We start from the raw sequence: 54473 nt of genomic DNA on the forward strand, positions 1-54473 counted from the left end.
ACCCCCCCCCCCCCCCCCCCCCCCCCCCCCCCCCCCCCCCCCCCCCCCCCCCCCCCCCCCCCCCCCCCCCCCCCCCCCCCCCCCCCCCCCGGCCGGTACGGGGCAGCGGTCCGGGAAGACACCGCCCCGCGTTCCTGGAGGCCGGCCCCTTACTCGCCGGCCGCCTGACGGAACCGGGTCGTCCGGTGCACCGGGTCGGTGTCGATCTTCGGGATCACGTGCTCACCGATCAGCTTGATCGTGTTCATCGTGTCCTCGTAGGAGATCCCGATCGGCAGCCCGAAGGAGAGCTGGTCGGCCCCGGCCTGGTCCCAGCGCTTGCACTGCTGGAGCACCTCGTCCGGGTCGCCGCAGATCATCAGCTCCTCGGCGATGAGCAGCTCGATGATCTCCTCGCTGTACTCCGGGAGCAGCTCGGGCCACTCCGGGATGCCCTCCGGCCGGGGGAAGGTGTCGTGGTAGCGGAAGAGCAGCGACTGGAGGTAGTTGAGCCCGCCGCCGACGGCGATCTCGACGGCCTTCGCGTGGGTCTCGGCGCAGATGGCCGTGGAGGTCACCATGACGTTGTCGTTGACGAAGTCGCCGACCGCCTGGGCCTCCTTGACGGCCGACTTGTAGGACTCGACGACCCACTCCATGTCGGAGACCTTCTGCACGCTGAAGCCGAGGACGCCGAGGCCTTTCTTTCCGGCCATGGCGTACGAGGAGGGAGAGCCGGCCGCGTACCACATGGCCGGGTGGGACTTCCCGTACGGCTTCGGAAGGATCTTGCGTGGCGGCAGTGACCAGTGCTTGCCCTGGAAGCCGACGTACTCCTCCTGGAGCCACATCTTGGGGAACTCGGCGATGGTCTCTTCCCAGATCTCCTTGGTGTGGTTCATGTCGGTGATGCCCGGCATGAACCCGAGGATCTCGTGGGAGCCGGCGCCGCGCCCGGAGCCGAACTCGAAGCGTCCGCCGGAGAGGTGGTCGAGCATCGCCACCTTCTCGGCGACCTTGACCGGGTGGTTGACGGGGGCGAGGGGGTTGAAGATGCCCGAGCCCAGGTGGATCCGTTCCGTGGCGTGCGCGAGGTACCCGAGGTACACGTCGTTGGCCGACAGGTGCGAGTACTCCTCCAGGAAGTGGTGCTCGGAGGCCCAGGCGTACTTGAAGTTGGACTTGTCCGCCTGGATGACGTACTCCGTCTCCTCCATCAGCGCCTTGTGCTCAGCCTCGGGATCGGTCTCGGCACGCTTTCCGACGTATCCCTGTACAAAGAGCCCGAATTCCAAGGTCTTCTCCTTCGGGTGTTTCTGACGAAGCGTCAGATACTTGGTGCCGTCGACTCTGGCACCGCGGGGAGGGAGCGTCAATACCTGACGATCAGTCAGACAGGGCGCTCGTCGGGCGGGGCTTCAGAACAGGCTCACGCCCGCCAGCCAGCCCCCGTCGATGACGAACGGCTGCCCGGTGATGTACGAGGAGTCGTCGCCGGTGAGGAAGAGCGCGAGCGCCGCGACCTCCTCCGGGCGGCCGATCCGGCCCAGCGGGACGAGCTTCCCGTAGAGCTCGGCCACGGCCGCCGGGTCGACCCCGTCCGGATTGCTCATCGGAGTGTCCACCGCCCCCGGGCAGACGGCGTTGACCCGGATCTTCTTCGCGGCCAGCTCCACGGCGGCGACCCTGGTCAGGCCCAGCACCGCGTGCTTGGTCGCCGCATAGGCGCCGACGCCCGCCATGCCCGTCAGCGCGGTGTACGAGGCGGTGTTGACGATGGTCCCGCCGCCGGCGGCCTCGATCTCGGGCGCGACCGTCCGTATCCCGAGGAAGCAGCCGACCTGATTGACCTGCACGACCTGCTGGAATTCCTCCAGCGGCGTGGACACCAGCTCGTTGAAACGCAGGATGCCCGCATTGTTGACCAGGCCGTCGATCTTCCCGAAGGCGGCCTTGGCGGCGGCGACGGCGGCCTGCCAGTCCGCCTCCCGGGTCACATCCAGACGCACATAGCGGGCACTGTCCTCGCCGAGCTCCTTGGCGAGCGCCTCACCCTGGTCGTCGAGTACGTCCCCGAGGACGACCTTGGCGCCCTCGGCGGCGAACAGCCGGGCCTCCTGCTCGCCCTGCCCGCGCGCGGCGCCGGTGATGACGACGACACGCCCGTCCAACTTACCCATGGTCTTCTCCTCGGCTCAGGTTCGGGGCGACCTCGGCGGCGAAGGCCGACATCTGGTCGGTGAGTTCGGTACGGCTCCGGGAGCGGAACCGGACCTGGATCTGGTCGACGCCCATCGCGCCGTAGGCCCGCAGCGACTCGGCGAGCGCCTCCGGCTTGCCGGTGAGCGTGCGGCGCCCGGTGTCCCACCCCGGCTCGCCCACGTACAGCGGTTCGGCGATCGCGCCGATCACGAGGGGGCCGGCGATCCCCGCGTCGGCGCGCAGCCGGCGGATGCGGGCGATCTGGCCGGGCAGCCGGTCACGGGGGTCGCCCTGCGGGAGCCAGCCGTCCCCCTTGAGGGCGGCGCGGCGCACGGCGGCGGGCGAGGACCCGCCGACCCAGAGCGGGACGCGCGACTGGGCGGGCCTGGGCCGCTGGCCGAGGTCCTTGAAGGAGAACCGCTCTCCGGCGAACTCGGGAAACTCCTCGGGCCCGAGCGCGGCCCGCAGCGCGTCGATCGATTCGTCGAGGACCGGTCCTCGGCGCTCGAAGTCGGCGCCGACCGCCTCGAACTCCTCCTGGACGTGCCCGGCGCCGACGCCGAGGATCAGCCGGCCGCCGGAGAGGTGGTCGAGGGTCGCGTAGGCCTTGGCGGAGACGAGTGGGTGGCGCAGGCCGACCACGGCCACATGGCTCATGAGCCGGACGCGTTCGGTGGCGGCCGCGAGGAAGGAGAGGGTGGCGACCGGGTCGTACCAGACGGTGCCCATCGGGCCCGCGAGCCTGCGGGGGATCGCCACATGGTCACAGGAGGCGATGTACCCGAATCCGGCCCGGTCGGCGGTACGGGCGATCTCGATGAGGTCGTCGGGGCCGGCGCCCGCTTCCCAGGGCTCGGCGTAGATGGTGCTCTGCGACTGGACCGGGAGCTGCATCCCGTACATGACCATGCGGGCCACCCTCATCTGACGGTTCGTCATAAACGATGAGCCCCATCGTCTTTGCTGACGCTCCATCAGACAAGGGTGTTGCCGGAACCTACCCCACGTCGTAGCCCAGAGCCGTGGCGATCACAGCGGCCTGCTCGAGGTCGATCCGCGCCCCGGCGGCGCGCACGGTGAGCGGGTCGAGGGACGACAGATCGCTGCCGCGCAGATCGGCCCGGTCCAGCCGGGCGCTGTGCAGCATCGCCCCGGAGAGATCGCAGCGGACGAGCGTCGCGCCCTCCAGCCGGGCGGCCGTCAGGTCCGCCTCGCGCATCCGCACCCCGTCGAAGACGGTCTTGCGCAGATCCGCCCCCCGCAGCCCGGCGTACGACCAGTCGCCGCCGGTCACCTCCAGCAGGGCGTACGTCGACTCCTGGAACTGGCTGCCGACGACCTTGCACCGCTCGAAGCGGGTGTCGAAGAAGGCGCACGTACGGAACGTGCAGTTGGTGAAGGCGGCGCCGGTGTGCCGCGACGCGTTGAACCGCACCCCGGAGAAGGTGCACTCGTCGAAGACGGCGCCCTCATTGACCAGCTCGGTCCAGTCGGTGTCGAAGAAGGTGCACCGGGTGAACGTCCGGCCGGCCCCCAGCTCCCGCCCGTACCAGTCCTCGCCGCGCACGACGCGCTCCTCGACGGCGGCGGGAGCCCGCGCGGAGAGAGGACGGACCTGATCATTTTCACGCTCGGAGGACATGCCCCGATTGAATCCCGGGGATGCCCCCTCGTGCGGCACGAGGGGGCATCGGGAAGGAGGAGCAGCGGTTCAGGAGCCGAGATCATATGGTCAGAACTCGCCGCTGCGGCACACGCGTTCGAGCTTGATGTGCGTACAAAAGCGATCAACGTGCCGCTCCGCCGCGCGGCCCTACCCCACCCACAGCCCCTCGTCCGACAGGCCCAGCAGGTCGATCGCGTTGCCCCGGACTATCCGGTCGATCACCGCCGGGTCCAGGTGGCCCATCTGGGCCTCGCCGACCTCCTTGGACTTGGGCCAGGTCGAGTCGGAGTGCGGGTAGTCGGTCTCGTAGAGCACATTGCCCACCCCGATCGCGTCGAGGTTCCTGAGCCCGAACGCGTCGTCGAAGAAGCATCCGTACACATGCTCCGCGAACAGCCCCGACGGCGGCCTGTGGACCTTGTCGGCCACCCCGCCCCAGCCCCGGTTCTCCTCCCAGACCACGTCCGCCCGCTCCAGGATGTACGGGATCCACCCGATCTGGCCCTCCGCGTACATGATCCTCAGGTTCGGGAAGCGCTCGAACTTGCCGCTCATCAGCCAGTCGACCATGGAGAAGCAGCAGTTCGCGAAGGTGATCGTCGAGCCCACGGCGGGTGGCGCGTCCGGCGACGTCGAGGGCATCCGGCTCGATGAGCCGATGTGCATGGCGATGACGGTCCCGGTCTCGTCGCAGGCCCGCAGGAACGGGTCCCACGCGTCCGTGTGGATGGACGGCAGCCCCAGATGGGGCGGTATCTCGGAGAACGCGACGGCCCGTACGCCCCGGGCGGCGTTCCTGCGCACCTCGGCCGCCGCGAGCTCCGCGTCCCAGAGCGGGATCAGCGTGAGGGGGATGAGGCGGCCGCGCGCCTCGGGGCCGCACCACTCCTCGACCATCCAGTCGTTGTACGCCCGCACGCCGAGGAGCCCCAGCTCACGGTCGGCCGCCTCGGTGAACGTCTGCCCGCAGAAACGGGGAAAGGTGGGGAAGCACAGGGCGGACTGGACGTGGTTGACGTCCATGTCGGCGAGCCGGTCGGGGACGCTGTAGGAGCCCGGCCTCATCTGTTCGTAGGTGATGACCTCGAGCCTGATCTCGTCGCGGTCGTAGCCGACGGCCGTGTCGAGGCGGGTGAGCGGGCGGTGCAGATCCTCGTACACCCACCAGTCACCGATCGGCCCGTCGTCCCCGGGCGCGCCCATGACCGGCGCGAACTTGCCGCCGAGGAAGGTCATTTCCTTGAGGGGCGCGCGGACGATCCGCGGGCCGGTGTCCTGGTACTTCGACGGGAGCCGGTCCCGCCAGACGTTGGGGGGCTCCACCGTGTGGTCGTCCACCGAGATGATCTTCGGGAAGGTCTCCATGCCCACCACCGTAGCGCTGATCTGACGGTCCGTCAGCTCTCCGGTCGGCAGATCATGTCCAGACCTTGTGCAGAGAGTCACCCAGTGCTGACGCATACGCTCCGGACAAGGCAGACTGTCGGGGGCGAAGCCAGCGGCAGGACCAGGGGTGCGAGCAGGGGGAGCTATGGACCGTGACAACGGGCCACGAGTGCCGGAGCAGCGTGCTCCGCTGACAGGTCACAGCGGTACGGGCAGCGACCTGCGGTTCGGTGTGCTCGGTCCGGTGCGCGCGTGGCGCGACGGCGAAGCCCTGCCCTCCGGGTCCCCGCAGCAGCGCGCCCTGCTGGCCGCGCTGCTGATGCGCGACGGACGCACCGCCACCGCCTCCGAGCTGATCGACGCGATCTGGGGCGAGGAGCCGCCCTCCCAGGCACTGGCGGCCGTACGCACCTACGCCTCCCGGCTGCGCAAGATCCTGGACCCGGGCGTGCTGGTCAGCGAGTCCGGCGGTTACGCGATCCGCGCCCGCGCGGACTCCCTCGACCTCAACACCGCCCAGGAGCTGGCCGCCGAGGCGGAGAAGCTCCGGGCCGCCGGCGACCGCTCGGGCGCCCGCTCGCTGATCAACAAGTCGCTGGGCCTCTGGGACGGCGAGCCCCTCGCCTCGGTCCCCGGACCGTACGCCGAGACCCAGCGCGCCCGGCTGGAGGAGTGGCGCCTCCAGCTCCTGGAGACCCGTCTCGACCTGGACCTGGAGGTCGGCTGCCACGCGGAGGCCGTCTCCGAGCTGACCGCGCTCACCGCCGCCCACCCGCTGCGCGAGCGCCTCCGCGAGCTCCTCATGCTCGCGCTGTACCGCAGCGGCAGGCAGGCCGAGGCCCTCGCCGTCTACGCCGACACCCGCCGCCTCCTCGCCGACGAGCTGGGTGTCGACCCGCGCCCCGAGCTCTCCCGGCTGCAGCAGCGGATCCTCCAGGCGGACGCGGAGCTGGCCCGGCCGGTCGAGGAGACCACCTCCGCCCCCGCGCCGGCCCGCCCGGCCCAGCTGCCGGCGACCGTCTCCGACTTCACCGGCCGCGCCGCGTTCGTGCGGGAGCTCGGCGACCGGCTCGCCACCGCCGAGGGCTCGGTCATGGCCGTCTCCGCGCTGGCCGGCATCGGCGGGGTCGGCAAGACGACGCTCGCCGTGCACGTCGCGCACGACGCCCGCCCGCACTTCCCCGACGGCCAGCTCTACATCGACCTCCAGGGCGCCGGAGCGCGGTCCGCCGAGCCCGAGACGGTCCTCGGCTCCTTCCTGCGCGCCCTCGGCACCCCCGACACGGCCATCCCGGACGGCCTCGACGAACGGGCCGCGCTGTACCGCTCCACCCTCGACGGCCGGCGCATCCTCGTCCTTCTCGACAACGCGCGCGACGCCGCGCAGATCCGGCCGCTGCTCCCGGGCACGGCCGGCTGCGCCGCCCTGGTCACCAGCCGCACCCGCATGGTCGATCTGGCCGGCGCGCACCTCGTCGACCTGGACGTGATGTCGCCCGAGGAGGCCCTCCAGCTCTTCACGAAGATCGTCGGCAGGGAGCGGGTCCAGGCCGAGCGGGAAGCGGCCCTCGACGTGGTCGCCGCCTGCGGTTTCCTGCCCCTCGCCATCCGTATCGCCGCCTCCCGGCTCGCCGCGCGCCGCACGTGGACCGTCTCGGTCCTGGCCGCGAAGCTGGCCGACGAGCGCCGCCGTCTCGACGAGCTGCAGGCCGGCGACCTGGCGGTCAAGGCCACCTTCGAGCTGGGCTACGGCCAGCTGGAGCCCCAGCAGGCCCGCGCCTTCCGCCTCCTGGGCCTCGCCGACGGACCCGACATCTCCCTGGCGGCCGCGGCCGCGGTCCTGGGCCTGCCCGTCCAGGAGGCGGAGGACCTTCTGGAGGCCCTGGTCGACACCTCCCTCCTGGAGTCCGCCGCTCCGGGCCGCTACCGCTACCACGACCTCGTCCGCCTCTACGCCCGCGCCTGCGCGGAGCGCGACGAACAGCCCCCGGTCGAGCGGGAACTGGCCCTCTCCCGGCTGCTGGACTTCTACCTGTCGACGGCCTCGCGCGTCTACGCGATCGAACGCCCCGGCGACCGCCTGGTGGACCACCTGGAGCCCACGCGGTACGACGGCCGGGCCTTCACCGACCGCCACGCGGCCCAGGACTGGCTGTACGCGGAGGCCAACTGCCTCCTGGCATGTGTCCGCCAGTCGACGGGCGGGAGGACCCTGCGCCGGTCGGTGGACCTGCTGTGGGCCTCCCTCGACCTGGCCGAGTCGGGCGCGAACTCGAAGGAGTACGAAGCGGCGGCGGCGGGCCTGCGGGACGCCGCGAGGGAAGCGGGCGACACCCGGGCGGAGGGCCGGGCCGCGCTGACCCTGGCATACGTCCACCATGTGTCGGGCCGCTTCGACCAGGCCGACGAGGAGGCACGGGAGGCCATGGGCCTGGCCAAGACGGTCGGCGACCCGCTCCCGTACTGCTGGGCCGCCAACACGCTGGGTGTGATGGCGGTCTACCGCAATCGCTACGAGGACGGCGAGGGCTACCTCAGCCGCGCCATCGACGCCTTCCGCGACTGCGAGGACCGCCCGGGCGAGGCCAGCGCGCTCTGCAACCTGTCCCGCATCCACCTCCTCACCGGGCGCACCGCGAGCGCGGTCACCCTCGCCCGGCAGGGCACGGAGATGTACGACGGGATGGGCCATGCCCTCAAGGGCGCGAACGGCCGGTACGCCATGGGCGTGGCCCTCACCCGGGCCGGGCAGCTGCCCGAGGCGGCGGACAGTCTGCAGGCGGCCCTGGCCGTCTTCCGGGACAGCCGCCAGCGGCTGTGGGAGGGAATGACGCTCTTCCGGCTCGCGGAGGTCGACGTCGTCACCCAGCGGTTCGCCCAGGCGGCGTTGAACGCCGAGATGGCGTTGACCGTACTGAGGGGCATCGGGGGCGAGTGGCGGCGCGGGAACGTCCTCACGGTCCTGGGCCGGGCCCTGCACGGCATCGGGCAGCTCGGCCGCGCGGAGGTGTGCTGGCGCGAGGCGCTCGGCATCTACGACGTGCTGGGCTCACCGGAGGCGTCCGACGTACGGGCGCTTCTCTCCCCGGCCGCGGCGGCCTGAGGCCGCGGCAGCGGGCGTTCATCGTTCGTTTATCGCCGCCCGGCATTCTCTTACTCATCGATCCGTCGCGTCGGGGGGCAGACGGGTCAACGGTAAGGCCGTCGCTCCGACGCAATAGGGTGAGCGGCCCTGCACTGAGGCCCGTCCGGCCGTCCACGGGGGAACAGCCGGGCGGGTCTCGCAGACCACCGCAGCGACTACTCATGGGAGTTGACCACCATGGCCGACGAGAACACCACCGACCCGATCGTCAAGCCGACCAACATCCACGTCACCGGCGGTGGCGAGGGCGGCATCGAGACGAAGAACATCCACGTCACGGGTGGCGAGGGTGGCGACGCGATCGCCGAGAAGATCGGCATCAAGAACATCCATGTCACGGGCGAGCCCGAGGGTGAGGTCGCGCCGGCCAACATCCACGTGACGACGGAACCCGCCAAGTAGACCTTCACGCACGGGGTGCGGCCGCGGCGGCGCGGAGGGGGAGCCGTCGCGGCCGCGGCGTGTAACGAGCCATTAGTTGTCCGGAAGCCACGGCAACCATCGATCATCCGACCAACAAGCGCCTAGGGTCAGTCATGTCCGGAATCGATCCATCCCTGCGGAGGCCCGCATGACCCGCGCCAGGCACCTGATCCTCGGTGCGCTCGTCGCCGCGGCCCTCGTCACGGGCTCCGCTGCCCCGGCTCTGGCGAACGTCCACGTCACCACGCCCACGGCCGGCGCCGCGAACGTCCACGTCACCGCCCTGCCCGGCTGACCGCCCTGAGTTCGCCCTTCAGTACCTTCCCGCTCGCGTTCCGCGGCAGCTCCGGTACGAACTCCACCTCCCTCGGGACCTTGTAGTTCGCCATCTCCCGCCTCGCCCACGCGATCAGGTCGTCGGCCGTCAGTGTCGAGCCCGACCGCCGGACCGCGTACGCCTTGCCCACCTCACCCAGCCGGGCGTCCGGGACACCGATGATCGCGATGTCGGCGATGTCCGGGTGAACGCCCAGGAGCTGCTCGATCTCCGCGGGGTACGCGTTGAAGCCGCCGACGATGAACATGTCCTTGATCCGGTCGGTGATCCGGAGGTTCCCCGCCTCGTCGAGGACGCCCACGTCGCCCGTGTGGAGCCAGCCGTCCGCGTCCAGGACCTTCGCCGTCTCCTCCGGGTCCTCGAAGTAGCCCCGCATCACATGGTGGCCGCGGACGAGGACCTCCCCGTTCTCGACGCGGATCTCGGTGTCCGGGATCGCACGGCCCGACGTGGAGGCGATGACGTCCGCCGGATCGCCCTGGCGGCACATCGTGACGATCCCGCTCGCCTCGGAGAGGCCGTACGCCGTCAGGACGGTGGCGATGCCCAGCTCGGAGCGGAGGCGCTCGACGAGCTGGAGGGGCACGACCGCCGCGCCCGTGACCACCAGCCGCAGGGCCGACAGGTCGTGCGCGGAGCGGGCCGGGTGGTCGAGGAGTGACTGGTGGAGCGTCGGCGGGCCGGGGAGGACCGAGATGCGTTCCGACGCGATGTTCGCGAGGACCGTGTCCACGCTGAAGACCGGCTGCGGCACCATCACCGCGCCCCGCATCAGGCAGGCAATGATCCCGGCCTTGTAGCCGAAGGTGTGGAAGAACGGGTTCACGATGAGGTAGCGGTCGCCCTCCCGCAGGCCGGCCAGCTCCGACCAGACGTCGTAGCACCGCAGCGTCTGCGAGTGCGTGATCACGGCTCCCTTCGGGGCGCCCGTGGTACCCGACGTGAAGATGATGTCGGAGGGGGAGGAGCGCAGGACGGAATCGGCCCTCACCCGGACCTCCTCCCCGCTCACCACCTCTCCCCCGGCCAGGAAGTCCTTCCAGGTGCGGTAGTCCTCGGGGGCGGTGTCCGCGAGCACCACCACCTGTTCCAGGTGCGGGAGTTCCACTTCGGCACGGCGCAGCGAGGCGACGTACGAGGTGCCGAGGAACGTGCCGGTGATGAAGAGCAGCTTCGCCCGGGAGCGCTGGAGGACGTACGCCGCCTCCGCCCCCTTGAAGCGGGTGTTCAGCGGGACGAGGACCGCGCCCGCCGACACCGCGCCCAGGGCCGAGACGATCCAGTCGAGGGTGTTGGGTGCCCAGATCGCGACCCGGTCGCCCGCCCGGACGCCCGACGCCATGCAGGCCGCCGCCGCCCGTTCGACGCGGTGACCCAGCTCCTCGTACGACACCCGGGTCCGTCCCTCGACGACCGCCTCCCGGCTTCCGTACCGCTCGGCCGCCGACCGCACCAGCTTCGGTATCGAGCCCCACTCCAGGTCGCCGCGCATCCCCAGTCCTCCCACCCAGACGCAGTAGCTGACTATCCGTCAGATTAGCTGTAGCCTGACGCGCTGTCAGCAGCTCGCGATCGGGGAGGTTGCAGTGCTCAAGGACCGGACAGCCATCGTCGGCATCGGACAGACCGCCTTCGCCAAGCGACTCCCCGAACCCGAGAAGACCCTGGCCTGCCGCGCCATTCTCGCCGCCCTGGACGACGCCGGCATCGCGCCCTCCGAGGTCGACGCCTTCGCCTCGTACACGATGGAGGAGACGGACGAGGTCGAGGTGGCCAAGTCCATCGGCGCCGGTGACGTCACCTTCTTCTCCAAAGCCGGTTACGGCGGCGGCGGTTCCTGCGCCACCCTCGCCCATCTCGCCGCCGCCGTCGCCACCGGCCAGGCGAGCGTCGGCGTCGCCTGGCGCTCCCGCAAGCGCGGCAGCGGACCGAGACCCTGGAAGAACACCGCCGTCCAGCTCCCCACTCCCGGCCAGTGGACCCGCCCCTTCGGCCTCCTGCGCCCCTCCGACGAGATCGGCATGCTCGCGCGGCGCTACATGCACGAGTACGGCGCCACCCGCGACCATCTCTTCAACGTCGCCCTCGCCTGCCGCAACCGTGCCAACCAGAACCCCGCCGCGATCATGTACGAGCGGCCGCTGACCCGCGAGATGTACATGACCGCCCGCTGGATCAGCGAGCCGCTCTGCCTCTTCGACAACTGCCTGGAGACCGACGGCGCACTGGCCTGCGTCATCGTCTCCGCCGAGCGCGCCCGCGACTGCCGGCAGAAGCCCGTCTACATCCACTCCGCCGCCCAGGGCCTGCCCGCCCAGCACCACGGCATGGTCAACTACTGGAACGACGACCCGCTCACCGGCCCCGCCTGGACCGCCGCGCGGCACCTGTGGAAGAACGCCGACCTCACCCCCGAGGACATCGACGTCGCCCAGATCTACGACGCCTTCACCCCCCTCATCCCGCTCTCCCTGGAGGGCTACGGCTTCTGCGGACGAGGGGAGGGCGCCGCCTTCACCGAGGGCGGGGCGCTGGAGATCGGCGGCCGGCTGCCCCTCAACACGGGCGGCGGCGGGCTCTCCGAGGCGTACGTCCATGGCTTCAACCTCATCAACGAGGGTGTGAAGCAGCTGCGCGGCACCAGCACCGCCCAGGTCCCGGACGCCGCGACCTGTCTGGTCACCGCCGGCGAGGGAGTGCCCACATCGGCCGTACTGCTGAGGAGTTGAGATGCTCACACCCGTCACCGACGAGGACGGCGCGCCCTTCTGGGAGTACGCCGCACAGGGCGAGCTGCGCGTCCAGACGTGCGCGGCCTGCGACGAGCCGCGCTTCCCGCCCCGCCCCTGCTGCCCGCACTGCCAGTCCTTCGACAGTGAGTGGCGCAGGACGAGCGGCCGGGGCCGCATCTGGTCGTACGTGCTGCCGCATCCGCCGCTGCTCCCCGACTACGCCGCCCAGGCCCCGTACAACGCGGTCGTCGTCGAGCTCGTCGAGGATCCCCGGATCCGGCTCGTCGGCAATGTCGTCGCCGCGCCCGACGCCCCGCTGAACTCGGTGGACCCGGACCGGCTGCGCATCGGCGCCGCCGTCAGGGTCGCCTTCACCGAGATCGACGGCATGACGGTTCCGCGCTGGCTGCTGGAGCGCTCATGAGCATCCGCGTCGAGACGGACAAGGAGTCGGGGGTCGCGCTCGTCACCCTCGACCGCCCCGAGCGGCACAACGCCCTCACGCTCGACATGGCGGCCCGACTGGGCGATGTGTGGCGGGAGTTCAGGTACGACGACACGGTGCGGGCCGTCGTGCTCACGGGCGCCGGGGGCAAGGCCTTCTGCACCGGCATCGACCGGGGCGCCGAGGTCCCGCAGCCCTCCTCGCCGTACACGATCGACGACCCCTTGATCGCCATCGGCCCCAAGGCGAACGACCTGTGGAAGCCGGTCGTCGCGGCCGTGGAGGGGATGGCCTGCGGCGGCGCGTTCTATCTGCTGGGCGAGTCCGAATTCGTGGTTGCCTCCCAGGAGGCGACCTTCTTCGACCCGCACACCACCTACGGCATGGTCAGCGCGTACGAGGCCATCTCCATGGCCCAGCGGATGCCGTTCGGCGAGGTCGCCCGGATGTCCCTGATGGGCACGGCCGAACGGGTCTCGGCACGGCGGGCGTACGAGACCGGCCTGGTCTCCGAGCTGACCGGCCCGGGCGAGGCGGCGCACGCGGCCCGCCGGGCCGCCGCCGTCATCGCCGCCTGCCCGACCGAGGCCGTGCAGGGCACGGTCCGGGCGGTGTGGTCGGCGAAGGAGGCGGCCAGGGCGCAGGCCCTCGCGCACGCCCCGCAGCTGATCGCGCTCGGGAACCTGCCGCCGGAGCGGCAGGCTGAGCTGTTCACAGGCCGGGGCAGGGCGGACTTCCGGCTGCGTTAGCCCGACACGACCCGGCTCGCGCTGACCACGAGGCACTTCTTGTACTCGGAGCCGTCGCCCTTGCCGGTGTACGGCGTGGACGCCTCGGTCGACTGCGACCCGTTGGCCGGCACGAGCAGGTCGTCCACCTTGGCGAACGCGACGTCGGCGCTGGGGCCGCCGACCTCGCCCTTGAACTGGACGCTGACGTCGTACTTGTACGCCATGGCGTCGCTGTTGGTGATGGTGAGCTTCACCGTGAGCTTGTCGGCCGAGATCAGGCAGTCGTCGATCCGCACATCGCGCTCCGCCTTGCGGGCACTGCTGGAGCCACCGGACACGGAGCCGGTGGTACCACCGGTGGTGCTGTCGTTGCTGTTGCCGTTGTTGCTGCTGCTGCCGTGGCTGCCGCTGGAGCTCGAACCGGAACAGCTGCCGCCGTGCGAGCCGCGGGCTCCGGTGAGTGCGAACACAGCGATACCGAAGACGGCGACCGCGCGGACATGGCGAAGCTTCACTCTTCAACCCCCGTTGAAAGTGTCAAAAGTTCAGAGGCCCGTGTTGACGGGCGCACGTCACCCTAACAGCGCAACGGGACCGCTCAGTCCCTCAGCTCGACCTGGCCCAGCACGCACTTCTTGACGCGGCTCACGCTCTTGGGGTTCTTCATGCCCACCTCCACGGACGTGGTGGCGCCCGGCTCGACGACCACCTCGGCCTGCCCGGAGTCGACCGAGGAGCCGCTGACACCGGCGAAGTTCACCGTGACCCGGTACGTGTGGCGGACCGAGTAGCGCGACGTGAGCCGGACGGTCGCCGAGGTGTCACCGGCGGACGTCCTGGTCTTCTTGCCCTTGCGCCTGCTCTGCTTGGCGTCCACGCACTCGCTGATCACGACGTCGAGGAGGGAGGTCGAGGTGGGCGTGGGCGTCGGCTCACCGGTGTACGAGCCACTCGAACCGCTGGACGAACCGCTGGACGAGGAGTCGTAGTCGTCGTCGTTGTCGTAGTCGCGGTAGCCGCCGTTGCTCTTCTTCGAGCTGGAGCAACCGCCGCCGCCACCGCTGCTCCTGCTGCTGCCGCTCTTGCTCTTGCCCCGGCCGCCGCTCTTGCCCCCGGTCGAGGTCTGGAACCCGGTCAGCGCGAGCACCACCACCACGAGTACCGCCGCGAATCTCAGACGTCGGCCCACCATGCCACTCACCCCTGCCACTCCACCGCGGTTGTCGCGCGCCACCTTAACGAGCCGCCGCGTGGCGGTGCGTACCCACCCGGCGTAGCGTCGTGATCGAGAGCCGACCCCAAGGAGGCCGACGATGATCCGTAACGTCCTCGGCTCCATTGCCGCTCTCGCCGGAGCGACGGCCGCCGTCTGGAGCCCCTTCCGAGCCTGGTACGACGGCCGTCACGGGCGGGACTACCGCATCGAGGACCTGTTCGGCGGTATCACGGACATCAAGTCGGACCTGTGGATCTCGGTCCTGCTGCCGTTCGTGGTGGCCGCGGTGATCACCCTGCTCGGACTGATCTTCCGCTCGCGTCTCCTGGTGGCGCTCGCCGGCGTCATCGTGCTCGGCTTCACCATCCTGTGGATGGTCCAGCAGGGACAGGAGGCGGGCAGCCTCACGGCCGGCGGCACCGACAGCGACGGGCTGGGCTCGGGCGTCGGCCTCGCCCTCGGCGGCGGACTGCTCCTGCTCCTGGGCGCGGCGATCATGTCGGGCCGCCGCCGTACCGGTCGTACGGAACCGGAGCCGGCGTACGCCGACGAGCGCGCGTACCCGGACGAGCGCGGGTACCCGGACGACCGCTTCCCCGACGAGCGCGGGTACCCGGACGACCGCGCCGGAGAACGCCCGACCTCGGCCTACCCGACGCATGACGACCCCTCGCAGGACACCAGGGCGTGGGACAACCCGCCCCGGGACCAGCGTGACGACTGGCCGCCGCACGACCGCCGCCACGAATGACCGCCAAGGCCCGACCGGCCCGCCTGACCGGGGCCCGCGACCGCGCCATGGAGGTCGGCCGTAGAGCGACCGCGCCCCCGCGGAGGTCAGGAGCGCGTCGCCGTCCCCTTCACCGCGTCCAGTGCGTACACGCACCGGTCCTTGCTGCACGCGTACACCACGCCGCCCCTGGCCACCGGCGACCCCGTGATCTCGCCGCCCGTCGCCAGCTTCCACCGCAGCTGTCCGCCGCTCGCGTCCAGCGTGTACAGCACATGGTCCGCCGAGCCGAAGTGCACCCGGCCGTCCGCGACCACCGGTGTGCCGATGAGGTCTCCCCCGGCCGCGAAGCGCCACTTGGGCGTGCCGGTGACCGCGTCGAGCGTGTACAGCGCGCTGCCGCTGCCGACGTGGACGTTGCCGTTGACGACGAGGACGGGTTCGACGGACTGGCGGCCCTCGGTGGCGATCCGCCACCGGTCCTTGCCGGTCGTCGCGTCGAGCGCGTAGACGGTGCCCAGGTAGTCGGCGAGGTAGACCCCGCCGCCCGTGACGGCGGGCCCGGGAGCAAACGCCGGCGGGCACAGGAACACCGCGGGCGCCTCGAAGCGCCAGCGGACGTGCCCGCTCACGATGTCGATGGACAGCACGCGCGTACCGGCCGAGACGTACACGCAGCCGTCCTCCGCCGGGGCGACCCGGATCGGGACGTTGCCGCAGGACGCCGCGTCACCGACGGGGTACGACCAGCGCTCGGTGCCCGTACGGGCGTCCAGCGCCTGGAGCCGTGCGTCGCGCCAGACGTAGACGGTGTCGCCGTGGACGGCCGGCCCGGCCTCGGGAGTCTCGAAGTCCGTCTGCGCCCCGCTGATCTCCCAGAGCTTGGCGCCGTTGGAGGCCTCCCAGCCCTGGACACCGCCGCCGCGCGTACCGGTGACGACCGTGCCCCGGTCGACCTTGAGCGAGTACACCCAGGCGTCGGTCCGCAGCCGCCAGCGTTCACTGCCGTCGGTGGCGTCGAGGGCGTAGAGCGTGGGCCCGTCGGAGGCGTGGACGCGCCCGCCCGCGACCGCCATCGACCAGGCGACGTCCCGGGTCTTGAACTGGCGCCGGCCGCTCGCCACGTCCAGGGCGTGCACCTCGAAGGAGGTGACGTAGAGCAGGTCGCCGTCGACGACGGGCGTGCCCCACACGTCGTTCGACATGCGGAACCGCCAGGGGCGCCAGTGCCCGGGCTCGGCCGGGGCGGGCGGCTGTCCCTCCGCCGTGGGCGCGGACGCGGGCGACGGGAGGGGCCGGGTACCGGCCGTCGGACCGGGCTCCGCGCCGTTCGAGCCCCCGCCCGGACGGCGGATCCAGCCGGTCGCGGGGCCGGCGTCGGCGACGATCGCGGCGCGGGTGTCGGCGACCCGGGGGCCGGGGCCGATGGGCACGGCCGCGCCGGGCAGCCGGACGGGCCCGGCCTCCGAGGGCGAGCCGGGTCCCGCGTGCCGCCCGGGGCTCCGGCCGGGGCCGGGGGACGCCTGGCCCGTACGGGGATCCTCGTTGCCGCGCCAGGCCGCGTCCCTGTCCGGCGCGCGCCGGGGAGGGCGCGGCGGCGCGGGCGGCGGAGTCGGCGGCGCGGCGGGCGCGGGCGCCGGGACCCGGCCACCGCCCCGGCGCTGCTCGATCATCGCCGTGGCCCGCGACGGCAGCCACGCGGACGCGGTGCCGCTGTCGTCGTTGCCCGAGCCGAACAGATGCGGGGCGAGCTGCGCCTGGAGGTCGGCGGGGGTCGGCCGCAGGGAAACGTCCATCTGCATACAGGCGTCGATGAGCGGCCTGAGCTCGTCCGGGAGCCCCTCGAGGTCGGGGCCCTCGCGCAGCAGCATGAAGACGGTCTCGACCGGGTTCGCGCCGTGGAAGGGGGCGTGCCCGGTCGCGGCGAAGACCAGCATGGAGCCCAGCGAGAAGACATCGCTGGCGCCGGTGACGCTGCGCGAGTCGCGCGCCTGCTCCGGAGACATGTACGCGGGGGTGCCGACGGCGACGTTGGTCATGGTCAGCCGGGTGTTGGAGACACCGGAGGCGATACCGAAGTCGATGACGCGCGGGCCGTCCTCGACCACGAGCACGTTCGACGGCTTGAGGTCGCGGTGGACGAGACCCGCGCCGTGGATGGACTGGAGGGCCTCGGCGACACCGGCCGCCAGCCAGCGGACGGCCTGGGCGGGCATGGGCCCGCACTCATTCACTATTTCTTCGAGGGAGGGAGCCGGGACGTAGGCGGTCGCGAGCCACGGCACCGCCGCGCGCGGATCGGCGTCGACCACGGCCGCCGTGTAGAAGCCGGAGACCGCCCGCGCGGCCTCGACCTCACGCGTGAACCGGACGCGGAACAGCTGGTCCTCGGCGAGCTCGGTCCGTACGGTCTTGATCGCCACACGCCGGCCGGACGCCGACCGCGCGAGATAGACCAGACCCATGCCGCCGGCACCGAGCCGGCCCAGCACCTCGAACGGTCCGATCCGCCTCGGGTCGTGCTGCGTCAGCTGCTCCACTTGCCTGCCACCTCCCCGTAGGGCCATGAGGGTACGGCCCCGCGCCCCTGATTGTTCCTTCCGGAGGCGGCGGTGGCGAACCCGGGGGCGGATCGGGGTGTCTCAGCTCATATCACCCGTCGGACCCCTTACCGCCCGGAGCCTCCGCGGACCGGGCGGGGTCGGCGGTCACGGCGGCCTCCGCGCCCCCGGCGGGCGGGGCCTTGGCGACCGGGGCCTCGGTGTCCGGACCCTTGGGGGGCTGGGCCCCGAGGGCCGCGGCCGGCCGGAACGGCTCGGCGGGCGTCACCGGCTCGGCGAGGACCGCGAAGGCCGCGCCCTGGTTGTCCATGAGTGCCGCGATCCGTCCGTAGGGCGTGTCGAAAGGCGGTTCGGTGACGCGGCCGCCGAGCCGGACGGCCGTTTCCGCCGTGGCATCGCAGTTCTCGACGGCGAAGTAGACGAGGAAGTGGCTGGGCATCTCGGCGGGGAAGGCCGAGTTGATCACGCTCCGGCCGCCGATCGCCTGGTCGTCGCCGTTGGCGCTGCCCGCCGGGGACCAGACCCGGAAGTCGATGGGCTCGCTCTCCCCCTCGGCCTCGATGTCCCTCACCTCATAGCCGAAGACCGATTCGTAGAAGGCGTCGACGGCCTCCTTCTCCCTTGTGTAGACCTCGGCCCAGCAGAAGGAGCCGGGCTTGTTCTGCAGCTCGAAGCCGCCGTGGGAGCCGGGCTGCCAGAGCCCGAAGACCGCTCCTCCCGGGTCCGCGGCGAGCGCCATGAGACCGAAGGGGCCGACCGGGAAGGGGCTCAGCACCATCCGGCCTCCGGCCTCCTCGATACGGGTGCCGAGCGTGACCGCGTCGGGGGTGGCGAGGTAGACGTTCCAGGTGGTGGGAAGGCGGCCGTCGCGTTTGGGCACCAGGGCGGCGACGCGCTTCCCGTCGCGGAGGGCGGTCGTGTAGTGCCCGTAGTCCGCGCCGGGGTCGTCGCCGAACGTCCACCCGAAGAGCTCACCGTAGAAACGCTTGCCCGCCTCGAGGTCGGGGAGCTGCGCGTCCACCCAGCACGGTGTGCCCTCTGCGAATGCGGCCATGGGCGGTTCCTTCCCTGGTGCGACCCGTGTGGTGCCCGTCACAGTCAAGCTAGCGGCGCCGCGCGGCCCACGCAGGGAACATAATCGAACAAACAGGCACCTTTCGGGCCGGGGCCCGGGATTCCCATGGCTTGTCCACCGAAGTTGTCCACAGGCTGTTAATAATCCTATTGAGTGTCACGGCGATGAGGACGACGGTTGACGCCGGCGCCCGGAGGGCCGTCGCCGGGGCCGCCCGAGGCCGGGAGGAGGGACCGCACCCCATTTGCAGTCGGCCGAATCGCGCGCCGATCACCCCTCGGTAAGCTGACGGCATGACAGGACAAGTACGCACCGTCGACGGCCGCGTGGCTGGCCGACGCGGCCAGGCGACGCGGCAGAAGCTGCTCGACTGCCTCAGCGAGATGCTCAGCTCCTCGCCGTACCGGGACGTCAAAGTCATCGACGTGGCCCGGAAGGCGGGCACTTCACCCGCGACCTTCTATCAGTACTTCCCCGATGTCGAGGGCGCCGTCCTCGAAGTGGCCGAGGAAATGGCCAAGGAGGGCGCCGGGTTGACCGAACTGGTCTCCGGCCGCTCCTGGGTCGGCAAGGCCGGCTGGCAGACCGCGGAGGAGCTGGTCGAGGGGTTCCTGGACTTCTGGCGCCGCAACGACGCCATCCTCCGGGTGGTGGATCTGGGGGCCGCGGAGGGCGACAAGCGGTTCTACAAGATCCGCATGAAGATCCTGAACTCCGTCACCAACTCCCTTACGGACGCGGTGAAGGAACTCCAGTCCAAGGGCAAGGTCGACAAGGACGTCAGCCCCGCGGCGATGGCCGGTTCCCTGGTCGCGATGCTGGCGGCGGTCGCCTCGCACCAGAAGGGCTTCCAGGCCTGGGGCGTCAAGCAGACCGAACTCAAGCCCAATCTCTCCCTGTTGGTCCACCTGGGAATCACGGGCAAGAAGCCGACGAAGTAACGTTCTTCGGCCCTCTGCACGTCCTGTCACGCCGACGGCGGTCCCGCACGATGCCGACCGCCGTCGGCGTTCCCATGTCCGGAGCCCCGCAGGGTCCGGAGGGCAGCCCTCAGCGCCGGGTCAGCCGGAACAGCCGGATCTCCCGCTCCACCCGCGCCTGGTACGTGGCGTACGGCGGCCAGAACCTCAGCACCTCCCGCCATGCGGCCGCCCGCTCCTCCCCCGTGAGCAGCCGCGCCCTCACCGGTATGTCCGCACCCCGCCAGCTCACCTCGGCGTCCGGGTGCTTCAGCAGGTTCCCGGTCCAGGCCGGATGCCCCTCGCGCCCGAAGTTGGAGCCGATCAGGATCCAGCTCCCGTCCTTCTCCGGCATACAGGCCAGGGGTGTACGGCGGGGCTGCCCCGACTTCGCGCCGCGCGCCGTGAGGACCACACCGGGCAGCATCTGGGCGCTGAGCATCACCCTGCCCCGCGTCAGCCGGTGCACGGTGCGGTCCATCGCGGGAATGAAGTACGGAGCGATCCTGGCGAAGGCGCGCGTCGAGGACACCTTCTGCATGAGGCGGACTCCGGGAGGCATCAGGCGGCCGCCTTTCGTGGGGTGAACAGTCCGGCTTCCTCGGCCGCGCGTGCGCGCAGCCGGTGGACGGGACCGAAGAGCAGCTCGTCGGCGGCCGCCCGTTTGAAGTAGAGGTGCGCCTCGTGTTCCCAGGTGAAGCCGATGCCGCCGTGGAGCTGGATCGCCTCCCCGGCGACGGTGCGCAGGGCCTCCAGGCCCTGGGCGAGCGCGAGGCCGCCCGCGGCCGGGTCCCAGGCCGCGTAGTACGCCGCCGAGCGGGCCGCCTGGACGTGGACGTACAGATCGGCCAGCCGGTGCTTGACCGCCTGGAAGGAACCGATGGGCCGGCCGAACTGCTCGCGGGAGCGGACGTAGTCCACGGTTCGCTCCAGTGCCGCCGCTGCCGCGCCGACGGCCTCGGCGGCGAGGACGGCGGCGGCCTCCCGGCCGGTGGCGGCGAGCGCCCCGGCCACGTCGACGCCATCGTGCCCGAGCAACTCGGCCGCGCAGTCTCGCAGTTCGAGGCGGGCGAGCGGCCGGGTCTCGTCCAGCGAGGTGAGCCGTACGCGGGACAGGCCCGGCGCCCCGGCCCGCACGAGGAAGAGCAGGGCCCGGGCACGGGCGAAGCCACCCGTGTGCGCGGCGACCAGCAGCAGCCCGGCACTGTGCCCGTCGAGGACCTGCGCCGCCTCCCCGTACAGCTGCCAGCCGTCCCCGGCCGGCCGCGCCTGCACGCCTCCGGCCCGGCCGCCACCGGCCCACTGGCCGTCCGTGGTGTCGTCGATGAGACCGAGCGCGGTGGCGAGGTGCCCGCCGGCCACCGCGAGCGTCGCGGTGAGCGAGCCGTTCGCGATCCCGGGGAGCAGCGCGGTGCGCTGGCTGTCGGTGCCGAGCCGGTCGATCAGGGGCGCGGCCAGCGCGGCGGTGGCGAGCAGGGGCGAGGGCAGCAGGACCCGGCCGGTCTCCTCGCAGGCGAGGGCCAGTTCGGCGAGGGAGCAGCCGACTCCGCCGTGGGTCTCGGGCAGGGCGAGTCCGGGCAGGCCGAGCCGCGCGGAGAGCTGGGCCCACAGCTCGGGGTCGTGGCCGTAGGCGGTGGCGACCGCCGCCCGGACCTCGGCGGGTCCGGACCGTTTGGCGAGCAGTTCGCGCAGGGTGCGGCGGATCTCGTCCTGCTCCGCGGTGAAGGCGGCGTCCATGGAGCTCCCCTCCGTATCTGACGGGCCGTCATGTTAGAGCCGGCCGGGTCGGATGCCCAGGGGTCGGGGGGTACGAGCCTCAGCAGACGCGGCCGGGGCCGGCCGCCGTCGCCCGCAGCAGATCCCGCACGAGAGCGAAGTCGACGGTCTCCGTACGACGGAACCGCAGGCAGCCCTTGCCCATGTCCTGGTCCGAGAGCCGGCCCTCGAAGCCTTGGCGCACGTCGGGACGCATCAGATAGAAGGAGAGGTAGTGCTTCTGGTTGCCGAAGGCGATCTCGGGCTCGCCGCCGGGGAGGCGATAGGCGGGCATGCCGTAGGCCATCACCTCCTCGTAGCCGCGCAGTTCCGTGCGGCACAGCTCACGCAGCCGCACGAGGACCGTGAGCCGGTCGGGCTCGACGACCTCGGCGAGGTACTCGTCGACATCTTCAGCGGCACTTCTCGGCATACGCGCGAGCTTATCTGATGTACCGTCAGATTCATGCCTGCCACCCCGCGCAACCGGCGCAGAGTCGCCGTCGTCGGCATATCGCTCTCGGACTGTGGCCGCGTCGACGAGGCCACCCCGCACGCCCTGCACGCCCAGGCCGCCCGCCGCGCCCTCGCGGACAGCGGGCTCGACCGCTCGGTGATCGACGGTCTCGGCTCGGCGGGCCTGGGGACCCTCGCCCCCGTCGAGGTCGCCGAGTATCTGGGGCTCCGCCCCCGCTGGGTCGACTCGACCGCCGTGGGCGGCGCCACCTGGGAGGTGATGGCCGCCCACGCCGCCGACGCCATCGCCGCGGGCCACGCCAACGCCGTCCTCCTCGTCTACGGCTCGACCGCCCGCGCGGACATCCGGGCCGGGCGCCGCACGTCGAACCTCTCCTTCGGCGGACGCGGACCGCTGCAGTTCGAGGTGCCGTACGGCCACACCCTCGTCTCCAAGTACGCGATGGCCGCGCGCCGCCACATGCACGAGTACGGCACGACCCTGGAGCAGCTCGCCGAGGTCGCCGTCCAGGCGCGGGCGAACGCCGCCCACAACCCGGACGCGATGTTCCGCGACCCGATCACCGTGGACGACGTCCTGGGCGGACCGCTGATCGCCGATCCGTTCACCAAGCTGCACTGCTGCATCCGCAGCGACGGCGGCTGCGCGGTGCTGCTGGCGGCGGAGGAGTACGTGCCGGACACGGCGAAGGACCCGGTGTGGATCCTCGGGACCGGTGAGTACGTCTCGCACACCACGATGTCGGAGTGGGACGACTTCACGGTCTCCCCGGCGGCGGTGAGCGGCCGGCTCGCCTTCGAGCGGGCGGGTGTACGCCCCGGGGACATCGACTTCGCCGAGATCTACGACGCCTTCACCTATATGACGCTGCTGACCCTCGAAGACCTCGGCTTCTGCGCGAAGGGCGAGGGCGGGCCGTTCGTCGAGAAGAACCGCCTGACGCTGGCCGGCGGGCTTCCGGTGAACACCGACGGGGGTGGCCTGTCCGCCTGCCATCCGGGCATGCGAGGGCTGTTCCTGCTGGTGGAGGCGGTGCGGCAGCTGCGCGGGGAGGCGACCGGGCGGCAGGTGCGAAGGCCCGGCGGCGGGCTGCCGGAGCTGGCGGTGGCGTCGGGGACGGGCGGCTGGTTCTGCTCGTCCGGGACGGTGGTGCTGGCACGCGGCTGAGCCCCGCGCAAGAATCCATACAACCGTCATAGACAGCCGTGTAGGACGTGCGTATAGTCATGTGCACGGCGCCGGAAGCGGCGCCGGACACCACCGACGAGGAGTCCCGCCATGACGCGCACGCCCGCTTCCAAGACCGTCCTGATCTCCGGCGCCTCGATCGCCGGCCCCGCCCTCGCGCTGTGGCTGCACCGCTACGGCTTCGTCCCGACCGTGGTCGAGCGCGCCCCGGAGCCGCGCCCCGGCGGCTACAAGGTCGACATCCGCGGCACGGCCATCGAGGTCTGCGAGCGGATGGGCATCATGGACGACGTGCGGGCCAGGTCCACCGACATGGACGGCGGTTCGTACGTCGACTCCGAGGGCCGGACCATCGGCGAGCTGCCCGCCGAGATCTTCGGCGGCCGCGTCGAGGGCGACGACGAGATCATGCGCGGCGACCTCGCCCGCATCCTGTACGACCGCACCCGCGACGACGTCGAGTACCTCTTCGGGGACTCGATCGCAGCGCTCGACGAGGACGCGGACGGCGTCGAGGTCACCTTCGAGAGCGGAACGCGCCGCCGGTTCGACCTGGTCGTCGGCGCCGACGGCATGCACTCGAACACCCGGCGGCTCGTCTTCGGCGACGAGAAGCAGTTCACGCGCCACCTCGGCGCGTACATCTCCATCTTCTCCGGCCCCAACCGCCTGGGGCTCACCCAGTGGGAGACCTACCACGCGGTCCCGAACAAGCTGGTGTTCGCCTACCGTTCCGCCCGCGAGACCACCGCGAAGACCGGCTTCGTCTTCTCCACCCCGCAGGAACTGGTCTACGACCACCGGGACTCCACCCAGCAGAAGCGGCTGCTCGCCGACAACTTCACCGGCGTCGGCTGGGAGATCCCCCGCTTCCTGGAGGACGCCGCTGCTGCCGACGACTTCTACTTCGACTCCCTCAGCCTCATCGAGATGGACCGCTGGTCGAAGGGCAGGGTCGTGCTCCTGGGCGACGCCGCCCACTGCGCCTCCCCCGCCTCCGGGCAGGGCACCGGCCTCGCGCTCATCGGCGCGTACGTCCTGGCCGGCGAGCTCGCGGCGGCCGGCGGCGACCACACGACCGCCTTCGCCGCCTACGAGCGGGAGATGCGGCCCGGCGTCGAGCTGAACCAGAAATTCGCCGCCGGCTTCGCCAAGGAGATGACCGTCTCCTCGCGCCGCAAGATCGCCCTGCGGATGTTCATGGTCCGCCTGCTCCCCCGCACCCCGTGGAAGAACCTGATCGCCAAGAAGATCCGCGACGACATCCAGAAGGCGGCCCGCGCGATCCCGCTCAAGGCCTACGCGGTCGCCTGCCCCGCCGCGTGACGGGCCGGCCGCCCGGCCCCTGCTCCGACCGGACCACCGGCCGGCCCGTCGAAGGCGGATGACACCTATGACTAACCGGAATCATCGCCTCCAGGCGGACCTGCCGCGAGCGGTTGCCGGCCGGCGCGAAAGGATGGGGCCCATGACCGAGTCGACCGCGTCACGCTTCCGCTCCACCCTCCGCTCGCTGCGGGTGTGGGACATCGACCTGCCGGACTTCGACCCCACGTCCGCTCCCGCCGAGCCGCTGCCGCTCTTCCAGGAGTGGCTCGTCGAGGCCGCCGAGGCGGGCCAGCCCGAGCCGCACACCATGTCGCTGGCCACCGTCGACGACGACGGACGGCCGGACGTACGGACCCTGATGCTCCACGACGCCGACGCGCGCGGCTGGCACTTCGCCTCGCACGCCACCAGCGCCAAGGGCCGCCAGCTAGCCGCCTCGCCCCACGCGGCCCTGGGCTTCTACTGGCCCGTGCGCGGCCGCCAGATCCGCGTCCGCGGCCAGGTCGTGACCGGCACCCCCGAGGAGGCGTACGCCGACCTCCACGCCCGCTCGACGGGGGCGCTGGCCTCCGCGCTGGTGGGCCGCCAGAGCGAGGTCCTGGACTCCCCGGAGACCCTTGCCGAGGCGAGCGGCGCGGCGTGGGAGCGGGCCGAGGCCGAGCCGGACGCCGAGTCGGCGACCTGGACCCTGTACGTCCTGGAGCCCCGCGAGGTCGAGTTCTTCCAGGGCGACGAGCGTCGACGGCACGTGCGGCTGCGGTACCGCCGGGAGGGGGCGGGGTGGGTGCGGGAGCTGCTTTGGCCGTGAGGCGGCCGGGTGGCTTCGGTCAGCTCGGGTCCGGCTTGAGGACCTCGGCCCACACCGTCGCCTTCGCCTCGATACCCGCGCTGAAGTCGTCGCTCGCGGACGTGACCTCGAGCCTGGCGATGCGCCGCTCTTCGGTCCTGACACAGAGGACGGTGCCTGCCTTGACCGCGACCTGGTCGATGCCCTGAGCGGAGACGAGCTCTGCGCACTGCTGCCGTCCAGGCAGGACGCCCTTCGTGGGCCAGACCGCGATGTTGCGCTCGTTGTCCAGGCTGTCCGAGTCGCCGACCTGCGGCGGGAAGATCAACGCCAGCCCTAGGTCGCGGTTCTCCCGGCCGAGCGTCGGTGGTCTGGAGTCGAGCCGCGGCCCGCTTTCCGTGATGCGCACGCCCCCCGTCCACCGCACGCTGTCGGAGCCGTCCGCGCGCTCGGTCTCATCCGCCGAGGTCCCCGAGGACGACGACGTGACCGCTCCCGGCCCCGCACCCCGGGCGGCGTCACCGTCCGGCCCGATCAGCTTGACCCAGGCCAGCACCGCCCCGCAGATCACGACGAGGGCGGCCGTCCCCGTGACCAGCATCCACACCTTGCTGCGCGGCTCGGCGTAGTGGTTGTACTGGGTGCTGTACGGGCCCGTCTGCGCCGCGTTCGATCCGTGAAAGGTGTTCGGGGGGTTCGGGGGTCTCGGAGGTCCCGGCGGCCTCGGGGGCACGGAGTCGTTCACGCACCACGCCCGAAGTGGTTGACCTGGTGGCTGTGGCTGCCGGTCTGGACGGCGGTGGGGCCGTGGAAGACGTTGCCCGACAGCTCACCGCCCGCCGCGCCCGACGGGCCGTCCTGTTCCCCGAGCACGGCGCGCAGCTCCGCTACGGCCCGCGCCCGCTCGTCCTCCGGCAGCCGTTCCAGCAGTTCCTCGAAGCGGCCCTGCCAGAAGCCTTCCTGGCGCGTCCTGGTCCGGTCGGTCTCCTCGGGCGCCGCTGCGTCGAGCGTGGCGGCCGTCCGGTCGAGCCGCTCCAACTCGGCCCGCTCGACCTCGCCGTCGCCCCGGCCGAAGACCCCGGCCACCCGGTCACGGACAGCGGTCCAGGCGTCCGTACCGGCTGCCTGGACCACGGCGGCACCGAGCGCTGCCGCCAGAGCGGTCATTCCCTCTGCGAACATGCTTCCCCCTCGTTCCACGCGCTTCGTGCGCCCGAGGGCATCGTACGACCGAACTCGTGCCTGCCGGAGGGATGTTGGGCAGACGCCTAGCGCGTGCCCTGCCCCTCCAGGAAGGCGCTCCAGGCGGCGGGTGCGACGGTGAAGACGGGGCCGTCGGGGACCTTGGAGTCACGAACGTGGACGGCCTCGGGATGGGCGGCGACCTCGACGCAGTTGCCGCCCTCGTTGCCGCTGTAACTGGACTTGAACCACGCCAGCTCGGTACTCATAGCTGCCCCGCCATCCTCTCGATCAGGTCCACGGACTCCCAGGGAGTGAGCGCCTGGGCCCGCAAGGCGCCGAAGCGATCGATCCACTGGTTGACGTCCTGCGGCGTGGAGATCAACGTACCGCTGCCCTGGCCCTCCTCATACGCGAAATTCCGTCCCTCCGGCGTACTCAGGAGAGCCATGGGCCCCTGCAACGCCGCGTGCACCTCCAGCCCCGTCGGCATCACCTGCACCGTCAGATGCTGCATCGCCCGTACACACTCCGCCACATGCCGGAGCTGCTCCTTCAGCACCTCCCGACCTCCGATGGGCCGTTGCAGCACCGACTCGTCGATCACATACGCCACCACGGGTAACGGATCGCGTCGCAGCACCGCTTGCCGTTCCAACCGAGCCTGTACGTTCCGCTCGATCTCGCCCTCGCTCAGCGACGGCACCCGCACCCCGTACAGCGCCCGTACGTACGCCTCCGTCTGGAGCAGACCCGGGAACAGCATGTTCTCGTACGCGCCGATGCTCCGCGCGTCCCGCTCCAGCCGCACCCAGCCGATGAACGTCCGCGGGTACTTCTCCTCCTCCATCAGCCGGACGCACGACATCAGCGCGCCCTCCGCGCCGAGCACCTTGTCCGCGTCCCGGAGGAAGTCGGAGGTCGGAATCCGCTCCGCGCGTTCGTACGCGCCGGCCAGCGACTCCGAGATCAGCAGGCGTTCCGCCGCGTCCTTCTGCGTCAGGTTCGCCCGCTTGCGGAAACCCTTGAGCAGTTCCCCCACATGCACGCGCGCCGCCGACGGCTTCTCGCTCGCGACCACAACGACCACCACTCTCCCCACATCGGCCCGATGTGCACCCGCTCCCTCTGGTCACGCTACGCAACCATCGGAATGCTCGTAGCCATGACGAGCAACAAACTCCCCGATTGGGTGCCGGCGTCGGGCCATCAACTGCGTCTCGCCGGTGTCCACTTCGACGCCATCCGCGTGCGCGGGGTGCGCGGCGAGGCCGTGCTCCACCACCTGGCCGACCTCACGGACGGGCAGCCCGGGCCGGTGGTGCGGGAGGTGGCGGGCGGCCGCTGGACGTATTTCCTGATCCCGCCCGGGACCAGCAAGGAGTACGCGTGGCCGCCGGGCGCGACCTGCTTCGGCCCCTCGGCCCGCGACCAGTACGTGGGAGTCCCGGCCGCCCACGGGAACACGTACCCCTTGTCATGGCGCTGCGCCCCACCGGCCGAGGGCGAGTTCGTCGACCCGGAGCTGCTGAACCTGGTGGTCACGGCCCAGCTCTGCGTGGCCCCGGACGAGTGAGCGGCGCACCATGGAGGGGAGACCTCACGAGCACGGAGGTGTGGGAGCCATGGCGACGTACATGGACGTCCACCACGGAATGGTGGGTATTACGGCGGAGCAGCTGAAGGAAGCGCACCAGGCGGACCTCGCCATCGAGAAGGACGAAGGCGTCCACTTCGAGAAGGCATGGGCCGACCCGGAGTCCGGGACGGTCTACTGCCTGTCCGAGGCGCCGTCGGCCGAGGCGGTGATGCGCATCCACGAGCGCACGGGACACGCGGCCGACGAGATTCACCCCGTACCGCTCAAGGTCTGAGCGCCCTCAAGGTCTGAGCGCGCTCCAGGTCTGCGCGCGCTCACGATTTGAGTGCGCTCACGATGCGAGTGCGCCGGCCGGCCGGAACACCGGGACGGCGATGCCGTCCGTGTCGTCGGTCCGGAAGGTCACCTCCAGCTCCATGCCGACGCGGAGGTCCGCCTCCGCGCACTCCACGATCTCGGTCATCAGCCGCGGGCCCTCGACGAGGTCCACGACGGCGGCCGTGTAGGGCGTGCGCATGCCGAAGGGCGGCAGGTCGTTGCGGTGCACGACGGACCACGTGTAGAGCGTGGCCCGTCCGCTCGCCTGCTCCCAGGCGACGTCCTCGCTCCAGCAGGACGGGCAGAACTCGCGCGGGTAGTGCGGGGCCTTTCCGCAGGCGCCGCAGCGGATGATCAGCAGTCGGCCGTCGGCGGCGGCGTCCCAGTAGGGCCGGGTGAAGGCGTCGATCCCGGGCGTGGCGGCGGTGGTCGTGGTCGGTTTCGCGCTGGTCATCAGAACAGTCCGATCGCGTGGTCGAGGGACCAGGCCTGCCAGGACATCGCGAACAGGGCGACGAAGGAGATCAGCGCCATCATCGCGTTCTGCCCCTGCTCGGCCCAGTCGTGGATCATCAGGACCAGATAGAGAAGGTTGAGGAGCAGGCCGCCGACGAGGGCAACCGGGGTGAGGAAGCCGAGGACGAGACCGAGGCCCAGGGCGAGTTCGGCGTAGACGACGACGTACGCGATCACTTTGGGGCGGGGCGCGACCACTCGGTCGAAGCCGGCTTTGACCATGGCCCATTTGTGCTTCGCGGCGACGCCCTGCGCCCACGCGATGCCCGTGCCGCGCTCGAACCAGCCCTTCTTGTCCTTGTGGCGCCAGCTCTCCAGCCACCACAGCCCGAGCCCGATCCGCAGGACGGCGAGCCACTCGCCGCCGGTGAGCCAGATGGTCCGCATGGGGGCCCCCTCCCGATCGATCTGACGGTACGTCAGTTCAGCGGATGCAACCGTTGTGCGCAAGGGGCGTGCGGGCGTGATCGATTCGCAACCGAAACCCCTCTTGACCGAGACCCACGATGTGAGCACGCCATTACGCTCAGCATTCATGGACATGACCACCCATGACAGACCCGTCTACGTCGTCGGCGGCGGACCCGGGGGCCTCGCCGTCGCGGCCTCACTGCGCGAGCGCGGCGTCCGGGCCGTCGTGCTGGAGAAGTCCGACTCCGTCGGCGCCTCCTGGCGGGGCCACTACGACCGGCTGCGTCTGCACACGACCCGGCGGCTCTCCGCGCTGCCCGGACTGCCGATCCCGCGCTCCTTCGGGCGGTGGGTCTCCCGGGACGACGTCGTGCGCTATCTGGAGAAGTACGCCGAGGTGCACGAACTGGAAATCGTGACGGGGGTCGCGGTCTCCAGGATCGAGCCGGCCGACGGTGACTGGGTGCTGCACGCCACCGGCGGGCGCAGGCTCACCGGGCGCGCGGTCGTGGTGGCCACCGGCTACAACCACACCCCGCGGCTGCCCGACTGGCCCGGTCTCGACGCGTACGGGGGTGAGCTGCTGCACGCGGGCGCGTACCGCAACCCGGCCCCCTATGCGGGCAAGGACGTCCTCGTCGTCGGCGCCGGCAACACGGGCGCCGAGATCGCCGCCGACCTGGCCGAGGGCGGCGCGGCCCGGGTACGTCTCGCGGTCCGCACCGTGCCCCACATCGTGCGCCGCTCCACGGCCGGCTGGCCGGCCCAGCGCACCGGCATCCTGGTGCGGCGGCTTCCCGTCCGCCTCGTGGACCGTCTGGGCGGCCTGATGTCCCGGATCGCGGTCCCCGACCTGTCGGCCCACGGCCTGCCCCGGCCGGACACGGGCCTGTACTCCCGCGTCCGCCAGGGCGCGATCCCGGTCCAGGACGTCGGTCTGATCGACGCGGTCAGGGCCGGGAAGGTCGAGGTGGTGGCCGCGGTCGAATCCTTCGACGACGGCAAGGTGGTCCTGGCGGACGGCACCCGCCTCACCCCGGACACGGTCATCGCCGCGACCGGCTACATCCGCGCGCTCGAGGACCTCGTCGGCCACCTCGGCGTCCTCGACGCCCGTGGCCGCCCGGTGGTCCACGGCGGCCGCACCCCGTCCCAGGCGCCCGGCCTGTACTTCACCGGCTTCACGAACCCGATCAGCGGCATGTTCCGCGAGATGGCGATCGACGCCCGCCGGATCGCCAAGGCCCTCGCGCGGTAGCCGGGGGCGCCTGCGGGACCGGTCGAGGTGACCGGAACTCACCCTCCATGACAGGCATTTGGGCCCGCTGATGGGTCCTCAGACCCACGACAGGGACGGTCCGCCCGCTCTAGTGTCGGTCTCATGTCGCCTGAGACTATTGCGCGTTGGGCCCGTAGGCGGTGGCGTACGAGCGGCTTCCGCACTGAGGCCCGGTTGTTGGGGTTGCGGAAGTCGCAGCGTGGTCAGGGTGCGTTGGAGTACCTGGGCCTTGTCATGGTTGTCGTGGCGATCGTCGGCGCTCTGGTGGCGACGGGGATCGGTGCGGAGCTGACGCAGAAGATCAGCGCGCAGGTCTGCCGGATCAGCGGCGGTGGTGACTGCGGGGACGGCGGCGGCGGTGACACCCAGGCCCAGGGTCCCGGTTCGGGCAAGCCGGCCTCCGACAACAGTGGTCAGCCCAAGTCTCAGGCGCAGCTTGATTACGAGAAGGCCGTCAAGGATCTCGAGGACGCGCAGAAGGCCGAGAAGTCGGACTCGGACAAGGCGAAGGAAGCCGCCAAGGAGCTGGCGAAGATCCTGGCCGAGGAGCTCGGGATCAAGGATGCCTTCGACTGCATCACCAAGGGCGACATGGGCGCCTGCACCGAGACCCTCATCAACATCCTGACCAGTCTGATCGGTGGTGCGGTCGGGAAGCTGGCGGCGAAGTACGGGGCGCCGTGGAAGTGGAAGAAGGCCGCCGAGCTGATCGGGAAGCTGAAGAAGCACGGCGGGAAGCTCTATGACGGTCTGACGGGTCTGATCAAGAACCGTAAGAAGGTCAAGGACGCCGAGAAGAAACTCGAGGACGCGAAGAAGAAACTCGACACGGAGAAGGACCCGCCCAAGAAGCCCGACGAGCCGACCACGTGCCCGGTCGGTCACAGCTTCCCGCCCGGCACCCGGGTCCTCGTCGCCGGCGGGCTGAGCGTGCCGATCGAGTCCGTACGCATGGGCGACCAGGTCGTCGCCACCGACCCGGCGAGCGGGCTCACCACGCTCCGCACCGTGACCCGCACCTTCACCACCTACGACGACAAGGACTTCACCCGGCTGACGGTCCTCACCCCCGAGGGTCCGTCCGTCGTCACGGCGACCGACACCCACCCGTTCTGGGCGGTGGACCTGGGCCGCTGGGTGGACGCGGGGGACATCCGGCCCGGCGCGCTGCTGCGCACGTCCGCCGGCACCTCGGTACAGGTCGGAGTCGTAGAGCGGTTCGCCAAGCGCCTGACGACACACGACCTGACCGTCGACGGGATCCACACGTACTACGTGGGCGTCGGGGCCGGCTCGGCTCTCGTCCACAACAACGACTGCATCACCAAGTACAAGCTCAAGCTGAAGACGCGTGGCGCCAACTACGGAAATCCCAAGCAGCGCGCCTATCAGCGGAAACATGCCGGCGACACCGAATACCAGGTGGAAGGCGGCGGCGAGAAGGTCTGGGCGGACGGCTTCGACTCGAACACCGGCGATCTGATCGACGCCAAGCTGGTGGACAACCCGGACAGGAGTCCCTTCATCAAGGATTCCAAAGCGCCCGACTTCATCCGGCAGAAGGTCGACGCCGACGTCGACGACGAGTTCCGTCGGTACGCTGCCGTCCTCAAGGACAAGAACACCCCGGTGAAGAAGCTGCGCATCGTCACCAATGACCCACGAGCCGTGGCCTACTTCCAGGAGAAGATGCGCAAGTACGGCATCCCAGGGGTGGTTGACGTCAAGCCGTGAAGAAGTGGATCCGCGAGGGAGTGGCGAGATGAACTATCTGGTCGTATTCGACAGCGAGGAGTGGAGCGTCAGCCAGGACGCCCTCATCACCTCCCTGTCGGCCACCTGGCCGGATGCGTCCGTGCGACGCAAGGAGCTGCCTGAGGACGTGCGGGTCCGCGACGTCGAATGGGAGCTGGAGCGCGACGGCGAGACGGTCGAGGGCCACACGCACGTCGACGGCCGGTGCATCTACCTGGACGGTCACATCGGCCTGGTCGCCGAGTTCGCGCTCTGGTACCGCACGCTCGTCCCGAAGGACATCGAGCTCATCTTCTGCGACGAGGGGTACAGCTTCGACGTGCCGGTGGACGAGTCGACCACGAAGGAAGACCTGGTGACCGCCGCCGAGGGGTGAGCCGGTCCCGCGGTACGCGGGCGGGCGCCCCGCCGGGTGGCCGGGGCGCCGGCCACCGGGCGCCCCGACCCGGTGAGGGACGCCGCCCCGCAGAGAAGTGCCCCCGCACCTGTTCCTGACATGCCGTCAGGTCTGTAATCTGACTATGCGTCAGTTCAGTTGACCGAACGAGCAGGAGCGGGGCGGAACGATGCTTGGATCAACCCACGGCACCTTCACCACCGATCTCCGCGCGCGCGTCGTGGCCTGCGGGGAGCAGACCGGCACCGCCGTCCACGGCACCGCAGCGACCGAGGGCGACCTGGATGTCAGCGGACGCCCGCTCTACGCCTCCGTTCCCGATCTGGACCGGTTCTTCCGGCCCGAGTCCGTCGCCGTCGTCGGGGCCTCCGACACCGAGGGGCGGCCCAACACCGGCATCACCCGGCAGCTCGTCGCCTGGGCCGACCGCGTCGGCGCGCGAGTGCATCCGGTGCACCCGACCCGGACGTCGGTCTTCGGCATCGACTGCGTGCCCTCCGTCGCCGAGCTGCCCGAGCCCGTCGATCTGGCCGTACTCCTCGTCGCCGATCCCCTCCCCCTCATCGGCGAACTGGCCGAGGCCAAGGTGAAGTTCGCCGTCGCCTTCGCTTCCGGCTTCGCCGAGACCGGCGACGCCGGAGCCCTCGCGCAGGCCCGCCTGGCCACCGCGGTGCAGCGCTCGGGCCTGCGGCTGCTCGGCCCGAACACCAACCTCAACGCCTTCGAGCGGTTCCGCGACGACCTGGAGGGCCCGGCGATCGCCCTGATCACCCAGTCCGGCCACCAGGGGCGCCCGGTCTTCACCCTGCAGGAGCTCGGCGTACGCCTCTCCCACTGGGCGCCGACCGGCAACGAAGCCGATCTGGAGACCGCCGACTTCATCTCGTACTTCGCCGAACGCCCCGAGGTCGGGGCGATCGCCTGCTACGTCGAGGGGCTCAAGGACGGCCGGTCCTTCCTGCTCGCCGCCGACCGCGCCGCGCGCCGGGGGGTGCCGGTCGTCGCCGTGAAGGTCGGCCGCACCGAGACCGGAGCCCGGATGGCCGCCTCACACACCGGCAAGCTCACCGGGGCGGACCAGGTCGTCGACGCCGCGATGCGGCAGTTCGGCGTGATCCGCGTGGACGGCCTCGACGAACTCCAGGACACCGCCGCCCTGCTGGCCCGGGCCCGCAGGCCCGCCGCCGAGGGCGTGGTGGTGTATTCGATCTCGGGCGGCACGGGCGCGCACTTCTCGGACCTGGCGACGGCGGCCGGACTGCGCCTGCCGACCCTGAGCGCGGCCAAGCAGGCCGAACTCCACCAGTGGATACCCGAGTACCTGAACGTGGCCAACCCCGTCGACAACGGAGGCCACCCCGTCGGCGACTGGCGCGGCCGGAAGATCATCGACGCGATCCTCGCCGACCCGGAGGTCGGCGTACTGATCTGCCCGATCACCGGCCCCTTCCCGCCGATGAGCGACAAGCTGGCGCAGGACCTGGTGGACGCGGCGGAGACCACGGACAAGCTGGTGTGCGTGGTGTGGGGTTCGCCCGTGGGCACCGAGGAGGCCTACCGGACGACGCTGCTGGGCTCGTCCCGGGTCGCCACCTTCCGTACCTTCGGCAACTGCGTCACCGCCGTCAAGGCCTACCTCGACCACAGCCGGTTCACCACCGCTTACCGCTCGCCCTTCGACGAGGCGCCGCGCACCCTCTCGCCGTCCTTCCGCAAGGCGCAGGCACTGATGCGTCCGGGCCACCGCCTGAGCGAACACGCGGCGAAGCAGCTTCTGCGGGCGTACGGCATTCGCGTACCGCGCGAGCAGCTGGTGACCAGCGCGGCCGCGGCGGTCCGGGCGGCCGGCCTCGTCGGTTACCCGGTGGTGATGAAGGCGTCGGGCGCGCGGCTGGCCCACAAGACCGAGCTGGGCCTGGTCAAGATCGGCCTGACGTCGGCGAGCCAGGTCCGCGACGCCTACCGCGAACTGGCCGACATCGCCCGCTACGAGAACATCGATCTCGACGGCATCCTGGTCTGCCAGATGGTGGAGCGGGGCGTGGAGATGGTCGTCGGCGTCACCCAGGACGCCCTCTTCGGACCGACGGTGACGGTGGGTCTCGGCGGCGTCCTGGTGGAGGTCCTGAACGACGCCGCGGTCCGGGTGCCGCCCTTCGGTGAGGGCCAGGCGCGCGCGATGCTCGGCGAACTGCGCGGGCGGGCCCTGCTGGACGGCGTCCGGGGAGCGCCCCCCGCGGATGTGGACGCGCTGGTGGAAGTGGTGCTGCGGGTGCAGCGGATGGCCCTGGAACTGGGCGACGAGCTGTCGGAGCTGGACATCAACCCGCTGATGGTGCTGCCGCGCGGCCAGGGCGCGGTGGCCCTGGACGCACTGGCGGTCTGCCGCTGACGCCACCGCCTCGGGCACCCGCGCCGGCGCCGTTGCCCCCGCCGGCCCTGCTGACCGCGCTGATCCCGCTGATCCCGCTGACCGTACGCACCACAGGAAGTGGAGCCTCTCCCCCATGACGTCCTCCCCCGAAGAGTCCCTGGAATCCCTGGAATCAGCTGAGTCATTGGTACTGCACACCACTGACAACGGCGTCTCGTGGATCACGCTCAACCGGCCCGAGGCCATGAACGCCGTCACCTGGGGCCAGCGGGAAAGGATCATCGCGCTGCTCGCGGCGGCCTCCGCGGACCCCGCCGTACGGGCCGTCGTCCTGACCGCCACCGGCAAGGGCTTCTGCGCGGGCGCCGATCTGCGGGGCACGCCCCCGACCGGGCGGGAACGGGTCGCGGGCGATGTGGCGCGGACGATCCGGCTCGGCGCGCAGCGGCTCGTCGCCGCCGTCCTCGACTGCGAGAAGCCGGTGATCGCGGCGGTGAACGGGACCGCGGCGGGGATCGGCGCGCATCTGGCCTTCGCCTGCGATCTCGTCCTGGCGGCGGAGGGCGCGCGGTTCATCGAGGTGTTCGCGCGGCGCGGGCTGGTGCCGGACGGGGGCGGGGCGTATCTGCTGCCGCGGCTCGTCGGCCCCCAGCGCGCCAAGGAGCTGATGTTCTTCGGCGACGCGCTGCCGGCGGCGGAGGCGCAGCGGATGGGGCTGGTCAACCGGGTGGTCCCGGCGCCGGAGCTGGAGAAGACCGCGCGGGAGTGGGCCGAGCGGCTGGCGCAGGGGCCGACGCAGGCGCTCGCGCTGACCAAGCAGCTGGTGAACGCGTCGCTGGACACGGACCGGGCCACCGCGTTCGCGGCGGAGGCCGCCGCGCAGGAGATCAATATGACGACGCGGGACGCGAACGAGGGCGTGGCGAGCTTCGTGGAGCGCCGCACGCCTCGGTACCTCGGGCGATGACCCGGACCGGGTGGTCCGCACACCTTCCTATCTGACGATCCGTCAGCTTCAATGGGTGATGTGATGGGACACGCCGGGATGGCGGCCACCGCCGTCCGATACCTCAGCTCCGTCGGGGCACGTACCGCCGTCGAGCCGCTTCCCCGCCCGGATCTCCGGGCGGTCCGTGACGACGAGCGGCTGCCCGTCGATCCGGCCGAATTCCGGCGGGTCCTCGGGCACTTCGCCAGCGGCGTCACCGTGATCACCGCCCTCGACGAGAACGGCGACCCGGCCGGCTTCGCCTGCCAGTCCTTCGCCTCGCTCTCCCTGGACCCGCCCCTGGTCGCCTTCATGGTGGCCCGCACCTCGACGACCTGGCCGAGGATCGCCCGCGCCGGGGCGTTCTGCGTGAACATCCTCGGTGCGGACCAGGGTGTGCTGTGCCGGGGCTTCGCGGTGAGCGGCGCGGACAAGTTCGCGGGGGTCCCCTACGGGCCGGCGCCCGTGACCGGATCGCCCCGCCTGGACTCCGTCCCGGCCTGGATCGACTGCGCGATCCGCACGGTCCACACGGGCGGGGACCACCTGATCGTGGTGGGCAGGGTGGAGGCTCTGGGCGCCCAGGAGGAGGGCGCGCCCCTGCTCTTCCACCGGGGGCGCTTCGGCCGCTTCACCGCATAGCCGCCGGCGCCGGTCGCTCAGCGCCTCAGCACGTACCACTGCGGCGAGTCCGGGTCCCCGACCAGGTAGTCGAGCTCCGGCCGCTCCTCGGTGCCGCCGACCGTCCACTCCCCGAACCAGCAGTCGCCGATGTCGATGTCGACCTTCTGGTCCCAGGTGTCCCCGCCGGCCCTGCCGGGGTCGTAGTCCCAGGTGCCGGTGCCCACGCAGTTCTCATGGCGCGTGTCACCCCGGAAGGTGTCCAGGGCCACCCCGTGGGCAGTTGCCCGGCCGCCCTCCTCGAGCACCAGGGTGCCGCCGCGTCCGTCCGTCCAGGTGCCGGTCACCGTGACGGGGCCGAGGGCCGGCGGGCGGTACTCCTCGACGAGTCCGGTGGCGTAGACCGTGCTGCCCAGGGCGAACACCACCGCCGCGGCCAGACATCCGTATCCGTACACCCGTGCCTGCAGCGCGGCCTTCCGGCCCGCCTCCCGCCGCACCACCGCGAGACGGACGACCAGCGCCGGCACCGTCAGCGCGACGGCCCCGAGGAGCCACGCCCCCACCAGTACGGCGGCGCCGGCACCGCCCCCGACCGCAAGGGCGATCGCCGGCAGCGCCGCGACGGCGGCGGCCACCGCCGGCACCCACCACCACGCCTCGCGCCCGGTGAACCGCCGTCCCAGCCATGCCGCGACGGCGGCGGTGGGCCGTACCACCGCGACGGAGCCGACGGCCGCGAACGGCAGCCCGAAACAGGCGATGAACGGCAGCGACACCAGGAACATGCCGGGGTCCGCGGGCCGCATCCGCGTCTCCCGGGCGAGTTCCACGAACCCGAGCACCTCGACCACGAGTACGGACTCCACGAACAGCACCGACATCGCCAGTAGCAGGGGCGCCGAACTCCCCTGTCGCAGCTTCTCGGCCCCCATGCGCAACACCCCTCCCACCGGGGATTTTCCACCCGGGGGGAGGGGCGCGGGGAGGCGGGTCCGTCAGACGGTCACCGGCACGGGCGCCGGGCGCCTGCGGATCACCAGGGCCATCAGGGCCGCCGCCGCGCACAGGGCCCCCGAGGCGTACCAGACCACGTCGTACGAGCCGAAGAGGTCCCGCGCCAGGCCGCCCGCGAAGGCCACCACCGCCGCGCCCACCTGGTGGGAGGCGAGGACCCAGCCGAAGACGATCGCCGAGTCGTCGCCGTAGTGCTCGCGGCACAGGGCGATCGTCGGCGGGACCGTGGCCACCCAGTCCAGGCCGTAGAAGACGATGAAGAAGACCATCGGCGGGTGCACGGACGGGGCGAGGAGCATCGGCAGGAAGAGCAGCGAGATGCCGCGCAGCGCGTAGTAGACGGCGAGGAGACGGCGCGCCTCGAAGCGGTCGGTGAACCAGCCCGACGCGATCGTGCCGACGACGTCGAAGACGCCGATCACCGCGAGCAGCGACGCCGCCGCCGTGATGGGCATGCCGTGGTCGTGCGCCGCGGGGACGAAGTGGGTCTGCACCAGGCCGTTCGTCGAGGCGCCGCAGATCGCGAAGGTGCCGGCCAGCAGCCAGAAGGGGCCGGTGCGGGCCGCCGAGGACAGCACCGTCAGCGTGCGCCGCGCCGCCCCCGTGACCGGCGCCGGCTTCTCGACGAACTCCGTTGCCCCGTAAGCCGCCTGTCCCACGTCCGCCGGGTGGTCCCGCAGCAGCAGCCAGACGAAGGGGACGACCGCCAGCGCGGACAGCGCGACGGTGATCGACGCGGGGCGCCAGCCGTGGTGCTCCACGAGCCAGGACAGCAGCGGCAGGAAGATCAGCTGACCGGACGCGGACGCGGCCGTCAGGATGCCGGTGACGAGCCCCCGGCGCTCGGTGAACCAGCGGTTGGTGACCGTGGCCGCGAAGGCCAGCGCCATCGAGCCGCTGCCGAGGCCGACCAGCAGGCCCCAATAGAGGATGAGCTGCCAGCTGGAGGACATGAACACGGTCAGGCCGGAGCCGACCGCGATGACCGTGAGCGCGACCGCGACGACCTTGCGGATGCCGAAGCGGTCCATGAGCGCCGCGGCGAACGGCGCCGTCAGGCCGTACAGCGCGAGGTTCACCGAGACCGCGAGGCCGATCGTGCCGCGCGACCAGCCGAACTCGCCGTGCAGCGGGTCGATCAGCAGGCCGGGCAGCGAGCGGAAGGCCGCGGCGCCGATGATCGTGACGAAGGCGACGGCCGCCACGAACCACGCGCGGTGGATGCGGCGCGGCGTCGGCAGGGGCCGCTGGGACGACTCGGGGAGAGAGGTTGTCTGGGTCACGTCACACAGAATCGTCGAAGATCACCAGGCCGGACCACTGGCCCGAATGACAGCTTTCGATACGATCGGGCCATGGCCGGTTTCCGGAAGCACCGCATCGTCGTCCTCGCCCTCCCCGGACTGCTCCCCTTCGAGCTCGGGATCCCGCACCGCATCTTCGGCCGCGCCAAGGACGCCGGGGGCCGGACCCTGTACGAGATCGTCACCTGCGCGACCGCCGCCGGCCCGGTCCCCACCGACGCCGACTTCGCCATCCAGGTCGAGCACGGGCCCGAGGCGCTCGCCTCCGCCGACACCGTCATCGTCCCCGCCTCCTACGAACTGGGACCGGTCTACGACGAGGGCCGCCTCACCCCCGAGCTGGCCGCCGCCCTCGCCCACATCCGGCCCGGCACCCGGCTCGTCTCCATCTGCACCGGCGGATACGTCCTCGCCGCCGCCGGGTTCCTCGACGGCCGGCCCGCCACCACGCACTGGTCGGCGGCCGAGCACTTCCAGCGACTGTTCCCCAGGATCCAGGTCGACGCGGGTGTCCTCTTCGTCGACGACGGCGACGTCCTCACCTCGGCGGGCGTCGCCGCCGGCATCGACCTCTGCCTCCATCTCGTGCGCCGCGACCACGGCTCGGCCGTCGCCAACGAGGTCGCCCGCCGGACCGTCGTCCCCCCGCACCGGGACGGCGGGCAGGCCCAGTACATCGAGCGCCCCTTCCCCGAGCCCGGCAACGCCACCACGACGGCGGCCCGCGCCTGGGCCCTCGCGCATCTGCACGAGCCGATCCAGCTGCGCGACCTGGCCGACCAGGAGGCGATGAGCGTACGGACGTTCACCCGCCGGTTCCGCGAGGAGGTGGGGATCAGCCCGGGCCAGTGGCTCACCCAGCAGCGCGTCGAACGGGCCCGCCATCTGCTGGAGTCCACCGACCTCGGCATCGACCAGGTCGCCCAGGACGCCGGCTTCGGCACGGCCCAGTCGATGCGGCAGCACCTACAGGCCGCGCTCGGCGTCCCGCCGACCGTCTACCGCCGTACCTTCCGGGCCGGCGCCGGCGCCCACGCCGCCCCCAGCGGTCACGGCAGCCCCGACGGTCCCGGCGCGGCGCGCTGAGCGCATCCGCCGCTCGCCCACCGCCCCCGTCACGGTCAGCAGCAGCGTGAGCCCCACGCCCGCCAGGATCGCCGTCGACGGCGCCACCCAGCGCAGCAGCGCCCCCGTGAGGCTCCCGCTCGCCGCGTAACCGGCGCCGACCGCCGCGTACATCACCGAATACCCGGCGGCCAGGGCACTGGGCGGCAGCACCTCGCGCAGCGTCAGGTTCCGGGTGAGCATCGCGGGAGCCTGGAGCAGCCCGGCCGCCAGCAGCCCGGCGGCGATCAGCCCGGTCCACGGCAGTACGGCGACCAGCGCGATGCCCGCCGCGACCCCGAGCAGCAGCACCAGGCTCTGGGTGGGCAGCCGGCCGGGCCAGCTCCGCAGGCCGTACAGGAACGCTCCCACCGCCGAGCCGATCGAGAACCCGGCGAGCAGCGGCCCCGCCCACCCGATGCCGATGGACCGCTGCTCGAGGAGCGCGGGCAGGATCAGTTCGGCGAGCGCGAGCAGCGTGAGGCTCGCCGCGCCCGTGACGTACACCGGCCAGGCGCGGACCAGAACCCGCGCCATCGACGTGCCGCTCGCGTCCGGCGCCTCGGCCTTCCAGCCGGCGGGCAGCGCCCACAGTCCGGCGACGGACACCGCCATCAGCGCACCGGCGAGCAGCGGCGGCACGGACGGGTCGACGCCGAGCGCCAGGCCGGTGGCGAGCGCGGGAGCGGCGGCCCAGATGCCGAAGGTAAGGACGGACTCCAGGCTCATCGCCTGGGTGACGGCCTTCTCCGGGACCATGCCGGTGAGGAGCGCGCGCAGCCCGCCGGGCGCGGCGGACGGCGCGCATCCCGCCACGAACGCGAGCACGCCCAGCACCACCGGGTGCGCGCCCTGCGCCACTCCGAGCCCGGCGAAGGCCAGGGCTCCGCCACTGAGACCGGCCGCGAGCTGCGGGCGGGCCCGCTCCGCCCGCATCCGCATACCGAGAACCGGGGCGCCGAGGATCTCGCCGACGACATAGACGGCGGCGAGGACGGCACCGAGGGTGTATCCACCCGGCCGTTCGCGCACCAGGAAGACAAGGGCGAGGGGCGCCATGGCGACGGGCATCCGCGCCCCGGCGGCGACGGCTGCCCAGACGAGAACGGGCCGGGTGACGATTTCTCGGTAGGACATGGCCATGAACGTAACGGGCCGACGGTGCTGGAACCCAACCCCTTTTCCCGCCCTGGGGCGCCAGGAACGCCCTGGAACGCCTGGAGCGCCTTAGAAGGTCAGCACCCCGCGCGCCACCCGACCGTGGTGCGCGTCGTCCGCCGCCTTCGCGAAGTCCTCGACCGGGTATGTCTCGGTGACCAGTTCGTCCAGGAGCAGCCGGCCGTCCCGGTACAGCTGCGCGTACAGCCTGATGTCGTGCTGGGGACGGGAACTGCCGTACCGGCAGCCCAGGATGGACTTGTCCAGGAACATCGCGGCGGGCAGGAAGACCGCCTCCGCCGTCGGCGCGGCCATTCCCAGCAGGATCGCCTGACCCCGCCGGTCGAGCAGGTCGATCGCCTGCCGGATCAGCCCGGTGTGCCCGACACACTCGAAGACGTGGTCGGCACCGGTCGGCAGGACCTCGCGCACGTCGTCCGCCGACGCCAGGAAGTGCGTGGCGCCGAACTGCCGGGCCACGGCCTCCTTCGCCGGGTTCGTGTCGACGGCGACGATCACGGAGGCACCCGCGATCCGGGCGCCCTGAAGGACGTTGAGGCCGATGCCGCCCGTGCCGATGACGACGACGGTGTCGCCGCGGTCGACCTTTGCCCGGTTGAGTACGGCCCCGACGCCCGTGAGCACCCCGCAGCCGATCAGCGCGGCGGAGGTGAGCGGGATGTCGTCGGGGATCTTCACCGCCTGGACGGCCCTCACGACGGTCCGCTCCGCGAAGGCCGAGTTGGACGCGAACTGGAACAGCGGCTTTCCGGCCCGGGAGAACGGCTGCCCCGGCATCCCGATCGCCTTGCGGCACATCGTGGGCCGGCCCCGGTCGCAGTCCGCGCAGGCACCGCAGTTGGCGAGCGTGGACAGCGCCACGTGGTCGCCCGCCACGACATGGGTGACGCCCGCGCCGACGGCCTCCACGACACCCGCGCCCTCGTGCCCCAGCACCACCGGCGGCGGGAAGGGGATCGTCCCGTCGATCACCGACAGATCGCTGTGGCACAGCCCCGCCGCGGCGACCGCGACGAGGACTTCGCCGGGCCCCGGGTCGCGGACCTCCAGGTCGTCGACGACCTGTGCCTGCTTCCCGTCGAACACCACGCCTCTCATCCTCGCTCCTTCGGTTCCCTCGGCAGACCGAGCACCCGCTCGGCGATGATGGTGCGCTGGATCTCGTCCGAGCCGCCGTAGATGGTGTCGGCGCGGGTGAAGAGGAACAGCCTCTGCGACGGGTCGAGTTCGTACGTCCTGGACCACGGGCCGGGGCCGGTGGCGGCGGTGGCGCCCCGCACCTGGACGGCGAGCTCACCGAGTCGCCGGTGCCAGCGGCCCCACAGCAGCTTGGCCACGCTGGGCGCGCCGGGGTCGTCCGTGCTCCCGAGGGTCCGCAGCGCGTTCCACCGCATGGTGCGCAGCTCCGCCCACTGCCGTACGAGCCGGTCCTTGAGTACGGGGTCGTGGACGGCGCCGGACTCCACGGCGGCGCGGGTCACTTCCGCGAGCTCCGCCTCGAAGCCGATCTGCTGGGCGAGGGTCGACACCCCGCGCTCCAGGGCGAGCAGCCCCATGGCGACGCGCCAGCCGTTGCCCTCGCCCCCGACGACGTCATGGGCCGCCGCCCCGTCGAAGAACACCTCATTGAACTCGCTCGTTCCGGACATCTGGCGGATGGGCCGCACGTCGACGTGGCCGGGCTGGTCCATGGGGACGAGCAGGAAGGACAGACCGTCGTGCCTGCGGGACCCCTCCGTGGTCCTCGCCAGGACGAAGCACCAGTCGGCGTCCTGGGCGAGGGAGGTCCAGATCTTCTGACCGGTGACGCGGTACGTGCTCCCCTCACGGACGGCCTTGGTCCGCAACGAGGCCAGGTCGGACCCGGCGCCGGGCTCGCTGTACCCCTGGCACCAGAGCTCCTCGCCCCGGGCGATGCCGGGCAGGAAGCGGTCCTGCTGCTCCTGGGTGCCGTACGCCAGCAGCGTGGGCGCGAGCAGGTTCTCGCCGATGTGGCCGACGCGGGCGGGGGCGCCGGCGCGGGCGTACTCCTCGGCCCACACGACCTGCTGGGTGAGCGTGGCGCGCCGGTTTCCGTACGCCCCCGACGCCCACCCGATCCCGACCCACCCATGCGCCCCGAGCTCCCGCTCCCACTCCCGCGGCTCCCACCCCCCGGCCGGGTGCGCCCGCAGCCAGTCGCGGGCGTCCCCCCGAAAGACCTCGTCCTCGACCCCGAACTCAAAGTCCACGAACGCCTCCTGTGGTGGGGGCGGGGTCCTTTCCCCCACCCCGCCCCTTCCCGAAACCCTGCGGGGCCGGGTGAGTGCCGGCCCCGGGGCCATGTGCCCCGGCCGCCCAAGCGGCAGCTCCGCGCCGCCGACGGGGACCCCGAGCCGGTGTCGCCGGCGACCGGCGCCGTACCGCCCGGCTCATCGCCCCGGTCGACGCGACCGATCGGGCACCACCGAAACGACCCGCACCCCCGGTGCCGCCTCGCCCCGGCCGCCGACCGATCGCACACCCGAACCGACGCTCCCGGCCGCCGACCGATCGCACACCCGAACCGACGCTCCCGGGCGCGCCGCCCGCCGATCGCGCACCCCAGCGCCGCCCGCACGCCCCGTGCCGTCCCGCCCCCGGGCTACCCGTTCGGCCGCTGCCCCGACGCCGCCGCCCTCGTCATCTCCTCCAGGCGCGTCAGCAGCGGCATCGGGTCCGTGCCCACCGTTCCCGGGAGGAAGTCCGCGATGCGCTCCGGGGTCCATGCGCCGGACTCCGCGTAGCCGGCGCGGAGTTCCCTCGGCTGGGCCCAGACCGCGATCTTGGGGCCCGCGATCGTGTAGACCTGGCCGGTGATCCGTTCCTCGCGGGCGCGGTCGGAGAGGAGGTAGACCACCAGCGCCGCCACGTCCTCCGGCTCGCCGATCTCCTTCAGTTCCATCGGGACGTTCGCGGACATCCGGGTCCGGGCGACCGGGGCGACCGCGTTCGCGGTGACGCCGTACTTGTGGAGGCCGAGCGCCGCGCTGCGGACCAGCGAGATGATCCCGCCCTTGGCCGCCGAGTAGTTGGCCTGCGCGACGGATCCCTGGTGGTTGCCGCTGGTGAAACCGATCAGCGTCCCCGTGCCCTGCTTCCGCATCACCGCCGACGCCGCCCGGAAGACCGTGAACGTCCCCTTCAAATGCGTGGCGACGACCGGGTCCCACTCCTCCTCGGACATGTTGAAGAGCATGCGTTCGCGCAGGATGCCCGCCACGCACACGACCCCGTCGATCCGCCCGTACTCCGCGAGCGCGACGTCCACGATCCGCTGGCCGCCCGTCATCGTGGAGATGTCGTCGGCGACGGCGACGGCCGTCCCCCCGGCCGCCTCGATCTCCTTGACGACGGACACCGCGACATCCGACGTCGGCCCGCCTCCCTCGATCGAGACGCCGTAGTCGTTGACGACGACCCTGGCTCCCTCGGCCGCGCAGGCGAGGGCGACCGCCCGGCCGATACCGCGCCCCGCTCCCGTCACGGCGACGACCTTGCCTGCCAAGAAGTTCCCCACGTCCGGCCCCTTCCCGCGGTTTCTGACGACCCGTTAGATTTTATGACCCGTCAGATACCGGAAGACAAGCCCCTCGGAGGACCGATGTCACTTCCCGCCGAGTTCCACGACATCGCCAAACGGTTGAACAACTGGGGCCGTTGGGGCGCGGACGACGAGATCGGCACGCTCAACCTGATCACCGACGAGGTCGTCCGCACGGCCGCCGCGAGCGTCCGCAGCGGCCTGCGCGTGCCGCTCGCGCTGGACCTCAAGCAGGACGGCGTCCAGACGGGAATGATCCCGGGCCGGGTCAATCCGCTCCATGTGATGGTCCAGGTCAATCAGGAGATCTTCGGCCCGGGCACGGTCGCCACCAGCGACGACGCCGTGACCTTCGGCCTCCAGGCCGGCACTCACTGGGACGCGCTTACCCATGTCTCCCACTCGGGGAGGATCTACAACGGACGCCCCGCCGCCTCCATCACCCCGCACGGCCGCAGCGAGTTCAGCGGCATCGAGAAGGCGCGCCACATCGTGAGCCGGGGCGTCCTGCTCGATGTCGCGCGCGCGAAGGGGGTCGACCGGCTGCCGGGGGATCATTCCGTGACTCCCGAAGACCTGGACGAGGCAGCCGAGTTCGGCGGGGCGACGGTGCGGTCCGGGGACATCGTTCTCGTCCGCACGGGTCAGATCCAGCAGTATCTGGCGGGGGACAAGCACGCGTACGCCTATCCGTCGCCCGGGCTCTCCGTCCGCACCCCGGAGTGGTTCCACGCCCGCGATGTCGCCGCCGTCGCGAACGACACCCTCACCTTCGAGATCTTCCCGCCGGAGATCGAGAACCTCTGGCTGCCGGTGCACGCCCTCGATCTCGTCGAGATGGGGATGCTCCAGGGGCAGAACTGGAATCTGGAGGGCCTGTCCACAGCCTGTGCACAGGAGAAGCGGTACGCCTTCCTGCTCTCCGCCATGCCCGAGCCCTTCGTGGGCGGTACGGGAACGCCGGTCGCGCCGGTCGCCGTGCTGTAGGCGCGGGCGGAGCGTCGGCGGGTGGCGGCGCGCTCATGCGCACCCCGAGCACGGCACGGCGGCCGCCACCCGGCTCCGGCGTACAAGCCCTTGTCCGACGCCGGGCCACGACCCGCACTCGTCGAGGGCAGAACCCTCGGCGTCCCCTCGCAACGAATCGCTCACTCAAGGGTGATCAGCGAGCAACGGCCCGTCAACAGTACGGCGGAGATTTAACCGTTAAGCGCTATGTGTGACGGCGTGCGCCGGTTCGTCCACGGGGTAGTGGCGCAGTCCGCACGCTCCGGGCTCACGCACCACCGCTGTCACGGGCGGCGCACACCGGTCCACTTCGCACCAGATGCGCTTTCCGGCGCCTTCGGGCTGCCATCCCCACCGGTCGGCGAGGCCGTCGACCAGCTCCAGGCCCCGGCCGTTGGTGTCGTCGCCGTCGGCGTGGCGCGGCATCGGCGGGCGGGCGCTCGCGTCGGCCACCTCCACCCGCACGGTCCCGGCCTCGGCCGCCCCGGCTCCGAAGAGCATCCTCAGGACGGCCGGACAGCCCGTGTGGACGACCGCGTTGGTGACGAGTTCGGAGATGATCAGGACCAGGGTCTCGGCCAGCGGCTCGTCATCCCCTATCCCCGAACCGGCGAGCCGTGAACGGGCCCATCTCCGCGCCCGTCCGACCTCCGCGGGATCGGGCCCGACCTCCAACTGAACCTGAAGCACCTGCACCGCTCACACCATCCGAACCGGCGGACACATCGCCTCGCGCCTCACAGCCATCACGGAATGTGATTCCCTTGTGAGACAGCATGGTTGACGTACAGTCACCGCAACAAGCGCTTCGGGCATATTCCAGCGCGAAGGAGTACGCATAGTCCATACTGTGCGACGCACGCTGCGGGTAGTCGAACAGGCGGGCGCACAGCGCCCACCGCGCTTGTGGGGGCTGCGAACGGCGGGCATTCCCGGGTCCGGGGCCGCCGCAGGGGCAACACCGGGACGACCCAGCCTCAGAACCACTCGCATCCCACGGAGCGTACCGGAGGCAGGCCCCGACTCCGGCCCGTGACGACCCCTCGAAGGACACAACCCGGTATCGACGCTCTGTTACTCCCTACAACGCTTCGGCCAAGGCTGCGGCCAGGATCTCCTCGGCGGCCGTCGCGGGGAGCCACCGCTCGGCCCGCACCCAGGCGCGCTTGAGGTGGAGATGGACGTCGGCCTCCCAGGTGAAGCCCATGCCTCCGTGCACCTGGAGGCAGTCACGGGCGCCTCGCACGGCCGCCTCGTCGGCCAGCAGCTTGGCTCCGGCGATGTCGGCGGTGTCGCCGGTGACGGCCGCCGCGTAGACCGCGGCACGGGCCACCTCCACCCGTACCAGCATCTGCGCGCACAGGTGTTTGACCGCCTGGAAGGCGCCGATCGGCTGCCCGAACTGCTCCCGTTCACGGGCGTACGCCACGGCCATCCCGGTGGTGCGGCCGGCGCTGCCCAGTTGCTCGGCGGCGGTGAGGAGACCCGTCATCGGGTCCGCCGGGGTTCCTCCGGTGGCGGGCAGCCGGTGCAGGGGGGTGAGCGGGTCCACCGAGCGGATGGGTACGGCGTCGCGCACGTCGCCCACCACCACGTCCGCCTCGTCGAGCCATTCCACGAGGCACTGGTCGGCGGCGGTCACCACCGCCTCGCCCTCCGCGGCGCCCGGCACGCTCCCCGCCGCCAGGTGCGTGGCGATCAGCGGTCCCGGCAGCAGCGCCCGTCCGGCCTCCTCGAAGACCAGGACCGCCTCGACCGGCCCGAGCCCGACCCCGCCCTCCTCCTCAGGCAGCCCCAGCGCGAAGAACCCGGCCGCGCCGAGCTCCCGCCACAGGGCCCGGTCCAGGGTTCCCGAGTCGGCCGCCGCCCGGAGCGCGTCGCGGTCGAAGCGCCGGTCGAGCAGTTCCCGTACACCCGCGCGCAGGGCCCGCTGGTCGTCCGTCGGCTGGAAGCGCACCGGGTGCTCACCGCCCCTTCGGCAGGCCGAGGATCCGCTCGGCGACGATGTTCCGCTGGATCTGCGAGGTGCCCGCGGCGATGGTGTACGAGAGCGAGGACAGCCGGTCCAGGGTCCAGTCGCGCGACAGGTCGAGCGCGTCGGCGCCCAGCACCCGGGCCGCCGTGTCGTACAGCTCCTGGCGGGCGTGCGAGTAGCGGAGCTTGAAGACGGAGCCGCCGACGCCGGGGACGCCTCCGGTGGCCTCGGCCTCGCTGACGTTCCACTGGATGAGCCGCCACAGCGCCCGGAACTCGGCGTTCAGCCTGCCGAGGGCGCGCCGCAGCGCCGGGTCGTCCCAGCGGCCGTTCTTCAGGGCGGCGCGTGCGAGGTCGCCGAGGACGCGGCGGCAGGCGACGACCTCGCCGACGAAGGCGGTGCCCCGCTCGTACGACAGGGTCACCATGGTGACGCGCCAGCCGTCGTTCTCCTCCCCGACCCGGTTCTCCACGGGCACCCGGACCTCGTCGAGGAAGACCTCGGCGAACTCCGTCGATCCGGCGAGGGTGCGCAGTGGCCGTACGGTGATCCCCGGCGCGTCCATGGGCATCGCCAGCCAGGTGATGCCGCGGTGCTTGGGGGCCGACGGGTCGGTGCGGACGAGCAGTTCGCACCAGTCGGCGACTTCGGCGTGCGAGGTCCAGATCTTGGAGCCGCTGACCACGTAGTGGTCGCCGTCCCGAACGGCCCTGGTCCGCAGGGAGGCCAGGTCGGAGCCGGCGTCCGGTTCGCTGAAGCCCTGGCACCAGACCTCGTCGCCCCGCAGGACGGGGGTGAGCCAGCGCTCCCGCTGCTCCTCGGTGCCCTCGGCGGCGATGGTGGGGCCCGCGTGGAGCAGTCCGACGAAGTTGGCGCCGACGTAGGGCGCGCCGGCCTGCTCGGTCTCCTCCAGGAAGATCAGCCGCTGGGTCGGGGGCGCGTCCCAGTGGACGTCGCCGTAGCCCGCGTCGTACAGCATCCGCTGCCAGGCGGTGTCGTACGCGCGCCGGCCGGGCCAGTCGAGCGGGTCGGGCCGGGGTGGCAACGTGGGCAGGACGCCCCCGAGCCAGGTCCTCAGACGCGCCCGGAAGGCATCCTCCTCCTCGGTGTACGAGAGGTCCATCAGACGAGGTCCAGTCCCAGCATCCGGATGGCGTTGCCGCGCATGAGCTTGTGGACGGTCTCGTCGTCGAGGCCCTTGACGTGGTCGAGGGCGACTTCCCTGGTGTGCGGGAAGGTGGAGTCGACGTGGGGGTAGTCGGTCTCGAAGGTGGCGTTGTCGCGGCCGACGACGTCGAGCGAGGCGATGCCGTGCTTGTCGCGGAAGAAGCAGCAGAACATCTGCCGGTAGTAGTACGTGGACGGCGGCTCGGGGATCAGATCGCGCACCCCGCCCCAGGCGCGGTGTTCCTGCCACACGTCGTCGGCGCGTTCGAGGGCGTACGGGATCCAGCCCATCTGGCCCTCGCTGTAGGCGAGCTTGAGCCGGGGGAACTTCACCAGGACCCCGCTGAAGAGGAAGTCCATCATCGAGGCCATGGCGTTGTTGAAGCTGAGGCTCGCCTGGACGGCCGGTGGCGCGTCGGGCGAGGCGGCCGGCATCTGGGAGCTGGAGCCGATGTGCATGTTGACGACCGTGCCGGTCTCCTGGCAGACGGCGAAGAAGGGGTCCCAGTAGCCGGAGTGGATCGACGGCAGTCCGAGGTAGGTGGGGATCTCGGAGAACGTCACGGCCCTGACGCCGCGGGCGGCGTTGCGCCGGATCTCCGCCACGGCGAGGTCGATGTCCCACAGCGGGATGATGCAGAGCGGGATGAGCCGGCCGCCGCTGTCGCCGCACCACTCCTCGACCATCCAGTCGTTGTAGGCGCGGACGCAGGCGAGGGCCACTTCCTTGTCCTGGGCCTCGGCGAAGGTCTGGCCGCAGAAGCGGGGGAAGGTGGGGAAGCAGAGGGACGCCTCCACGTGGTTGAGGTCCATGTCCTTGAGGCGGGCGACCGGGTCCCAGCAGCCCCGGCGCATCTCGTCGCGGGTGATGCCTTCGAGGGTCATGTCGTCGCGGTCGAAGCCGACGGCGGCGATGTTGCGCTTGTACGGGAACTTCAGGTCCTCGTAGATCCACCAGTCGGTCGGCGGTCCGTCGGGGTCCATGGTGATCTGGTACTTCCCGCCGGTGTAGGCGAGCTCGCCGATGCCCGCCGTGAGGGGCTTGGGCCCCCGGTCCCGGTACTTGGCGGGCAGCCAGGTCTCGAAGAGGTGGGCCGGCTCGATCACATGGTCGTCGACGCTGATGATCCGCGGCAGTTCTGTCATGATCCCCTCCGCATATCTGATGACCCGTCAGATAGCAGGCTAGCCCCGCACCCCTGGACCGACAAGGAGCGGGGGCCTACGCTCTGCGCACCATCTGACTGTCCGTCAGCTCTCATTCGGCTACGAGGGGATCGTCGTGACCGACACCGCACACGCCCTGGGCGCCTCCCGCACGCTCTGGGAGCTCGTCGAACGCCGCGCCGCCCTCACCCCCGACCGGCCCGTCCTCCTCCAGGACGATCGCGTCCTCACCTTCGGCGAACTCCGCGACCGGAGCGAGCGGGTGGCGGCCGGCCTGTACGCCATGGGAGTGCGGCCCGGCACCGTCGTCGCCTGGCAGCTGCCCACCCGGATCGAGACGGCCCTGCTGTCCTTCGCGCTCGCCCGCGTCGGAGCGGTCCAGTCACCCGTCATCCCCTTCTACCGGGACCGGGAGGTGGGCTTCGCCCTGCGGGAGTCCCACGCCGAGTTCTTCGCCGTACCGGGCCGGTGGCGCGGCTTCGACCACACGGCGATGGCCCACCGGCTCGGCGCCCAGGGCGTCTTCGAGGCGTACGACTCGCTCCCCGACGGCGACCCGGCCGTCCTGCCGCCGCCGCCGGCCGAGGGCACCGGCATGCGCTGGATCTACTGGACCTCGGGCACCACGTCGGACCCCAAGGGCGTCCTGCACACCGACCGCTCACTGATCGCGGGCGGCTCCTGCCTCGCGCACGCCCTGCGCCTGACCGCCGGCGACATCGGCTCGATGGCCTTCCCGTACGCCCACATCGCCGGCCCCGACTACACGGTGATGCTGCTCCTCTACGGCTTCCCGGCGGTGATGTTCGAGCAGTTCGCGCTGCCCGACGCCCTGGAGACGTACCGCAAGCACGGGGTGACGGTGGCCGGCGGCTCCACGGCCTTCTACTCGATGTTCCTGGCCGAACAGCGCAAACGGCCCGGCGAGAAGATCATCCCGACGCTGCGGCTGCTGGCCGGCGGCGGGGCGCCCAAACCGCCGGAGCTCTACCACGCGGTCGTACGGGAGATGGGCTGCCAACTCACCCACGGCTACGGCATGACCGAAGTCCCGATGATCACCATGGGAGACCCGGACGACACCGTGGAGAACCTGGCGACCACGGAGGGGCGGCCCCCCGAGGGGATGGAGATACGGATCGTCGACGGCGAGGTCCGGCTGCGCGGCGAGGCCGTCTGCCAGGGCTATCTCGACCCCGCCCAGAGCGCCGAGGCCTTCGACGCGGACGGCTTCCTGATCACTGGAGACGTGGGACATCTGACCGACAGCGGTCATCTCGTCCTCACCGGACGGATCAAGGACATCATCATCCGCAAGGGCGAGAACATCTCCGCCAAGGAGATCGAGGACATGCTCCACCGCCACCCGGACGTCGGGGACGTCGCGGTGATCGGACTGCCCGACGCCGAGCGGGGGGAGAGGGTGTGCGCCGTCGTCGAACAGCCCCCGGGCGCCGCGCCGCTGACGCTGGAGTCCCTCACCGCGCATCTGCGCGACGAGGGACTCTCCGTGCACAAGCTCCCCGAACAGCTCGAGGTCGTCGACGCGCTGCCGCGCAACGAGACCCTGCGCAAGGTGCTCAAGTACAAGCTGCGCGAGCGGTTCGGGGGTTGAGGGACCCTTCCGGCCCGGCCTACGCGTCGGGCAGGGGCGTCACGTAGTACGCCGCGAACGCGGCCAGGACCTCGTCCTCGGTGATCCGGCCGTCGCCGTCCGCGTCGAGGGCGCTCGCCACCCGGGGCGCGACGGCGGGCTCCACGCCCAGGGCCTCCAGCACCCGCCGCGCCGCGTCGGTGCTCACGCCGTCGCCCCGCTCGTCGGCGACGGCGATCACCGCGTGGAGGAACGGCCGGGCGATCTCCGCGAACCGCTCGGGATTGTCCCGCAGTCGCTTGACCGCACCCGTGACGAACTCCGGGCGGGTGACCTTTTGGTCCCCGTCGACATCGGCGATCCCCGCCATCCCCTGCCAGAACGCCTCCGCGCCACTGTGCAGCGCCTGCCCCTTGTCGCTGCGGGCGGGCGTCTCGAACGCGGCGAGGACGGCGGCGGTGGCCGCAATGAAGTCCTGGCGGTCGATCCAGCCGTTGCCGTCCTGGTCGAAGGTCGCGAACCGATGGGCGATCCTGCGCTCGTACTCTGCGCTGTCCATGCGGGGAGGGTAAGGCCTCGGGCGCGGATCGCGCCCCTGTTACGCGGACAGGGCCTGCAGCTCGTCCCCGTCCTCGTCGGTGGCCGCGTCCAGGTCCGGGAACACGTCGAAGAGGCGGCGCACACCGAGCGCGGACAGCACCCGGTTCACGTGCGAGCCCTCGATCGCGCCGCGCGCCGGGAGGATGAGCCGCAGCCGGCCCTGGCAGGAGCGCATCAGACGGCGGCTGGCGATCAACATGCCGATGCCGCTCGAGTCGCAGAACACCACGCCCGACAGATCGAGCACCACGTCGTGGCGCCCGACGGCCACCGCGTCGTGCACATGCTTGCGGACCATGGGGGAGGTCACGAGATCCAGCTCACCCCGCATACGCACGACGGTCCATGCGCCCTGCTCGGATTCGACGACGTTGAGCGTCACGCGTCCGGCCTTTCCTGGGAAACGGAGGGAGTTGTTCCCATCCCGCTGCCCCGTCCCGCCGGGATGAAACCAACTCGGCCCGGAGTGACGTGTTCCCTACCATCGCGGGAAAGACCCCGGGGCGTACTTGCCGTAAAGAGCGGGCCTTGGGCGGTACCGCCCACTACATTCGAAGGGACTCGGGCCGGGAGGACGTCATATGGCGAAGGACACACCGCCGCGCTGGGACCGCAGGATGCAACAGCGGTTGGCGCGCGGTGAGGCGGCCGCGCTCGGCGAGCTCTACGACCGGTACGCCTCCCTGGTCCACAGCCTGGCCCACCGGGTCCTCGACGACGACGAAGCGGCGGACCAAGTGACCCGTGAGGTGTTCGGCCACATCTGGGAACACCCGGACACCTACGACCCCAAGCAGGGCAACCTGCGTTCCTGGGTGGCCAAGCTCACTCACCGGCACGCTGTGCAGCGCCTGCGGGAGACCGAGGCGGCGGCGTACGAGGAGACCGGCGAGGGCTCGGCCGAGGAGCTCGAGCAGAAAGTGCGCCGGGCGTCCGTCGCGGCCCGCGCCGACTACATCGTGACCTCCATGCCCGCTCCGCTGCGGGCCGCCCTGGAGCTGGCGTACTTCCAGCGCCGCGACTACCGCCAGACAGCGGCCGACCTCGGCGTCACCGAGGACGAGGCCCGGCGGCGCCTGCGGCTGGGTCTCCAGCTGCTGTCCACCGCGAACACCCGCCCCCTGGAGGGCTCCTCGCCGCCCGGTTACGGACGCAACCTGTGACCGGCCCGCCGAGCGGCGGCCATGGCGGCCCGGACGACGACAAGGGACCCGACGAGGTCCGCGGCGCCCCGCGCATACCGGCGCCCCGGCACGCGGCCGACGACCACGCGGACCTGTCCGGTCCGCCGGCCGCCGCGCCCCCGCGCCCGGTGGAGCCGGAGAAGCCCGATGGCCTCCAGGAGCCCTCGTCGGAGGTCCCGCACGTGTCGCACGGTGTCCTGAAATCGCTGCTCGGGGCATGGGCGCTGTCCGCCTGTTCCCCCGAGGAGACCCGGGCCGTCGAGGAGCACCTCACCGAGTGCGCCCCGTGCGCCGACGAGGCCCTGCGGCTGCGCGACGCCGTCGGGCTGCTGCACTCCGAGCGGGATCTGGACCTCGATCCGTTGCTGCGCTCCCGGGTCCTGGAGAACTGCCTGGTCCGCCGCCCCGCCCGGATCCCCGTGCCCGACTGGGCCACGCCGTACGACGCGGAGACCGCGCGGCTCGACGCGCTGCTCCGGGACATCGGCGACTCCGAGTGGCATGCCCCGGTCCGGCTGAAGTGGTTCGAGGGCGAGCGGCAGGTGAGCCGCCGCACCACGGTCGCCGGCGTCATAGGGCATCTGATGACCGTGGACGGCCTGGTCGCCACGTCCCTCGGCCTTGACGACCCCCTGAGCCCGGGGCCGGCCTCGAACCCGCCCTCGGCCTACGCGACGCGCTCGCCGACCGAGCGCACCGAGGCGTACTGGCGCGACGCCCACTTCCCGCCCACCAGAACCGTCCGCGGCCCCTGGCGGGACCAGAGCCACACCCTGATCCGTACGGTCTCCTTCGCGGGCCGCGGGGTCGCCGAACTGTCGGTCTCCTACGGGGACTTCGCCCTGCCGCTGCGGGACTCGCTGCTCGACCGGGCCTTCGAGTGCTGGTTGCACGCGGACGACATCGCGGCCGCGGTGGACTACCCGTACGACCCGCCGAGCGGCGCGCATCTGCACGGCATGATCGACCTGGCCGCGCGGCTGCTTCCCGCCGCGCTCGCCGACCGCCGCCGCAGCGGACTCGCGGCGCCCGCCCGGCACCTGGTGG

General features: G+C 71.6%; 55 protein-coding genes (1 of these 55 only partly in view). 24 read left to right on the forward strand and 31 right to left on the reverse strand.

Translation table 11 applies throughout. From position 1 onward, the window contains the following. Positions 1 to 149: 149 nt before the first annotated feature. From ACZ5VC_RS21165 to ACZ5VC_RS21185, 5 genes are all read right to left on the reverse strand, one after another. Positions 150 to 1274: an LLM class flavin-dependent oxidoreductase gene (locus ACZ5VC_RS21165; RefSeq protein ID WP_468710533.1), complete on the reverse strand. Its 1125-nt coding sequence runs from the start codon at positions 1272 to 1274 to the stop codon at positions 150 to 152. A 123-nt stretch (positions 1275 to 1397) separates the two neighbouring features. Continuing rightward, positions 1398 to 2159 carry an SDR family NAD(P)-dependent oxidoreductase gene (locus ACZ5VC_RS21170; protein ID WP_469121561.1) on the reverse strand — a complete coding sequence of 254 codons (762 nt, stop codon included), beginning with the start codon at positions 2157 to 2159 and terminating at the stop codon, positions 1398 to 1400. After that, positions 2152 to 3090, reverse strand: coding sequence for an LLM class F420-dependent oxidoreductase (locus tag ACZ5VC_RS21175; protein WP_469121734.1), 939 nt, complete (start codon positions 3088 to 3090; stop codon positions 2152 to 2154). The genes ACZ5VC_RS21170 and ACZ5VC_RS21175 overlap by 8 nt, the downstream gene beginning before the upstream one ends. An 88-nt stretch (positions 3091 to 3178) precedes the next feature. Beyond that, complete coding sequence (locus ACZ5VC_RS21180) at positions 3179 to 3823, reverse strand: pentapeptide repeat-containing protein (protein ID WP_469121562.1); 645 nt, start codon at positions 3821 to 3823, stop codon at positions 3179 to 3181. Positions 3824 to 3994: 171 nt separating this feature from the next. After that, positions 3995 to 5212, reverse strand: a complete 1218-nt coding sequence (locus tag ACZ5VC_RS21185) for an amidohydrolase family protein (RefSeq protein WP_469121563.1) — start codon at positions 5210 to 5212, stop codon at positions 3995 to 3997. 166 nt (positions 5213 to 5378) lie between these two features. Here ACZ5VC_RS21185 and afsR point away from each other — a divergent pair, with 166 nt between their 5' ends. The 3 genes from afsR (at position 5379) to ACZ5VC_RS21200 (ending at position 9096) form a co-directional block, all read left to right on the forward strand. Then, a complete protein-coding gene (gene afsR, locus ACZ5VC_RS21190) occupies positions 5379 to 8336 on the forward strand; it encodes an SARP-family global regulator AfsR (protein WP_469121564.1) in 2958 nt (985 codons plus the stop codon). A 219-nt stretch (positions 8337 to 8555) separates the two neighbouring features. Then, positions 8556 to 8780 (forward strand): hypothetical protein, encoded by a 225-nt coding sequence (locus ACZ5VC_RS21195; protein WP_468710541.1) that lies wholly within the window; start codon positions 8556 to 8558, stop codon positions 8778 to 8780. Between the two features lie 169 nt (positions 8781 to 8949). Next, positions 8950 to 9096, forward strand: coding sequence for a hypothetical protein (locus tag ACZ5VC_RS21200; protein ID WP_469121565.1), 147 nt, complete (start codon positions 8950 to 8952; stop codon positions 9094 to 9096). Here the strand turns inward: ACZ5VC_RS21200 and ACZ5VC_RS21205 are convergent. Next, positions 9077 to 10630, reverse strand: coding sequence for a FadD3 family acyl-CoA ligase (locus ACZ5VC_RS21205; RefSeq protein ID WP_469121566.1), 1554 nt, complete (start codon positions 10628 to 10630; stop codon positions 9077 to 9079). The genes ACZ5VC_RS21200 and ACZ5VC_RS21205 overlap by 20 nt on opposite strands. Before the next feature lie 94 nt (positions 10631 to 10724). Between ACZ5VC_RS21205 and ACZ5VC_RS21210 the strand changes: the two genes are divergently transcribed. From ACZ5VC_RS21210 to ACZ5VC_RS21220, 3 genes are read left to right on the forward strand one after another with little or no spacing between them, the layout of a single operon-like run. After that, positions 10725 to 11867: a lipid-transfer protein gene (locus ACZ5VC_RS21210; protein WP_469121567.1), complete on the forward strand. Its 1143-nt coding sequence runs from the start codon at positions 10725 to 10727 to the stop codon at positions 11865 to 11867. Position 11868: 1 nt separating this feature from the next. Continuing rightward, the gene (locus ACZ5VC_RS21215) at positions 11869 to 12294 is read left to right on the forward strand and encodes a Zn-ribbon domain-containing OB-fold protein (protein ID WP_469121568.1); all 426 of its coding nucleotides are present in this window, start codon (positions 11869 to 11871) and stop codon (positions 12292 to 12294) included. Beyond that, positions 12291 to 13064 carry an enoyl-CoA hydratase/isomerase family protein gene (locus tag ACZ5VC_RS21220; RefSeq protein WP_469121569.1) on the forward strand — a complete coding sequence of 258 codons (774 nt, stop codon included), beginning with the start codon at positions 12291 to 12293 and terminating at the stop codon, positions 13062 to 13064. The genes ACZ5VC_RS21215 and ACZ5VC_RS21220 overlap by 4 nt, the downstream gene beginning before the upstream one ends. Here ACZ5VC_RS21220 and ACZ5VC_RS21225 read toward each other — a convergent pair. Together ACZ5VC_RS21225 and ACZ5VC_RS21230 are read right to left on the reverse strand one after the other, a co-directional pair. Further along, positions 13061 to 13561, reverse strand: coding sequence for a hypothetical protein (locus tag ACZ5VC_RS21225; protein ID WP_469121570.1), 501 nt, complete (start codon positions 13559 to 13561; stop codon positions 13061 to 13063). The two genes, ACZ5VC_RS21220 and ACZ5VC_RS21225, sit on opposite strands and share 4 nt — an antisense overlap. Positions 13562 to 13644: 83 nt before the next feature. Beyond that, entirely contained in the window at positions 13645 to 14238 is a 594-nt protein-coding gene (locus tag ACZ5VC_RS21230) for a hypothetical protein (RefSeq protein WP_469121571.1), read from the reverse strand. 121 nt (positions 14239 to 14359) lie between these two features. Here ACZ5VC_RS21230 and ACZ5VC_RS21235 point away from each other — a divergent pair, with 121 nt between their 5' ends. Next, positions 14360 to 15013: a hypothetical protein gene (locus tag ACZ5VC_RS21235; RefSeq protein WP_469121572.1), complete on the forward strand. Its 654-nt coding sequence runs from the start codon at positions 14360 to 14362 to the stop codon at positions 15011 to 15013. Positions 15014 to 15099: 86 nt separating this feature from the next. On the opposite strand, the gene afsK is transcribed toward ACZ5VC_RS21235, so the two are convergent. Then, entirely contained in the window at positions 15100 to 17559 is a 2460-nt protein-coding gene (afsK, locus tag ACZ5VC_RS21240) for a protein serine/threonine kinase AfsK (protein WP_469121573.1), read from the reverse strand. A gap of 85 nt (positions 17560 to 17644) precedes the next feature. Continuing rightward, entirely contained in the window at positions 17645 to 18607 is a 963-nt protein-coding gene (locus ACZ5VC_RS21245) for a VOC family protein (RefSeq protein WP_469121574.1), read from the reverse strand. Between the two features lie 314 nt (positions 18608 to 18921). Between ACZ5VC_RS21245 and ACZ5VC_RS21250 the strand changes: the two genes are divergently transcribed. Then, the gene (locus ACZ5VC_RS21250) at positions 18922 to 19569 is read left to right on the forward strand and encodes a TetR family transcriptional regulator (RefSeq protein ID WP_469121575.1); all 648 of its coding nucleotides are present in this window, start codon (positions 18922 to 18924) and stop codon (positions 19567 to 19569) included. 109 nt (positions 19570 to 19678) lie between these two features. On the opposite strand, the gene ACZ5VC_RS21255 is transcribed toward ACZ5VC_RS21250, so the two are convergent. The 3 genes from ACZ5VC_RS21255 to ACZ5VC_RS21265 all read right to left on the reverse strand — a co-directional run bounded on the left by ACZ5VC_RS21255 (position 19679) and on the right by ACZ5VC_RS21265 (position 21775). Then, positions 19679 to 20149, reverse strand: a complete 471-nt coding sequence (locus ACZ5VC_RS21255; protein ID WP_469121576.1) for a nitroreductase family deazaflavin-dependent oxidoreductase — start codon at positions 20147 to 20149, stop codon at positions 19679 to 19681. After that, entirely contained in the window at positions 20149 to 21324 is a 1176-nt protein-coding gene (locus tag ACZ5VC_RS21260) for an acyl-CoA dehydrogenase family protein (RefSeq protein ID WP_469121577.1), read from the reverse strand. The genes ACZ5VC_RS21255 and ACZ5VC_RS21260 overlap by 1 nt, the downstream gene beginning before the upstream one ends. Before the next feature lie 79 nt (positions 21325 to 21403). Continuing rightward, complete coding sequence (locus ACZ5VC_RS21265; RefSeq protein WP_469121578.1) at positions 21404 to 21775, reverse strand: iron chaperone; 372 nt, start codon at positions 21773 to 21775, stop codon at positions 21404 to 21406. Positions 21776 to 21808: 33 nt separating this feature from the next. Between ACZ5VC_RS21265 and ACZ5VC_RS21270 the strand changes: the two genes are divergently transcribed. The 3 genes from ACZ5VC_RS21270 to ACZ5VC_RS21280 all read left to right on the forward strand — a co-directional run bounded on the left by ACZ5VC_RS21270 (position 21809) and on the right by ACZ5VC_RS21280 (position 25145). After that, positions 21809 to 22987, forward strand: coding sequence for a thiolase C-terminal domain-containing protein (locus ACZ5VC_RS21270; RefSeq protein ID WP_469121579.1), 1179 nt, complete (start codon positions 21809 to 21811; stop codon positions 22985 to 22987). A 111-nt stretch (positions 22988 to 23098) separates the two neighbouring features. Then, positions 23099 to 24334 carry an FAD-dependent monooxygenase gene (locus tag ACZ5VC_RS21275; protein ID WP_469121580.1) on the forward strand — a complete coding sequence of 412 codons (1236 nt, stop codon included), beginning with the start codon at positions 23099 to 23101 and terminating at the stop codon, positions 24332 to 24334. A gap of 142 nt (positions 24335 to 24476) precedes the next feature. Continuing rightward, the gene (locus tag ACZ5VC_RS21280) at positions 24477 to 25145 is read left to right on the forward strand and encodes a pyridoxine/pyridoxamine 5'-phosphate oxidase (protein ID WP_469121581.1); all 669 of its coding nucleotides are present in this window, start codon (positions 24477 to 24479) and stop codon (positions 25143 to 25145) included. 19 nt (positions 25146 to 25164) lie between these two features. Here ACZ5VC_RS21280 and ACZ5VC_RS21285 read toward each other — a convergent pair whose 3' ends face one another. The 4 genes from ACZ5VC_RS21285 to ACZ5VC_RS21300 form a co-directional block, all read right to left on the reverse strand. Beyond that, positions 25165 to 25725, reverse strand: coding sequence for a hypothetical protein (locus ACZ5VC_RS21285; RefSeq protein ID WP_469121582.1), 561 nt, complete (start codon positions 25723 to 25725; stop codon positions 25165 to 25167). A 140-nt stretch (positions 25726 to 25865) separates the two neighbouring features. Further along, positions 25866 to 26306, reverse strand: a complete 441-nt coding sequence (locus ACZ5VC_RS21290) for a hypothetical protein (RefSeq protein ID WP_469121583.1) — start codon at positions 26304 to 26306, stop codon at positions 25866 to 25868. A gap of 86 nt (positions 26307 to 26392) precedes the next feature. After that, a complete protein-coding gene (locus ACZ5VC_RS21295; RefSeq protein ID WP_469121584.1) occupies positions 26393 to 26575 on the reverse strand; it encodes a DUF397 domain-containing protein in 183 nt (60 codons plus the stop codon). Beyond that, entirely contained in the window at positions 26572 to 27399 is an 828-nt protein-coding gene (locus ACZ5VC_RS21300) for a helix-turn-helix domain-containing protein (protein ID WP_469121585.1), read from the reverse strand. The genes ACZ5VC_RS21295 and ACZ5VC_RS21300 overlap by 4 nt, the downstream gene beginning before the upstream one ends. A gap of 72 nt (positions 27400 to 27471) precedes the next feature. Here ACZ5VC_RS21300 and ACZ5VC_RS21305 point away from each other — a divergent pair, with 72 nt between their 5' ends. Next, the gene (locus ACZ5VC_RS21305) at positions 27472 to 27882 is read left to right on the forward strand and encodes a hypothetical protein (RefSeq protein WP_469121586.1); all 411 of its coding nucleotides are present in this window, start codon (positions 27472 to 27474) and stop codon (positions 27880 to 27882) included. Between the two features lie 49 nt (positions 27883 to 27931). Further along, positions 27932 to 28180: an SCO4226 family nickel-binding protein gene (locus tag ACZ5VC_RS21310; RefSeq protein ID WP_468710574.1), complete on the forward strand. Its 249-nt coding sequence runs from the start codon at positions 27932 to 27934 to the stop codon at positions 28178 to 28180. A gap of 57 nt (positions 28181 to 28237) precedes the next feature. Here ACZ5VC_RS21310 and ACZ5VC_RS21315 read toward each other — a convergent pair whose 3' ends face one another. Beyond that, positions 28238 to 28678, reverse strand: a complete 441-nt coding sequence (locus ACZ5VC_RS21315; protein WP_469121587.1) for a Zn-ribbon domain-containing OB-fold protein — start codon at positions 28676 to 28678, stop codon at positions 28238 to 28240. Next, a complete protein-coding gene (locus ACZ5VC_RS21320) occupies positions 28678 to 29127 on the reverse strand; it encodes a DoxX family protein (RefSeq protein WP_469121588.1) in 450 nt (149 codons plus the stop codon). Before ACZ5VC_RS21320 ends, ACZ5VC_RS21315 begins: the two co-directional genes overlap by 1 nt. Before the next feature lie 148 nt (positions 29128 to 29275). Here ACZ5VC_RS21320 and ACZ5VC_RS21325 point away from each other — a divergent pair, with 148 nt between their 5' ends. The 6 genes from ACZ5VC_RS21325 (at position 29276) to ACZ5VC_RS21350 (ending at position 36586) form a co-directional block, all read left to right on the forward strand. Next, entirely contained in the window at positions 29276 to 30409 is a 1134-nt protein-coding gene (locus tag ACZ5VC_RS21325; RefSeq protein WP_469121589.1) for a flavin-containing monooxygenase, read from the forward strand. Positions 30410 to 30673: 264 nt separating this feature from the next. Continuing rightward, on the forward strand, positions 30674 to 32164 hold the full coding sequence (locus tag ACZ5VC_RS21330) for a restriction endonuclease fold toxin-2 domain-containing protein (RefSeq protein WP_469121590.1): 1491 nt from the start codon (positions 30674 to 30676) through the stop codon (positions 32162 to 32164). A gap of 28 nt (positions 32165 to 32192) precedes the next feature. Further along, positions 32193 to 32561: a hypothetical protein gene (locus ACZ5VC_RS21335; RefSeq protein ID WP_469121591.1), complete on the forward strand. Its 369-nt coding sequence runs from the start codon at positions 32193 to 32195 to the stop codon at positions 32559 to 32561. 190 nt (positions 32562 to 32751) lie between these two features. Continuing rightward, entirely contained in the window at positions 32752 to 34974 is a 2223-nt protein-coding gene (locus ACZ5VC_RS21340; RefSeq protein WP_469121592.1) for an acetate--CoA ligase family protein, read from the forward strand. Between the two features lie 115 nt (positions 34975 to 35089). After that, on the forward strand, positions 35090 to 35923 hold the full coding sequence (locus ACZ5VC_RS21345) for an enoyl-CoA hydratase/isomerase family protein (protein ID WP_469121593.1): 834 nt from the start codon (positions 35090 to 35092) through the stop codon (positions 35921 to 35923). 78 nt (positions 35924 to 36001) lie between these two features. After that, on the forward strand, positions 36002 to 36586 hold the full coding sequence (locus ACZ5VC_RS21350) for a flavin reductase family protein (RefSeq protein ID WP_469121735.1): 585 nt from the start codon (positions 36002 to 36004) through the stop codon (positions 36584 to 36586). A 17-nt stretch (positions 36587 to 36603) separates the two neighbouring features. On the opposite strand, the gene ACZ5VC_RS21355 is transcribed toward ACZ5VC_RS21350, so the two are convergent. Both ACZ5VC_RS21355 and ACZ5VC_RS21360 read right to left on the reverse strand, forming a co-directional pair. Further along, positions 36604 to 37500: a hypothetical protein gene (locus ACZ5VC_RS21355; protein ID WP_469121594.1), complete on the reverse strand. Its 897-nt coding sequence runs from the start codon at positions 37498 to 37500 to the stop codon at positions 36604 to 36606. 63 nt (positions 37501 to 37563) lie between these two features. Then, positions 37564 to 38865, reverse strand: a complete 1302-nt coding sequence (locus ACZ5VC_RS21360; protein ID WP_469121595.1) for an MFS transporter — start codon at positions 38863 to 38865, stop codon at positions 37564 to 37566. Positions 38866 to 38937: 72 nt separating this feature from the next. On the opposite strand from ACZ5VC_RS21360, the gene ACZ5VC_RS21365 reads away from it, so the two are divergent. Then, a complete protein-coding gene (locus tag ACZ5VC_RS21365; RefSeq protein WP_469121596.1) occupies positions 38938 to 39972 on the forward strand; it encodes a GlxA family transcriptional regulator in 1035 nt (344 codons plus the stop codon). Here ACZ5VC_RS21365 and ACZ5VC_RS21370 read toward each other — a convergent pair. The 4 genes from ACZ5VC_RS21370 to ACZ5VC_RS21385 all read right to left on the reverse strand — a co-directional run bounded on the left by ACZ5VC_RS21370 (position 39853) and on the right by ACZ5VC_RS21385 (position 44707). Then, on the reverse strand, positions 39853 to 41127 hold the full coding sequence (locus ACZ5VC_RS21370; protein WP_469121597.1) for an MFS transporter: 1275 nt from the start codon (positions 41125 to 41127) through the stop codon (positions 39853 to 39855). The genes ACZ5VC_RS21365 and ACZ5VC_RS21370 overlap by 120 nt on opposite strands. A 90-nt stretch (positions 41128 to 41217) precedes the next feature. Further along, positions 41218 to 42267 carry a Zn-dependent alcohol dehydrogenase gene (locus ACZ5VC_RS21375; protein WP_469121598.1) on the reverse strand — a complete coding sequence of 350 codons (1050 nt, stop codon included), beginning with the start codon at positions 42265 to 42267 and terminating at the stop codon, positions 41218 to 41220. Next, a complete protein-coding gene (locus ACZ5VC_RS21380) occupies positions 42264 to 43400 on the reverse strand; it encodes an acyl-CoA dehydrogenase family protein (RefSeq protein ID WP_469121599.1) in 1137 nt (378 codons plus the stop codon). The genes ACZ5VC_RS21375 and ACZ5VC_RS21380 overlap by 4 nt, the downstream gene beginning before the upstream one ends. Before the next feature lie 392 nt (positions 43401 to 43792). Further along, positions 43793 to 44707, reverse strand: a complete 915-nt coding sequence (locus ACZ5VC_RS21385; protein WP_469121600.1) for an SDR family oxidoreductase — start codon at positions 44705 to 44707, stop codon at positions 43793 to 43795. An 84-nt stretch (positions 44708 to 44791) separates the two neighbouring features. Here ACZ5VC_RS21385 and ACZ5VC_RS21390 point away from each other — a divergent pair, with 84 nt between their 5' ends. Continuing rightward, the gene (locus tag ACZ5VC_RS21390; protein ID WP_469121601.1) at positions 44792 to 45718 is read left to right on the forward strand and encodes a cyclase family protein; all 927 of its coding nucleotides are present in this window, start codon (positions 44792 to 44794) and stop codon (positions 45716 to 45718) included. 219 nt (positions 45719 to 45937) lie between these two features. Here the strand turns inward: ACZ5VC_RS21390 and ACZ5VC_RS21395 are convergent, their stop codons facing one another. The 4 genes from ACZ5VC_RS21395 to ACZ5VC_RS21410 all read right to left on the reverse strand — a co-directional run bounded on the left by ACZ5VC_RS21395 (position 45938) and on the right by ACZ5VC_RS21410 (position 50027). Then, positions 45938 to 46435 carry an ATP-binding protein gene (locus tag ACZ5VC_RS21395; protein ID WP_469121602.1) on the reverse strand — a complete coding sequence of 166 codons (498 nt, stop codon included), beginning with the start codon at positions 46433 to 46435 and terminating at the stop codon, positions 45938 to 45940. Positions 46436 to 46820: 385 nt separating this feature from the next. Beyond that, a complete protein-coding gene (locus ACZ5VC_RS21400) occupies positions 46821 to 47696 on the reverse strand; it encodes an acyl-CoA dehydrogenase family protein (RefSeq protein ID WP_469121603.1) in 876 nt (291 codons plus the stop codon). Positions 47697 to 47703: 7 nt separating this feature from the next. After that, positions 47704 to 48837, reverse strand: a complete 1134-nt coding sequence (locus tag ACZ5VC_RS21405) for an acyl-CoA dehydrogenase family protein (protein ID WP_469121604.1) — start codon at positions 48835 to 48837, stop codon at positions 47704 to 47706. After that, positions 48837 to 50027, reverse strand: coding sequence for an amidohydrolase family protein (locus ACZ5VC_RS21410; RefSeq protein ID WP_469121605.1), 1191 nt, complete (start codon positions 50025 to 50027; stop codon positions 48837 to 48839). Before ACZ5VC_RS21410 ends, ACZ5VC_RS21405 begins: the two co-directional genes overlap by 1 nt. A 136-nt stretch (positions 50028 to 50163) precedes the next feature. On the opposite strand from ACZ5VC_RS21410, the gene ACZ5VC_RS21415 reads away from it, so the two are divergent. Then, positions 50164 to 51663 (forward strand): class I adenylate-forming enzyme family protein, encoded by a 1500-nt coding sequence (locus ACZ5VC_RS21415; RefSeq protein ID WP_469121606.1) that lies wholly within the window; start codon positions 50164 to 50166, stop codon positions 51661 to 51663. 19 nt (positions 51664 to 51682) lie between these two features. Here the strand turns inward: ACZ5VC_RS21415 and ACZ5VC_RS21420 are convergent, their stop codons facing one another. Both ACZ5VC_RS21420 and ACZ5VC_RS21425 read right to left on the reverse strand, forming a co-directional pair. Then, positions 51683 to 52201 carry an EF-hand domain-containing protein gene (locus ACZ5VC_RS21420; protein WP_469121607.1) on the reverse strand — a complete coding sequence of 173 codons (519 nt, stop codon included), beginning with the start codon at positions 52199 to 52201 and terminating at the stop codon, positions 51683 to 51685. Between the two features lie 39 nt (positions 52202 to 52240). Beyond that, positions 52241 to 52624 (reverse strand): STAS domain-containing protein, encoded by a 384-nt coding sequence (locus ACZ5VC_RS21425; protein ID WP_469121608.1) that lies wholly within the window; start codon positions 52622 to 52624, stop codon positions 52241 to 52243. 199 nt (positions 52625 to 52823) lie between these two features. Between ACZ5VC_RS21425 and ACZ5VC_RS21430 the strand changes: the two genes are divergently transcribed. Both ACZ5VC_RS21430 and ACZ5VC_RS21435 read left to right on the forward strand, forming a co-directional pair. Further along, positions 52824 to 53405 (forward strand): sigma-70 family RNA polymerase sigma factor, encoded by a 582-nt coding sequence (locus ACZ5VC_RS21430; protein WP_469121609.1) that lies wholly within the window; start codon positions 52824 to 52826, stop codon positions 53403 to 53405. Continuing rightward, positions 53402 to 54473: the 5' portion of an anti-sigma factor family protein gene (locus ACZ5VC_RS21435; RefSeq protein WP_469121610.1), read on the forward strand. The gene runs 257 nt beyond the window's last position; 1072 of the gene's 1329 nt are visible here — the first part of the coding sequence; the start codon lies at positions 53402 to 53404; its stop codon lies off the right edge, out of view. Before ACZ5VC_RS21430 ends, ACZ5VC_RS21435 begins: the two co-directional genes overlap by 4 nt.

It is taken from the genome of Streptomyces sp. NPDC033174, assembly GCF_055577795.1.

Bases quoted from the DNA above. Each gene is read 5' to 3' on its own strand.
- ACZ5VC_RS21285 (WP_469121582.1), bottom strand. From the start codon at position 25,725: ATGCTGGTCACGGGGACGGCCGCCCTCGTCGTGATCTGCGGGGCGGTG.
- ACZ5VC_RS21365 (WP_469121596.1), top strand. From the start codon at position 38,938: ATGGCCGGTTTCCGGAAGCACCGCATCGTCGTCCTCGCCCTCCCCGGA.
- ACZ5VC_RS21340 (WP_469121592.1), top strand. From the start codon at position 32,752: ATGCTTGGATCAACCCACGGCACCTTCACCACCGATCTCCGCGCGCGC.
- ACZ5VC_RS21185 (WP_469121563.1), bottom strand. From the start codon at position 5,212: ATGGAGACCTTCCCGAAGATCATCTCGGTGGACGACCACACGGTGGAG.
- ACZ5VC_RS21370 (WP_469121597.1), bottom strand. From the start codon at position 41,127: ATGTCCTACCGAGAAATCGTCACCCGGCCCGTTCTCGTCTGGGCAGCC.
- ACZ5VC_RS21180 (WP_469121562.1), bottom strand. From the start codon at position 3,823: ATGTCCTCCGAGCGTGAAAATGATCAGGTCCGTCCTCTCTCCGCGCGG.
- ACZ5VC_RS21260 (WP_469121577.1), bottom strand. From the start codon at position 21,324: ATGGACGCCGCCTTCACCGCGGAGCAGGACGAGATCCGCCGCACCCTG.
- ACZ5VC_RS21320 (WP_469121588.1), bottom strand. From the start codon at position 29,127: ATGCGGACCATCTGGCTCACCGGCGGCGAGTGGCTCGCCGTCCTGCGG.
- ACZ5VC_RS21325 (WP_469121589.1), top strand. From the start codon at position 29,276: ATGGACATGACCACCCATGACAGACCCGTCTACGTCGTCGGCGGCGGA.
- ACZ5VC_RS21390 (WP_469121601.1), top strand. From the start codon at position 44,792: ATGTCACTTCCCGCCGAGTTCCACGACATCGCCAAACGGTTGAACAAC.
- ACZ5VC_RS21255 (WP_469121576.1), bottom strand. From the start codon at position 20,149: ATGCCTCCCGGAGTCCGCCTCATGCAGAAGGTGTCCTCGACGCGCGCC.
- ACZ5VC_RS21350 (WP_469121735.1), top strand. From the start codon at position 36,002: ATGGCGGCCACCGCCGTCCGATACCTCAGCTCCGTCGGGGCACGTACC.
- afsR (WP_469121564.1), top strand. From the start codon at position 5,379: ATGGACCGTGACAACGGGCCACGAGTGCCGGAGCAGCGTGCTCCGCTG.
- ACZ5VC_RS21270 (WP_469121579.1), top strand. From the start codon at position 21,809: ATGCCTGCCACCCCGCGCAACCGGCGCAGAGTCGCCGTCGTCGGCATA.
- ACZ5VC_RS21215 (WP_469121568.1), top strand. From the start codon at position 11,869: ATGCTCACACCCGTCACCGACGAGGACGGCGCGCCCTTCTGGGAGTAC.
- ACZ5VC_RS21275 (WP_469121580.1), top strand. From the start codon at position 23,099: ATGACGCGCACGCCCGCTTCCAAGACCGTCCTGATCTCCGGCGCCTCG.
- ACZ5VC_RS21235 (WP_469121572.1), top strand. From the start codon at position 14,360: ATGATCCGTAACGTCCTCGGCTCCATTGCCGCTCTCGCCGGAGCGACG.
- ACZ5VC_RS21405 (WP_469121604.1), bottom strand. From the start codon at position 48,837: ATGGACCTCTCGTACACCGAGGAGGAGGATGCCTTCCGGGCGCGTCTG.
- ACZ5VC_RS21175 (WP_469121734.1), bottom strand. From the start codon at position 3,090: ATGGTCATGTACGGGATGCAGCTCCCGGTCCAGTCGCAGAGCACCATC.
- ACZ5VC_RS21265 (WP_469121578.1), bottom strand. From the start codon at position 21,775: ATGCCGAGAAGTGCCGCTGAAGATGTCGACGAGTACCTCGCCGAGGTC.
- ACZ5VC_RS21295 (WP_469121584.1), bottom strand. From the start codon at position 26,575: ATGAGTACCGAGCTGGCGTGGTTCAAGTCCAGTTACAGCGGCAACGAG.
- ACZ5VC_RS21230 (WP_469121571.1), bottom strand. From the start codon at position 14,238: ATGGTGGGCCGACGTCTGAGATTCGCGGCGGTACTCGTGGTGGTGGTG.
- ACZ5VC_RS21170 (WP_469121561.1), bottom strand. From the start codon at position 2,159: ATGGGTAAGTTGGACGGGCGTGTCGTCGTCATCACCGGCGCCGCGCGC.
- ACZ5VC_RS21200 (WP_469121565.1), top strand. From the start codon at position 8,950: ATGACCCGCGCCAGGCACCTGATCCTCGGTGCGCTCGTCGCCGCGGCC.
- ACZ5VC_RS21195 (WP_468710541.1), top strand. From the start codon at position 8,556: ATGGCCGACGAGAACACCACCGACCCGATCGTCAAGCCGACCAACATC.
- ACZ5VC_RS21375 (WP_469121598.1), bottom strand. From the start codon at position 42,267: ATGAGAGGCGTGGTGTTCGACGGGAAGCAGGCACAGGTCGTCGACGAC.
- ACZ5VC_RS21355 (WP_469121594.1), bottom strand. From the start codon at position 37,500: ATGGGGGCCGAGAAGCTGCGACAGGGGAGTTCGGCGCCCCTGCTACTG.
- ACZ5VC_RS21245 (WP_469121574.1), bottom strand. From the start codon at position 18,607: ATGGCCGCATTCGCAGAGGGCACACCGTGCTGGGTGGACGCGCAGCTC.
- ACZ5VC_RS21430 (WP_469121609.1), top strand. From the start codon at position 52,824: ATGGCGAAGGACACACCGCCGCGCTGGGACCGCAGGATGCAACAGCGG.
- ACZ5VC_RS21410 (WP_469121605.1), bottom strand. From the start codon at position 50,027: ATGACAGAACTGCCGCGGATCATCAGCGTCGACGACCATGTGATCGAG.
- ACZ5VC_RS21220 (WP_469121569.1), top strand. From the start codon at position 12,291: ATGAGCATCCGCGTCGAGACGGACAAGGAGTCGGGGGTCGCGCTCGTC.
- ACZ5VC_RS21420 (WP_469121607.1), bottom strand. From the start codon at position 52,201: ATGGACAGCGCAGAGTACGAGCGCAGGATCGCCCATCGGTTCGCGACC.
- ACZ5VC_RS21280 (WP_469121581.1), top strand. From the start codon at position 24,477: ATGACCGAGTCGACCGCGTCACGCTTCCGCTCCACCCTCCGCTCGCTG.
- ACZ5VC_RS21335 (WP_469121591.1), top strand. From the start codon at position 32,193: ATGAACTATCTGGTCGTATTCGACAGCGAGGAGTGGAGCGTCAGCCAG.
- ACZ5VC_RS21315 (WP_469121587.1), bottom strand. From the start codon at position 28,678: ATGACCAGCGCGAAACCGACCACGACCACCGCCGCCACGCCCGGGATC.
- ACZ5VC_RS21345 (WP_469121593.1), top strand. From the start codon at position 35,090: ATGACGTCCTCCCCCGAAGAGTCCCTGGAATCCCTGGAATCAGCTGAG.
- afsK (WP_469121573.1), bottom strand. From the start codon at position 17,559: ATGGCCCTACGGGGAGGTGGCAGGCAAGTGGAGCAGCTGACGCAGCAC.
- ACZ5VC_RS21290 (WP_469121583.1), bottom strand. From the start codon at position 26,306: ATGTTCGCAGAGGGAATGACCGCTCTGGCGGCAGCGCTCGGTGCCGCC.
- ACZ5VC_RS21205 (WP_469121566.1), bottom strand. From the start codon at position 10,630: ATGCGCGGCGACCTGGAGTGGGGCTCGATACCGAAGCTGGTGCGGTCG.
- ACZ5VC_RS21310 (WP_468710574.1), top strand. From the start codon at position 27,932: ATGGCGACGTACATGGACGTCCACCACGGAATGGTGGGTATTACGGCG.
- ACZ5VC_RS21250 (WP_469121575.1), top strand. From the start codon at position 18,922: ATGACAGGACAAGTACGCACCGTCGACGGCCGCGTGGCTGGCCGACGC.
- ACZ5VC_RS21305 (WP_469121586.1), top strand. From the start codon at position 27,472: ATGACGAGCAACAAACTCCCCGATTGGGTGCCGGCGTCGGGCCATCAA.